The following is a 57,671-nucleotide window of genomic DNA, read 5'->3' on the forward strand; positions in this document are numbered from 1 at the left end:
GCCCTTTATTTTATCGATTTTGGGCTATATTTTTGATATTTCAAAGAAAACAGGCATTCTCACCCACGTGAAAATGCCTGTTTTTCGACAATCTGGCAGGAACCCGAGGGTTCCTGTTTTTTTCTTGTCCTTTGAGGAAGGGCTTTTCCACATTATCCACAAGTTATCAACCGTTTATCTCCCCTGTTGATAACCCTATCTGTAAAGCGTGAAAAATATCGTGATTCACCCTGGCCATCGAGGGTAAAAATATAATATGAAATACAGGAAGGGGAGTTTCTTATGCAATTCATCATCAGCAAAAAGAATGCCAATGTATCGGACAAAGTGATTGAAAAGGCCAAAAAGAAGATCGGCAAGTTCGATAAGTTCTTCAGGCCTGAAACAGAGGCTCACCTGACGTTCAGCATAGAAAAGGAGCGCTGCATCTTCGAGGTTACCATTTACGCCAAGGGGACCATTATCCGCGCGGAAGAATCCACAGATGACATGTATGCATCCATCGATCTGGCTGTGGAAAAACTGGAAAGGCAGATCCGCAAGCACAAGACCAGACTGGGCAAAAAGATTCGTCAGGAAGCCATGGTTCCTGAGAATTACGATATCGCCGAGGCCATTGAGGAAGACGACGATTTTAAGGTGGTAAAGACGAAACGCTTCCCGCTCAAACCCATGTCGCTTGAGGAAGCCATTCTCCAGATGAAGTTGCTGGGACACAGCTTTTTCGTCTTTACCAACGCCGAAACCGAAAAGGTTAATGTGGTGTACAGCAGGAAGGACGGGAAATACGGTCTTTTGGAACCCGAGGAATAAAAAACCGCATACGGTTTTCGGGATTTCTGGTATATGTTTGCACCCTTCATGATAGGATATATCATGAAGAGAGGTGTTCAGGATGGCATTTAAAAAAGGGATGTTAACCGAGAGCGATATCAGGGTAATAGAGACCTACTCGAAAAAGAATCTTTCGGATTCGATCCAGGAGGCGGAACCGGCGGCAAATGCCCACCACCAGACGAATCCGAAAGATCCTTCCGAAAAAACCTGAGAACAAACGTTGCCTGCCATGGATGAAAACGCTAAATCTTTCTGTTTAATTCTTTGAAGATATGGTATTTATATTTATGATGCAACGTTCTTGTTCCTCCTATTATATATTGATTAAGTTCAGTTAATTTGAACTGGGGGCACGAGTTTTGGAATCATTTCATTCATCTGTTAACAGTGCTCTTTTTTTGTCGCATATGAACAAGAACGGCTGTCTGGAAGGAGAAAGCGTATGCACTTGAGGGATTGTGCCGGTGGCGTGGTTTTCCATGAGGAAAGCGTATTCCTCCTGAAAAACGAGAAAAACGAGTGGGTCATGCCAAAAGGTCTTATCAAAAATAATGAAGATCCCGAGGAAGCGGCCCTGCGCAGGGTTTTTGAAGAAACCGGCATAAAGGCTGAGATCATCGAACAGGCCGGCAGGACCTATTACGAGTTTTATTCCATTACCAGGCAGATGCCTGTATGCAACAGGATTGCCTGGTATGTGATGAAGACCGATTCGGAAGAATTCCGGATAGCGGAAAGCGAGAAATATGCCGAGGCCGGTTTTTTCCCGGTCCTTGACGCGATTGATCGGATTACATACAGCCAGGACAAATCCCTGCTCATCCAGTCCTACAAGAAATATTGCCAGAAAACAGGCAGGGAACCTCAATATTGAGCCAAACCGCTCCCAATCTTGTCATATGACCGCCGAATCTGATACAATCATGGATGGCTTTGAGTCATCTTTTTTTGTGCTATCCGGAAAAGACAAAAGAAGAGGCGCAGGAGGCAGAAGCGCAATCAACCGGCCAGGGGATGAGGATGCAGAAGGAATACAGGACAGTCTACCAGGAAGCGACTTTTATCTATGAAGAAAAGCGGTCGCGCTTCATTGCCAGGGTGCTCCCGGTACGGACAGAGGAAGAGGCTATCGGTTTCATCAACCGGGTGCGATCCGAAAGCAGGGATGCCACCCATCACTGCTATGCCTACTATATCGAAGGGGACACCACCTACCAGCGCTACAGCGATGACGGGGAACCTGCCGGAACGGCGGGTATCCCAATCCTTGAGGTGATAAAAAAAAGACAACTGGTCAACATCGTCATCGTTGTCGTGCGTTATTTCGGCGGTATTCTGCTTGGCGCCGGCGGGCTTGTCAGGGCATATGGCAAGGCTGCAGCGGGCGGTGTCCTGGAAGCCCGTGAGATCAGGGTGAAGTCTTGTGTTGAGGCAAAAATTTACGTAGAATATCACTTGTCCGGCAAACTGCAGAACATGCTGCTAAGCGAGGGCTTCATTCTCGGCGGCACGGAATATTCCGATCGTGTCACTTTCAAGGTGCTGATCGACGAAAACCAGAAAGGCAATCTGGAAGAGAAAGTAAGCGAGATCACAGGCGGAAAGGCCTGTATAGCCTATTGCGGGCATAAACTGATCAAGATGGATGAATCAAACCATATATTGGAGATCTCTTAATTGTCTTAAATAAGGAGTGAAGTTATGGCGGGACATTCGAAATGGGCGAATATCAAGCATAAGAAAAGCAAGACCGATGCCCAGAAGGGAAAACTGTTCACCAAGATCGGCAGGGAAATTGCCATTGCCGTCAGGAGCGGAGGTCCCGATCCGGCATCCAATTCCAAGCTGCGGGATGTCATAGCCAAGGCAAAATCCTGCAACATGCCCAACGAATCCATCATGAGAAGCATCAAGAAGGCTGCCGGTGAAGGGGATACAACCAATTACGAGGCCATTACCTATGAGGGGTACGGACCAGGCGGGGTGGCCGTCATTGTTGAAGCCCTCACAGACAACAGGAACCGTACGGCAGGGGACATTCGCCATCTGTTCGACAAGTATGGCGGGAACATGGGGGCTACCGGTTGTGTCAGCTTTATGTTTGAGCAGAAGGGGCAGATCATCATCGAGAGGGGCGACAAGGACGAGGATGAAGTGATGATGATCGCGCTGGACGCGGGAGCGTCTGATTTCCAGGCCGATGAGGAATACTTTGAGATATTGACCGAACCCAATGATTTTACCGCGGTAAGGGAGAAGCTGGAAGCCGCCGGTTTCAGGTTTGAGTCTGCGGAGCTGACCATGATCCCGCAGACATATACCAAGCTGACCAATCCGGAAGACATCGAAAAGATGGAAAAGCTTCTGGAGCGGCTTGAAGATCATGATGACGTACAGAATATATGGCATAACTGGGAACAGGAATGAGGAGAGATACCCATGCTGATCGAAGCGAAGAGCGGACTGAGCCTTGATGCCAACCAGATTCAGAAAATACTGCCCCACCGTTATCCTTTTCTGCTGCTGGACAGGATCACCGATATTCAGCTTCCCAGGGAGGACGCCACGCAAATCGAGCCCGGCATGAAGGTTTTTGGCATAAAGAATGTCACCGCCAACGAACCTTTTTTTCCCGGGCATTTTCCGGGAAACCCCATCATGCCCGGCGTCCTGATTGTTGAGGCCCTGGCCCAATGCGCCTGCTGCGGCGGCCTCATCCTGAAGGATAACATCGGAAAACTGGGGATATTTACAGGCATTGAGGACATGAAATTCAGAAAGCAGGTAACGCCCGGCGATGTGCTGGAGCTTGCCGTTGAATTCATGACGTTCAAGCACGGGATGGGCAAAGCGCGCGCTGTTGCCACTGTGGATGGGGCAGTTGCCGCGGAAGGAATCATCAAGTTTGCCATGGTCACCCCGGAATAAGCCGGGAAGCGGTGCCCATGGCGGAAGGAAATCTGTATGGCGATTTACGCACTATCCGATCTCCATTTGTCCTTTGGGACGGACAAGCCCATGGATATATTCGGAGACATCTGGAAAAATCATGCGCAAAGGATCAGGGAAAACTGGATCCAGGTTGTCGGAGAGGATGATGTTGTCCTGATACCGGGCGACATATCCTGGGCTATCAGCCTGGATGAGGCTGTGCCGGATTTCCGCTTTATCGAATCGCTTCCGGGAACCAAGATCATCTCCAAGGGCAACCACGACTACTGGTGGAGCACGAAGCGCAAGTTCCAGGCCTACCTGGAGACCCATGGGTTTAAAACCATCCGCATGCTGCACAATAACGCTTTTCGGATTGGCGATTTTGCCGTCTGCGGTACAAGGGGCTGGAATGACCCGGGGGATCCGGATTTCACGGAAGAGGACCGAAAGATTTTTCGCAGGGAGCTGGATCGGCTGCGTTTATCCCTGGAGGAGGGCAGACGGCTGGGAGGCGAAATCATTGCCATGCTGCACTATCCGCCCTTTGATGCCGAGCACAGGATGAATGATTTTGGCGCCTTAATGAAAGAGTATGGTGTGGGCATATGCATCTATGGGCATATCCATGGCCGGGGGGATGCTGTCTGGAAGAATGAATTGGCGGACGGAATAAGGTTTTCGCTGGTATCTGCCGATTTCCTGTCGTTTACGCCCATACGGATTGTATAGCATGGAATTTGAAGAAAAGGTTTCCCGCAGGATAAACCTGTGATATAATATAGTGGTTTATTCACTGAACTGCCAAGGAAATTCATTACAGGAGGATATGAAATAGAATGAACGTGAAGATTGAAAAACCCGAAAAAAATGTCGTCAAATTGGAGATTACCGTTGACAGCCAGGTGTTTGACGAATGCATGGACAAGGCATTCATGCGGAATAAATCCAGGTTCAATGTTCCCGGTTTCCGCAAGGGCAAGGCGCCCCGCAGCCTGGTGGAGCGTTACTACGGCGAGCAGGTCCTCTATGAGGATGCCATCAATTTTGCCGCCGGGGATGCCTACAACAAGGCGATAGACGAGCATGACCTGGAACCCGTGGACAGACCTGAAATCGATATTATCCAGATCGGCAGCGGAAAGGACTTCATTTTCACCGCTACCGTCACTGTCAAGCCCGAAGTGGAACTCGGCCAGTACAAAGGGCTTGAGGTACAGAAGGAAGAAGTAAAGGTTACCGAAGAAGATGTCAATGCCGAGCTCAACAGGATCGCCGAGCGCAACGCGAAGCTCGTTTCAGTTGAAGACAGGCCGGTCCAGAGCGGCGACATGGTGAACATAGATTATGAAGGAAGCATTGACGGTGTGGCCTTCGAGGGCGGCTCCGCCAAGGGCTATAACCTGGTGATCGGGTCCAATACCTTCATCCCGGGCTTTGAAGATCAATTGATCGGGTTTAACCTGAATGACGAAAAGGACATTCAGGTCAAATTCCCCGAGGACTATCACAATAAGGACCTGGCCGGCAAGGATGCCACCTTCCGGGTGAAGGTCAACGAAATCAAGGTGAAGCAGCTGCCCGAGATCAATGACGAATTTGCCGGTGACGTCAGCGAATTCGACACCCTTGAAGAATTCAGGCAGGATCTGATGAAAAAGCTGACTCAGAAAGCCCAGGAAGCCGCCGACAGGAAGTTTGAGGACGAGGTTGTCAAAAAGGCCACCGACAACGCCACGTGCGATATCCCTGACGTCATGGTGGAAAGGCGACTTGACGAGATGATGCGGCAGTTTGACATGACGCTTCGCTACCAGGGCCTCGACCTCCAGACCTATCTGCAGATCATGGGCATGGATGCGGCGAAATTCCGCAGCGAATACCGTGAGTCCGCCCTGAGGGATGTCAAGACCCAGCTGGTGATTGAAAAGATTGCGGAAACCGAGGGCATTGACGCAACTGCCGAAGAGTTTGCGGAAGAGGTTGCGAAGATGGCTGAGCGGTATAAGCAGCCGGTCGAGGAAATGAAGAAACATTTGCATGAGGAAGATATAGAATATATTAAGAATTCCATCATCAACAGGAAGACCGTTGCCATGCTGGTTGAAAACACGAAGGCATAACTTGGGAAATCGGTTTAAAGTCCTGCCAAAGTGGAATTATATTATCAAATGCAGGCGAAAGGAGGCATGCACATGTCATTGGTTCCTATCGTGGTTGAGCAAAGCAGCAGGGGTGAAAGATCCTACGATATATATTCCAGGTTGTTAAAAGACAGAATCATCCTTCTGAGCGACGAGATCAACGACACGACGGCCAGCCTGGTTGTGGCGCAGATGCTGTTCCTGGCGGCCGAGGATCCGGATAAGGATATTCAGCTCTACATCAACAGCCCCGGTGGTTCCATCACGGCAGGCATGGCCATCTACGATACCATGCAGCATGTCAGGCCGGATGTTTCCACCATCTGCGTTGGAATGGCCGCCAGTATGGGGGCATTTCTGCTGGCCTCCGGTGCAAAGGGCAAACGCTTTGCGCTTCCCAACAGTACCATCATGATCCACCAGCCCATAGGCGGTGCCAGGGGTCAGGCCACCGACATCAAGATTCATGCCGAATGGATCCTCAAGATGAAGAATCGTCTGAACAAGATCCTTGCGGAAAAAACGGGCCAGCCCCTTTCAAAGATTGAGATAGACGTGGAAAGGGATTACTTCATGGATGCCTACGAGGCGAAGGAATATGGTCTGGTAGATCAGGTGATGGAACGACGGGAAGCGGGGTGATAAGCCATGGCACGATATGATGATAAAAAGCAGGTGAAATGCTCATTCTGCGGCAAGACGCAGGATCAGGTAAACCGTATCGTTGCCGGCCCCGGCGTTTACATTTGCAATGAGTGCATCGAGCTGTGCTCCGAGATCATTGAAGAGGAATACGAAGACGCACGCGTGGAGCAGCAGCTCGACGAGGTGCTCAAGCCCCATGAGATCAAGCTGATTCTGGACGAATATGTCATCGGTCAGGAGAAACCCAAGCGAACCCTGGCCGTCGCGGTCTACAATCACTACAAGAGGATAAGGGCGGAATACAGCCGCAATGATGTGGAACTCCAGAAAAGCAATATCCTGCTGATCGGTCCTACCGGATGCGGCAAGACCTATCTGGCCCAGACCCTGGCGAAGATCCTGAACGTGCCGTTTGCTATTGCGGATGCCACATCCCTGACAGAGGCCGGTTATGTGGGCGAGGATGTTGAGAACATCCTGCTGAAGCTGATTCAGGCCGCCGACTATGACATTGAGCGGGCTGAGAAGGGCATCATCTATATCGATGAGGTTGACAAGATTGCCAGGAAGTCCGACAATCCCTCCATCACAAGGGATGTCAGCGGCGAGGGCGTCCAACAGGCCTTGCTGAAGATCCTGGAAGGCACCATTGCTTCCGTTCCGCCCCAGGGCGGCCGCAAACATCCCCACCAGGAGTTTATTCAGATCGATACCACCAATATTCTTTTCATCTGCGGTGGTGCCTTTGACGGTCTGGACAAGATCATCCAGAAAAGGATCGGCCAGAAGACACTGGGTTTTGGTGCCGAGCTGGAGAACCGATCCACGAAGGATACGGGCGATATTCTCGAGAAAGTGACACCGCAGGATTTGCTGAAATACGGATTGATCCCCGAGTTTATCGGAAGGCTGCCTGTTACGGTTGCCTTAAGTCCGCTGGACAAGAAGGCCCTGATGGATATCCTCACAAAGCCCAGAAATGCGCTGGTTAAGCAATACCAGAAGCTGTTCGAGATGGACGGCGTGGAGCTGGAAGTGGAGGAGGGCGCACTGGAAGCCATTGCTGACCGAGCCCTTGAACGCAAGATCGGTGCGAGGGGCCTGAGAGCCATCTTTGAGGAGATCATGCTGGATGTCATGTACGACATTCCCTCCAGGGACAATGTGCAGAAATGCATCATCGACAGGGATACCGTGGTCAGCAACACGAGCCCGAAATTGATATTGGGAGAGCAGAAAAAGGCGCTCCCCGCCATCAAAAAGAAAAAGAGAAGCGAGATCGATTCGGCATCATGAACTTTAAAAGCCGCCCAAAACAGGGCGGCTTTTTTGAATCCCGTTTTGGTATTGCGGACGCAGCGCAGTGACAGGACTTTACGGGACCCGGGGATTGCCGCGCTCCGCTGATGCTGCGCTCGCAATGACACCTGCATGGGAAGGGAGCCTGTAAAGCTGAGGTCGCATTGCGATAAGGCGCCAAAACAGCCTGCGAGAATGGGAAAAGGGCGGCTGCTGTTTGAGCGCAGCGAGTTCAGCCGCCCCCCATTCGAGCAGCTGCTGTTTTGCAGCCGTGCAGCACAGCGACCGGGTTTTACAGGCTCTCTTCACGCTGAGAAAGGCACACGAATGCTGAACCGGCGGTGTGCGGCAATCACTGCACCGGTGCATGCCTTTACATATCAAACAGATGTTTGCTAAAATGTTGTCAGTCAGGCCAAATACTTACGAGGAGCGGAATATGCCAGAGAAACGGAAGCAGAATTACGGAAATGACAGCATCACTGCTTTGAAAGGTGCGGACCGCGTCCGGCTGAGACCCTCGGTCATCTTTGGTTCGGATGGCCTGGAGGGCTGTGAGCATTCCTTTTTTGAGATCCTCTCCAATTCCATCGACGAAGCCAGGGAAGGCTACGGCAAGCTGATCCGGGTAATACGGCATAAGGATTGCAGCATTACCGTGGAGGATCAGGGGCGCGGCATTCCCCTGGATTACAACCCGAAGGAGCAGCGCTACAACTGGGAACTGGTCTACTGTGAACTCTACGCCGGCGGAAAGTACATGAACAATACCGGCGAGAACTATGAGTTTGCACTGGGGCTCAACGGCCTCGGTGCCTGTGCCACCCAGTACAGCTCGGAATACATGGATGTCACGGTCTTCCGGGATGGTTATAAATACGAGCTCCATTTCGAAAAGGGCAACAACATCGGTGGACTTAAAAAAGAAAAATGCGATTATGCGCATACGGGAACCATCCAGAAATGGAAACCCGACCGGGAAGTTTTCACCGATATCAACATCCCCCTGGAGCATTTCAGGGATATCCTGAAAAGGCAGGCCGTGGTCAATGCCGGGCTGGTTTTTGAGCTTATCGATGAGGAAAGCGGATCCACCGAGACCTTCTGCTATGAGAACGGCATTATCGATTATGTGAATGAGCTGGGCCAGGGCAGGAACCTGACCCAGGTGCGATTCTTCGAGGGCTTTGCCAAGGGCCGCGACAGGGAGGACAAGCCCGAATACAAGGTCAGGATGCAGGTGGCCTTCTGCTTTAACAATGAGTGCAGCCGAATTGAGTATTATCATAACTCCAGCTGGCTTGAACACGGCGGCGCGCCCGACAAAGCCGTGAGAGCCGCCTTTGTCCAGGAACTGGACAAGTATCTGAGGAACAACAACAAGTACAATAAAAACGAGAGCAAGATCACTTTTTCCGATATTGAAGACAGCCTCATCCTCATCACCAATACCTTCTCCACCATAACCAGCTATGAGAACCAGACCAAAAAGGCCATCAACAACCGGTTCATTCAGGAAGCTCTCACCGAATTTCTCAAGCAGCAGCTGGAGATCTATCTGATCGAGAACAAGGACGAGGCGGAGAAAATAGCCGCACAGATCCTGATCAACAAACGGAGCCGCGAGACGGCGGAACGGGCCAGGATCGATGTGAAGAAGAAGTTGACCGGTTCGCTGGACGTATCGGCCAGGGTCAAGAAGTTCGTGGACTGCCGGAGCAAGGACGTGAGCAGGCGGGAGCTCTATATCGTGGAAGGCGATTCCGCCCTCGGCGCCTGTAAGATGGCGCGGGACAGCGAGTTCCAGGCCATCATGCCTGTCCGCGGCAAGATACTGAATTGTCTGAAGGCGGAATACGACAGCATCTTCAAGAGCGAGATCATCGTGGACCTGATCAAGGTCCTGGGGTGCGGTGTGGAGATAAAAACCCGCCACAACAAGGATTTGAGCACCTTCAATATCGACAATCTGAAATGGAACAAGATCATCATCTGCACCGATGCGGATGTTGACGGCTTCCAGATCCGGACCCTGCTTTTGGCCATGATCTACCGGCTGATCCCCTCGCTGATCGAGGCGGGAAAGGTTTATATCGCCGAGAGCCCGCTCTTTGAGATCAGCACGAAGGACGGCACCTGGTTCGCCTATTCCGAAAGGGAGAAGGCCCAGATCCTGAAAAATCTGAAGACCCAGAATGTTGTCATTCAGCGCTCCAAGGGTCTCGGCGAAAATGATCCCGACATGATGTGGCAAACCACCATGAACCCGGAAAGCAGGCGCCTGATCAAGGTGACTCCCGATGATGCCGAGGAGACCCGGAAGTGTTTCAACCTGCTTCTGGGGGATGACCTCCAGGGCCGTAAGGAATATATCGCCGAGCATGGGCATGAGTATATGGATGCTATTGATGTGAGCTGATAGGATGTGGGAGAATCTGCTTTGTGAGATTGCCACGCCCTGCTTCGCGTGGCTCGCAATGACAGTGCGGGTGTGGCGATGTGAGTATTTTAGATTGCCGCGCTCCACTTCGTTTCGCTCGCAATGACAGCATCAGTGTTATCACGCGGGTCTTTTCTCATGCCATTGCGAGGAGGCAACAGCCGACGAAGCAATCTATGTTACTTGCGGAGTTGCTCTTAAGGAGCTAAAGATTACCGTGCTCGATTTGCCCGCTCGCAATGGCAGTTCGGGTGTGGCGTTGCGGTATTCAGCCGCCCCTCATTCGACCAGCTGATGTTTTGCAGCCGTGCAGCACAGCGACCGGGCTTTACGGGATCGCGTGGATATTGCGGTATTGCGACAGAAAAATCGATTCCATTATCAATTGGTGAAGGGGAACTTGTAACATGCTGGACAATTATACCGAACAGCCCATTATACACACGCTGAAAACCAATTACATGCCCTATGCCATGAGCGTCATCGTTTCCCGCGCCATCCCCGAAATCGATGGCCTGAAGCCCTCCCACAGAAAACTCCTGTACACCATGTACAAGATGGGCCTTCTGAAGGGAAACAAGACCAAGTCGGCCAACGTGGTGGGACAGACCATGAAACTCAACCCCCACGGGGACATGGCCATCTATGAGACGCTGGTGCGCCTGACCACGGGCAACATGGCCCTGCTGCATCCCCTCGTGGAGTCCAAGGGTAATTTCGGGCGCGTTTATTCACGGGACATGAAATATGCCGCACCCAGGTATACCGAGGTGAAACTGGCCGATATAGCCGAAGCCTTCTTCCGGGATATCGACAAGGAAACCGTCGATTTTGTGGACAACTACGACGGTACCATGAAGGAGCCCGTGCTGCTTCCGGTTGCCTTTCCCAATATCCTGGTCAATCCCAATCAGGGCATTGCCGTCGGCATGGCCAGCAACATCTGCAGCTTCAACCTGAGGGAGGTCTGCGAGGCGACCATCGCCTATATCCAAAAGGACCAGGTGAACCTGCTGGATTATCTCAAGGCGCCGGATTTTCCCACGGGCGGCCAGATCCTGGTCAATCACGATGAGCTGGCCAAAATCTATCAGACCGGAAAGGGTTCCTTCAAGATCCGGGCCCGGTATCGCTTCGACAGGAAAAACAGCTGTATTGAAGTCTACGAGATACCCTATACCACCACGTCCGAAGCCATCATCGAAAGCATTGCCGGGATCATCAAGAGCGGCAAGATCAAGGACATCGTCGATGTCCGCGACGAGACCGATCTGGACGGTTTGTGCATCGCCATTGATATCAAGCGGAACGCCGATCCCGATGAGATCATGAACAAGCTTTTCCGCCTGACCACACTGCAGGACAGCTTCAACTGCAACTTCAACATCCTGGTGGACCAAAAACCCATGGTCCTGGGCATTGAAGGCATACTGGACCATTGGATACAGTTCAGGATGAACTGCATCCGGCGCAGGTGCCAGTTTGATATCCGGAAGAAAACCCAGCGCCTCCACCTCCTGACCGGTCTTGCCAAAATCCTGCTGGATATCGATAAGGCCATTGCCATCATCCGCGGCACCGAAAAGGATGAGCAGGTTGTTCCCAACCTGATGAAGGGATTCGGGATCGACAGGGAGCAGGCCGAGTTCATTGCCGAGATCAAGCTGAGAAACCTGAACAGGGAATACATCCTGAGGCAAACCGCGGATATCGAAAAACTCAAAAAAGAGATCGAGGACTTGAAGGACATTGTCGCCCATGACGCGCGCGTCCTTGGGATCATCTGCGATGAACTGCGCGAGATTGCAAAGACCTATGGCGCGGACAGAAAGAGCGAGATTGTCTTTGATCATGAAGTGGAGCACATCACGGAAGACAAACTCATAGAAGACTATAACGTGCGCCTGTTCCTGACCCGGGAGGGGTATATCAAGAAAATACCACTGGTTTCCCTGCGTTCATCCGGCGATCAGAAGCTGAAGGAAGAGGATGCCATCATCATGGAGGCGGAGACCCGGAACAAGGCCGATCTGCTCCTGTTCTCAAACAAGGCGGTCGTCTACAAGATGAAGGTTCATGAGCTTGCCGACAGCAAGGCCAGCATGCTGGGGGATTACCTGCCCAATATCCTCGGCCTGGACCCGGATGAGAGAATCATCTGCATGCAGGCCACCGACGATTATTCCGGGTACCTGCTCTTTGCCTTTGAAAACGGGAAAGTGGCAAAAATCCCCCTTTCCAGCTATGCCACAAAACTGAACCGGAGGAAGCTGGCCAATGCCTACAGCCAGCTTTCACCCCTGGTATGCATCCGCTATATTGCCGAGGATCAGGATTTTGCGGCGCTGAGCAGCATCGACAAGCTGCTGGTATTCCATACCTCCGAGATCAACCCCAAATCCACAAGGGATTCCCAGGGCGTGCAGGTGCTCAAGTCCAAGAAAGGCAGCACGCTGGTGTGGATAAAGCCTCTGAGCGAGCTGAACCTTTCCGATCCGGAGTATTACAGGGCGAAGGTGCCGGCCATCGGCTGCTATCTGAAGGATGAGGACAAGGAGGACGGGCAGGTCAACCTCTTTGGCATCTGATCTGGATCAATCAGACTTTTCTTACTGAATCCTGTATAGGATAGATGAAACAGGAGGTGCGCCCATGGACGATATGGTCCAGATCAAAAAGTGTCTGGCCGGAGACGGAGAGGCCTTTGAAGTTCTGGTAACCAGGTACAAGAATCTGGTTTATGGGATCGCACTGAACCTTTTGCACAATAAGGATGAAGCGGCGGATGTGACCCAGGAGGTGTTTCTGAAGGTCTGGGCCAATCTGAAACGTTATAATCCTGAATACAGCTTCAAGGCATGGATTGCCAGAATAACCGTCAACCACTGCATCAACCTGAATCAGAAAACCAGGCGTGCGGCAGCAGCGGCATGGGATGAAGAGGTTGTCTGCCGTATAGCGGCCGACAAAGGACTTCCCGAGGAGGAACTGCTTGCGAAGGAAAAGCAGGACAGGGTCAGGAGCGCCATTGAATCCCTGCCGGAAATGTACAGACTGGTGGTAATCCTGTTTCATCAGCAATCGCTGTCCTATGATGAAATATGCCAGGTAACCGGATATCCGCTGAGTATTGTCAAAAACCGCCTGTATCGAGCGAGGAAAATGCTGTGCGAAAAGTTGAGCGCCTATCATGGAAGGGAAGCCGGAAAGGAGGAGGGCTTATGGGCTGCAGGAAGGCATGGGAGCTGCTGATGCGCCGCATGGACGGTGAGATCGACAGGCAGAACCTGCGCTATCTGGAGAATCATCTGATGATTTGCCCGGAGTGCCGGGAAAAGCATGATTCGCTCAGCGCTGTGCTGATGGAGCTGGACAGGACAAAGCCCGCTGCTCCGGAATCAACCGAACCAAAGGTCATGGAAAAGATCCGCAGCGTTCGGCACAGGGAAACACCCCTCTTCCTTCCGTACGTGGTTCCGGCTGCTGCCCTGCTGACGGGCATATTGGTTTTCCTGTTTTATGAATACGCCATGGACGGACCCATGGCCATGATCAACAAGGCTGCGCAGACCCTGACCATCTTCTACGGGGCTTACCAGTCGGTCGCCGCCTTTTCGCGTTTCCTGTTTGGCAGCGTTTATCTGAACGGCGTCCTCATCATGACCGGTTTGGCATTGCTGGGGGGAATCCCTGCTTTTTTGCACGGCCAACGGGTGAAAAGGGGAGTTAGCAAATACTGGAGGTCAGTAAAATGAAAAAAAGGCATATCGGAATGATAGCTGCATGGCTGCTGATCTTTATTATGACAGGTGCGGTCATCGTGCTGGCGGACGAGAACAATCCCACTGTCAGTGCCGGAGAAATCCTCGATCATGATTTTATCGTGGAAGGTTATTCGGTTACCAACGACGGCACCATCAGGGGCGATTTGCTGTCCTTTTCGCAAAGGCTGACCGTAAGGGGATACGTTGAAGGCGATATCATCGCTTTTGCCCCGGATATCTTTATCGGCGGGGAAGTGGGCGGCAGCCTGAGGCTGGCCGGTTCCAGCATCATCGTTGCATCGCGGGTTGCCAGGAATGTCATGCTGATAGGATCCGGTCTGGTGCTGGACAAAGGTTCTGTCGTGCTCAAAAACGCCTACCTCATGGGTGATACCGTCAAGAGCCTGGGAACGGTGGAGGGCACGATAACCATCTATGGCACCGATGTGACCCTTGGCGGCGTCTATAATGGCGATGTGACCGTTCATATGCTGGGAGAGAGAGCCAGCCTGAACATCCTGCAGGATACGGTGATCAACGGGAAACTGACCTATATTGGGGCTAATGCGTTTACCCCGCCAAGTTATGCCCGGGTGAAGGACTATGAGTATATCAAGGTAAGCCCGTCCGAGAGTTCGTCAAGGATGGATGTGATGGCTGTCGTCAAAAGGCTCGCCACCCTGACGGTCTACTATCTGTTCGCTCTTCTCCTGTTCAGGTTATTTCCCAGGTTTTTTGTCCGATCGGGAGACTTTATTGCCAAAAGTCCCCTCGCAACCGCCGGGGTCGGCATGGCCACCCTGGGCACCTTTGTAGGCGGACTGCTCATATTGCTGATCCTTATCCTGTTGGTCATGACCATCCTCGATAAATCCATCCTCGGTTTCACCGGACTGGTATTCCTTTTCTTCGGACTGATGACCATTCTGTTCGCGGATCTTCCGGTTTCGTTATGGCTTGGCGGAAAAATTGCCGGAAAAACCGACAGCGTTCCTGCAAGGCTTGCGGCAGGACTTGTCACCATCCAGGCGGCCAAGCTGATTTTAAAACTGCTGGGCGGCCTTCCGTCGGTGGGTCCGGTTTTCAGCGCATTGGGCTTTATGGTCAACGCGGCCGTCTGGCTCCTGGGTACCGGTGCCATTGTGAAAACGCTGTTTTCCATGCTGAAGGCGGCCAACCGGCAGGCGGACGCGGAAGCGGAAGATTTCAGTTTATCCGATTAATGATGTCGGGCGGGTTTTCCCGCCTTTTTGTTTTTGCTCTGTACAAATGGGACATCTTCTGATATGTTTGTTTTAGACAGAATGCTTCAAAAATCTGTAAGAGGCGAAAGATGGATAACAGGTTTTCTTCAATCCTTAAGCGTGCGCTCAGGGTAACTGCCGACTACGTCACGGCATTCATCCTTTTCTGTGTGTTATCAGCCAGCGTTTTTGGACTGGTAAGGACGGAAACTCCGGTTTTCATCCCGTGGATTTCCTTTGCCACGTTCCTGATCCTGTTCGGTCTGGTCTATGTAGACATGCGCAATATCGGGTTCAAGGAAAACAGGCCCCAGTATAACCTCAATCCTTCCAGATTCAAGGGGCTGCTTTATGGCGCCATCGGGATCGTGCCGGTTTTGCTTGTCCAAATGGCTGTTCTGGCCGTGAATGTCCCTGAGGGGTTTGAAGGCCTCAAGCGGCGCATATTCCAGCTGATATCCGGGCCGCTGTACTGGATAGCCAAGATCCTTGGCAATGAGGCCTGGCATTACAGCGTAACGCTGGTTTCCATCATTGTCATGGCGTTTCTGGGGTATCTTGCGGGGCATCGCAAGTTCTACCTGACGACCTGGGTAAAAACGACGCTGGGTACCAGAAAGGACAGAAGCGCATAGGCCGGACGCACGTTTTTGTGATATGGCCAACCTGTCCCTGAATATGTTATTACAAACAAAAAGACAGGGACGGGGTATGTATGATATTGCTGATAAAGAGAAGAAATGCGGTTCTTGTTTTGCTGATACTGTTTCTCTCCATCGCCATCTTCAGCCTGGACGGTTCCGGTGACCCGCCGGCACTGGCGGCTAACAACCAGTACAAGGCGATGGTGATCCTGGATCCCGGGCACGGAGGGGAGGATCCGGGTGCGGTCAGCAACTATTCGGGCATAGCGGAAAAAGATATCAACCTGAGAATCGCTTTAATGCTCAAAGAGTATCTTGAGGCGGACAATTACCGCGTCATCATGACGCGCGAAGAGGATGTTCTCAACTATAAGCCTGGCACAAAGAACATCACCGAGAAGAGAAGACAGGATCTGACCGCCAGAAGAAAGCTCATCGACAGCTCGGGCGCGGATATTGTTGTCAGTATTCATCTGAACAAGTTTGAGGAACCCCAGTACTATGGCGCCCAGACCTTCTATCCGCCCGGATCGGCGGAAAGCGAGCGTCTGGCTGTATGCGTGCAGAACGCCCTGAGGGAAAACGTGGATCCATCCAATAACCGCAAAGCGCTGGTCAAAAAGGAGCGCATTGTCATCCTCAGGGATCTGGTGGTACCCACGGTTCTTGTAGAATGCGGTTTCCTGTCCAATTCCCAGGAGGAAGCGCTGTTGAGGACGGTGGATTACCAGGAAAAGATTGCCAGGGCGATCAAGAAGGGGATAGACGATTACTTCGCCGAGTAGGACGCGCGCTTAATCCGGATGGTGCGCTGCTTCGTCCATGCTCAACAACGTGGCCCGGTCGGCCGATATACATATGAACAGTTTTGCTGCATGGGCAAGATACTTCGATAGATGGAGTGTGTGGATATGTATCTGGAAGAGTACAGTCTTTACGCTGTGCCTGCCATACTGGTCACGGGAGCGGTAACCTGGATTTACCTCAGGATGAAGGGACGGGCTGAAAAAAGCAATGTCCGGGCCCTGATATTCAGCACGGCTGTTGCCATCTTCATTGCGCTGCTGGTGCCCGCCATCGCGAGGCTTTATTATCACGAAACCGGCCTTCCGGCAATGGCATCGGCAGCTGCGGCATTTGTTTCACTCGTTCTGCTGGCCGCTGCGGCCTATGTCCTTGGTACCAGACTTTTAAAAATGAAAACGCAATCGGCAGAATTGAGAGAGTCTTTCGGGTACGCCGGGGAGGAAGCGGCCGCAGCTCAGGAAGAGGGCGCGGCTTCTCCGGAAGAACAGCAGGAAGAGGCGTCTAAGACAGAAAAGACGGGGGATGAAGAAGGTTCCGACAGCCTGCCGCTGATGGATGACGCGGAGCGCCTTTGCGGCGCCGATGGCGCAGAAAGCCAGGAGAGCCCTGAAGACAGGGAAACAGAAGAAGTTGACACCTTGCAAAATATTGATAAAATTGGAGTTGAGGGCCATGTGCCTGTCCAGGAGAATCTTGATGAGCTGCTCCGGGCTGCCATGGACAGCAAGATGCGTGGGGACCTTCAGGAATCCGTCTCCTGTTACCGCAGGGCATTGGTACATATTCAGGACAAGGAACTTATGACCATGGTCATTCTGGACCTGTGTGGTCTGGCGAAATTAATGAAAAATACGCGGCTGGTGCGGGATATTCTGGATTCCGAACATGGAAAAATGCTGGATGATGCCATAAAGGGCGAAATCCTGGCCAATATCTGATAATTATGATTTTTTTGATTGAACTCACTGACTAATATTGTTATTATAATATTGTCCCAGTCTGTTCCGCCAGGAGGAACGGGATGCAATAAATCGTATAACCGCGTTAGGGGGTAGCTGAGGATGAAGACTACTCAGCAAATCATTGGTATGCCCGTCATCAGCATATCAGACGGAAATGAGATTGGCATGGTCAAAAATGTCATCATCAACGCTGCCAAGGGCACGGTGGATTTTTTTGTCATCGACAGCGGTGTCAGATCCCTGGCAGGTGGTGTCATTCCCGCCGGAAGGGTTCTTGGTATAGGCGAATATGCCCTGACCATTCAGGAGTCTGATGACATCAGTGATATTGTGAAGATACCCGCAGCGATTGAACTGCTTCAGAAGAACATTACGGTGAGCGGAACAAGGGTTCTCACAAAGAAAGGGACGCTTCTGGGCGAAACCGGCGACATCTATATCAACGAAAATGATCAAAGCTATCCTATTGTCGGCGTGGAATTCATCCCCAACAAACCCGATCTGAAGAGCGGTATTATTCCCAGAAGCAGCATTATCACATTCGGAAAGAACCTGCTGGTCGTCAACGACGACGTAACCGATACATTGCTGGATATTCCCGGTGATATTGACTCCCTGGCCGAGCAGCAAAAAAAAAATCAGGATATAACGGTACTCCGGCCTGAACCTGAACTTAAACCTGAACCGGAACCGGAGGCTGATGCATTCGGCGGTATCGATTTTTTCGCCGATGAGCCGGCCCGTGTGGAGTTTGCCGAGCCGGAAAAGCCTGAGAGTGTTTTCAATATACCGGAGATTCCTGCCGAAGAGCCGCAGGATGCCCTGTTCGGTTTTGACGGTGACAGGGACGGGTTCCATATCAGCCAGCCCGAACCTGAACTGCCCGATATACCCGAACCCGAGCCTGAACCTGATGAGTCACAGATGACTGCCGCGCAGCTTTTTGAATACAGGCAGAAGCAATACCTGCTTGGCAAGAAGGTTACCAAGACCATATACAGCCAGTCGGGAGACATCATCGCCCAGGTCGGCGACATCATTACGGAAAGCGTTATCGATGCGGCAAAACGCGAAGGCAAACTGATTGAACTGGTCATGAATTATGAATGATGAAAGCATCAAACGGGTCAGGTCCGCCTGACCCGTTATCATCTTCATTAATGCAATACTTTGTACCGGCGAGAAACGCCGGTCTTTTTTTGCACAGCGGTGCCCCGGCGAGGCCTGCCTGTTTCGACAAAATTTACAATGCTCCCTTTTAAATTTGTCAGTTTTTGCGTATAATTTTAATAAAGCATGGTTGTCTTTCTTCCATAACACGGAGGATTGTGTGCCATGCTCCGCGATTGTCGGTTGGGCCGAATCAATCGGCTGCCTGACAGGCACCCGCAATTTTGTGTTTGGGTTCTTGGTCCTCCGCGGATACCCGGGATTCCTGCCCTTTGCGGGACACGGTACGTGGTCTTGGATGGAGTGGTACAAATGAAAAAGCAAACAAGAAAACCGGCATGGATGCTTCTTATCCTGATTCAGGCCTTTATGGGGACGTGTGTCGGTCTTTCTGCGCTCTCGGGGTATGAAATACAAACCTTGCCTGACGCCACATACGTCAGCGATATCCATATCGGTGGTTTGAATTACCAGGAAGCCAGGGCCCGTCTTCAGGAATATAACGAGCTTCTCAAAAGCAAGGGCAGAATACAGATAGCCGTCAGCCAGGATCATTATGTCATTTCCTACGGGCAAATCAATGCCTGTCTGGATGTGGACAAAACACTGGACAATATATTCAGAGAAATCTCTGGAAATGCCTTGAAGAGCTTTATTGCAGGCAGCCGCACGCAATCGGCGTATGAGGCCGCGGTGCTCTTCAATGCCGGGAAGCTGGCTGCCGAAGCCGAGAAGTTTTTCAGCCAATACAACCGGGAACCTGTTCCCGACTCCTACAGGATAGAAAACGGCAACCTGGTATACTCTCCGGGAGCCGATGGCATCAGGGTGGATTATCAGGCCGTGGAAAAACGGCTCGGCGCCCACCTGCAATCCCTCAGCCAGGAGGTGCTGGCCATTGCTCCGGATGATCCGGAAATCTTCACGGCATATGCTCCTGAAACAGGCATCGGTGAAGCATTCAGGTTCATTGTTTCCAGCTCCGGCATTGCTCTGGGCGATACCGATCACGCCGAGGCTGAAGAATTGCTTGACGGGCTTTCCGGCCAACTCGTGCAACCGGGTGAGTGTCTCCAGTTGTCGCGCATGCTGGACCTGGAAAACCTGGCCCTGGAAGGCAGGCAGGATCTGATTAACCGGGCGGCCACAGCGGTCTATCAGGCCTTTATGCCGATAAAGGGCATAACGCCGGTAAACAGAAGACCTTCCGGAATCCCGGTTCCCTACTCTGATCCCGGCCTGGAAGCGGTGATAGAAGGGGAGAACGGCGATCTGATCCTTGAGAACGGAACAGGGCAATTCCTCATGCTCCTGTGTGAGATAATGGATAATAAGCTCCATTGCTATGTGGTTTCGCCGGAGAATATCCCCAGCGGCGTGCTCGTCGCGCTGAAAAAGAATGATGTGGAGCCTCCCGAGATTTACACGGTAAGTGCCGACCTGAAAAAGGGCGAGACCAGGATTGTCTCCGAAGGCCGGGAAGGTTTTACCGTGCAGGTGGAACGCATCATCGGGAACGACAGGGAAACGCTTTATACCGACGAATATGCACCTGTCAGCCGTGTCATCGAGACGGGTGAGAGCCCCCTTCGAAAAGGGAGCAAGTGATAGCCCGATTAAGCGGTTAAGGATAAGCAAAGGGACGACTGAATCTGCTTCTATCCTGAGGCATCATCGTCCCTTTCCTGTATTTTTCGCCCATCTTTATTTTGCAAAATTATGATTGCCGATCTTTACGACGATAGGCCGGCTCCAAATCCATTTGCTTGTGGCTGTTGCCGGGTTGTAGTAATAGATGCAGCCGTAGGTGGGATCCCATCCGTTCAGGGCGTCCCTTGCCGCCTTTATCGCCGTGGCGCTGGGTTCCAGGTTGATTTGACCGTCGGCGACAGCATCAAATGCCCCGGGCTGGTAGATGACACCCGCAATGCTGTTGGGGAAACGGCTGTCCTTGACCCTGTTCAGCACGACCGCTCCGACGGCCACCATGCCTTCATAGGGCTCCCCTCGCGCTTCCCCGTGGATGAGATGGGCCAGAAGATCCAGATTCTTGTCGGAAGGTGTGCTGGAGGTTGGAAAGATTCCCATGGCAGCCAGGGTTTGCTTGCCGGCGATCCCGTCTACCTTGAGGCCGTTTTTGGCCTGGAACCAACGGACGGCCCTGTAGGTCTGGTAGCCGTACTTTCCGTCTATCGGGCCGTTGTAATATCCCCAGTTTTTCAGTTTCCTCTGGATCTGGATAACCTCCTGTCCGCTGGACCCATAATAGGAGAGAGCGGCCCTGTGGTATTCCTGGATTTCCTGGGCCCGCATGGAGCCGGCAAGTCCGATAACGACGGTGATGAAGAAAACAAAACAGACCCATGCGTAGATTGCACGCTTTTCCATGAGTACCTCCCAATCAAGTATTCATGTTCAAGCATCTGCAATAGACAAAAAAATATGCATGGGCCTTGTCAGCGACCGGGGAAATTCAGATCAAGTCCGCTCAGGAAAATCAGTATCAGGACGGCGATCAGCAGCCTGTCATTGCAATAATTGTCTGTAAGCAGCAAGACGATGAGGACAAGGAGTATGATATCATCCTGCCTCAGATTCTTTAAAAATGAAGGCACGGACGCGTGCCCATGAAAGTCTGCCGTGCCGTATTTTGGCAGATTCTCAGGTGTATTGGGAAAGGGGATGGCGTTTAAACCCTTCTGCTCCACGATTCACTCACCCCTTGTTCCTGGTTGATTCCCCGGAGCGATGGCATTGATGATCGCCACGATTTTGAGCAGCTGTATGCAGGACGCACAGCTGGATTGCCTTGCCGGGCTGAGGAACGGCTGGATGGAGTTGAGCAGATTGATGCGCGAATCCGACACTTGATTGAGCGATTCAATCATCTCCCGGGCTTTGGACAGGATGCCCAGGTTATCCCGCATGGCGCTTGCATTGAAGGTCTGGGCCACGGGGGAAGACGATTGTTCGGAACCGGTGCTTTCGGAAAATTCGTCGCCTGAACCGGAAGCGCCCTGTGTCGCCCCGAACATCTGGGCAATTTGCCTGATTGCCTTGTCCAGATCATCTGCCATGAATATCGCCTCCCGAAACTATTGGAGCATCTGTCTGATCCGCTGGGCTATGATAGCGCCGTCCGGACCCAGTACCTGAATCAGCTTTTGCAAATCCCTTTCAGTGATCGTTCCTTTCAGTTCATCAATGTTGATGCCCATTTGTCTCAGTCTGGCCGGCGTATATTCGCTCATCTTGGCCAGGATCTCATCCCTGTCGATATTGCCGAGTTTCCGTCTCAGTTCCTGGGGGCTTTCGGAACGGAGCATCTCCAGAGCCTTCTCAAGCTTTTTCTTCGCAATTCTTCCGTCAATTCTGTCAAACAAGCTTCCATCAGGCATTGGCTTTCACCTGTCAAACAATCTCTGCATTTAATTGTATGCGCAGGGGTCCCGATTGTTGCAAAAAAAACCGGGCTGTCGGAACAACCCGGCTTTTATGCAGTGCAAAGGCTTAAGCGTCAAGCCCATCTGACATCAGGATGTTTCGTAGGACAGGGATGAATGCGTCGACATCCTGTTTCTGAATGATAAGCGGAGGAAGCAGGCGGATGATGCTGTCTCCCAGATTGCCTACCAAAAAGCCCTGTTCCAGGCATTTGGCGTTGACGGCCTTCGCTACCGGCCTGGCCAACTGGATGCCGATCATGAGGCCCTTGCCGCGTACCTCAACAATCATGCCGGTCTCCTCTTTCACCCTGTTGAGCTGGTCCGTCAGGTATTGACCCATGCGCTCCGAGTTTTCGCAGAGCTTTTCATTGAGGATGGTGGAAAGCACCGCATAGCCTGCCCGGCAGGCCAGTGGATTGCCACCGAAGGTGGAACCGTGATCACCGGGCTCAAAGGCGCTTGCCACAAAATCCTTGGCACAGAGTGCACCGATGGGGAAGCCTCCCGCCAGGCCCTTGGCCAGGGTGAAGATATCGGGTTCAACGCCGTAATGCTGGTAGCCGAACAGTTTGCCGGTCCTTCCCAGGCCGCACTGCACTTCATCGAAGATCAGAAGGATGCCCTTCCTGTTGCACAATTCCCGCACGCCGCGTATGTACTCAACCGTGGTGGGGTTTACGCCGCCCTCGCCCTGAATGGGCTCCAGCATGACCGCGCAGGTGTACTGCGTAATGGCCTTTTCCAGGGCCTCCAGGTCATTGATGGGCACGCTGAGGAACTTGGGCGTTAAGGGACTGTATTTTTTCTGGTATTTTTCCTGCCCTGTCGCGGCGATGGTGGCAAGGGTCCTTCCGTGGAAGGATTTTTCCAGGGTGATGATCTCGATTTTTTCTGGAAACCCTTTTTTCTTGAAATAGAGCCGCGCAAGTTTAATGGCTCCTTCATTGGCCTCGGCGCCGGAGTTGGCAAAAAACACCTTATCGGCGCATGAATTCTCGACGATGAGCTGTGCCAGTTTTGCCTGGTACTCGATGTAATACAGGTTTGAACAGTGAATCAGCTTTGAGGCCTGTTCGGTGATGGCCTGGACAAGGGCGGGATGGGAATGCCCGAGGGAACTCACCGCTATTCCGGCCAGGAGGTCGGTATATTTTTTTCCGTTGATATCCCAGAGGTACATGCCCTCTCCTCTCTCAAAGCATACCGGTGCCCGGTTGAAAGTGTTCATGTAATACTTCTTGTCCAACTCTATGATCTCATTCAACTGCATAAGCAGCACCTCCCAACTTGATTATAAATATACAACAAAATGAATAATTATTCAATATGAATTTTCATGCCCCCTGATTTGGGAGAATTCCGTATAGAAATCCATACAAAATATATTAACAATATTAACGCCAATTTGTGTATATGATATAATCAAAAATCAGATGGGTATTTGATAAAGAGGGTCATCAAATGCGGCATTGGCCCTTTTAAAATGGGTTTTGAAAAGAAGGCGAATAAGATGGATGGCCATATGGAGGATATCGTAAGGCGCATTATTGAACTGGAGCACAATGCCCAGGATCAGCTTAGCCTGGCAGAGGCCGAGGCGGAAAAGATCCTGGAGTCCGCACGTGAAGAATGCCGGATGATGGAAGCCCACATCATGGAAATGGCAGAGAACAAGATCAGGCAGCTTCAGACTAAAGGCACCAGGGAAAAGGAGGACCGGATTATCCGCATCTATGAGGATACCGCCCTCAACATGCGACTGATGGAAGAAAACGCGGAACTGAACCAGCAAAAATGGGAAGATGAAATATTCAACCGGATTATCAGAGGTGAATGATGCTGCTTTCGGCTATCAAATACGGTGCTGTGTCCGGAAAAACACGTGCCATGGCCGGAAAACTCCTCAAGCCGCATGATTATCAGGAAATCATGCTCAAGAGGAGTGTGAACGAGGTAGCGGCCTATTTAAAATATAACACGCATTATTCCGCAGTCCTGGCCGATGTCAACGAAGCGGATATCCATAGAGGGCAGCTGGAAAACATTCTCAGGCATGAATATATCAATGACTATGTCAAACTCATGCGTTTTTCCAGCGGCAGCCAGAAAGCCTTTGTCAACCTCCTCTATATGAAAATGGAGATAGAAAGCATCAAGCTGCTGATGAGGCTCTTTGAGGCCGGGAATGCCGATCAGTCCTTTCTGGAGGAATCCCTTCCTTTTTTGTCCCGCAATGAAGAACTGGATATTCCGAAACTGGCTCTGTCCAAAAGTCTCGAGGAGTTTCTTGCCGGGCTGAAGGGAACGGATTATGCCGAGGTTATGCGCCCGTATGTAGCTGTGGGACAGGATACAAGGCTCTTCCATCTGGAAATGGCCCTGGATCTTTATTATTTCCGAAAAGTTCAGGAGATGGCTTCCGGGCTGCTGCATGGTGAGGACAAACGCCTGGCGCTTGAATTCAACGGCATTGAGATCGATGTATTCAATATCTTCTGGATTTACCGGATAAAGGCCTTTTACCATTTTGACAAGGAACTGATATACACCTATATTGTTCCCTATTATTACCGGATCAAGCGTACGACCATTGATGATCTGGTTGCTGCCAAAAATTTGGATGAGTTCCGTCAGGTGCTTGAAAGGACGTCTTATGCCAGGTTGTTTGACGGCGAAGGCCCGGGTGCCTACGAGCGGCGTTATGGTGAATTCTTGTATGAGCTTCACAGAAAGCGATTTGTTCACCAGTCCTTCTCCATTGCGTGCATTATATCCTATTTAAAGCTGAAGGAATTTGAACTGAACAATATCATTTCCATCATTGAGGGAATCAGGTATAAACTTGCTCCGGAAGAGATCCGGAAGTTTGTCACAGGCACCGGGTTCGGCTCCTCAGGAAGGGAAGGGTGAAGCTTTATGGCTGTTGTACAAATGAAGTATATTAGTATCATGGGACCCCTCCAGATGTTTGATGGTTTTGTCCTGGAGCACATCATCAACAAGGACATCCAGATCGAACCGTCATACAAGGCCATTCATATGCACGGGCTGATTCCTTTTGAGGAAGATCCCACCTATGACCAGCTGAAGAAACGCATGCAAATCCTTAACGAGCGGATTGGAGCCAGGGTGGAAACCTTTGCGCAGGACAGCCTGACCAAAGAGATCCTGGAAGATTTTGACCTGGAAGAAACGCGTGCCTATATAGAATCGCTGGAGAAAAGGTTCGACCAGTACAGATCAGCTATGGCAAGCCTGAAGACCGAGATTCAGGAGCGGGAGCAGATCATGAAGCAAATTCAGCCCATTGCCGGCCTGAACGTGGATATTCATGAGATGTTTCGCTTCAGCTTCATGAAGTTTCGTTTTGGTTCCATGCCGAAGGAGAACCTGGAAAAGAAAAAGGACTACCTGGATGAGCTGGATGTGATTTACGTGCCGGTGTCCGAGGAGGAAGACATTGTATGGCTCTCCTATTTCATGCCGACCCAGGTCGGTCCGGTCATCGACAATGTTTTTTCCGCCCTTGGTTTTGAAAGGATCCGTATATCGGACCAGGTCCAGGGCGTACCCCGGGTTGCCCTCGAAAAACTCTCAGCGGAGGTCCGGTCATTGCGGGAGCAGATGGAGCATGAAGAAAAAGCGCTCAGGGATTTTATCGAAAAAGAACGGGCCCGCTTTTCAGTGCTTTATTCAAAGGTGCTCTACCGGGCAAAGATCAACGAGGTCAGATCGCTTGCCGCCTATATCGGGGAAACATTCGTGCTGGTCGGGTGGATGCCTTACAGGGAATATGCGGCTTTTGAGAAGAAAATGGAGTCCATCGACAATCTCATTCTGTCCAGCGAAGATCCGGAGTACGTGAAGACTTCCACGCCGCCCACACTGATCAAGAACAGGGGCGTGTTCAAGCCTTTTGAATCCTTTGTTACGCTATATGGTCTTCCTTCCACCAAGGAATTGGATCCGACCAAGCTTCTGGCCCTTACCTATATTCTCATGTTCGGTTTCATGTTCGGGGATGTAGGACAAGGCCTGGTCATTGCTCTGGGAGGCGCTTACCTGTACTTTTTCAGGAAGATGGCGGCCACCGCCATGCTCATCTACCTGGGCATCTCGTCAGCTATCTTCGGTTTCCTGTACGGCAGCGTCTTTGGCAACGAAGAGATCATCAAACCGCTTTTTATAAGTCCGTTGCATGACAAGGACAGCATCATGAGCATCCTGCTCATATCGGCTGTTTATGGTGTCTTCATCATCCTGATTGCCATTATCACCAATATCATCAACAGCTATCGAGCCAGGAACTGGGGCCGCATGATCTTTGACAAGAATGGCATCGCCGGGCTCATGTTCTATGGCGGGGTCATTGTCTGCGTGATCCTCTCGCTCCTGACCGGGCAGGTTGTGATCACGGCAGCAGCCGTGGTGATCGTCGTGGTCATCCCCATGCTGATGCTGGTATTCAGGGAACCCCTGGAGAACCTGATCAGGCGCAGGGACCACATTATGCCCCGTGAAAAAGGCATGTACTTTGTGGAATCCTTTTTCGAAATCTTTGAAACCGTATTGAACTTCTTCAGCGGAACCCTGTCCTTCCTGCGTGTGGGCGCTTTTGCCCTCAACCATGCAGGGCTTTCCCTGGCGGTCTGGACCCTGGCCAAAATGATGTCGGGTGTCGGCAGCATTATTGTTGCCATTATCGGAAACCTGCTCACCATTGCACTGGAAGGCCTGATTGTAGGGATTCAGTGCCTGCGCCTGGAGTATTACGAGATGTTTGGCCGTTTCTACTCGGGAGAGGGTTATGAGTTCAAGCCCGTCCGGGTAACCGATGACTGACAGATGACTGCCCGAAGAGCGGGCCGGCAAAAAGGATTATGCTGCGGTAACGCAGTTTTGATCATCATCGAATGAAAAATGTCATATTGTAATGGAGGTTGTTGTTATGGAATTCTTTGTGGTATTGGCCGTTGCACTTTGTCTCAGCATGGTAGGTCTCGGTGTAGCCTGCATCCTGAAAGGAGTAAAGGGCGATAGCATCCGGAAGCTTTTTAGGATCAACGTGAGCGCATTGTTCGGCGTAATTTTGGCCGCTACCATATTCATCCTCTTTGGCGGCATCACGGCAAATGCCGCTTCAAATGATGCCGCAGCCGCAGCTGCTGCTTCCTCGGACGGTCTGAGATATATTGCGGCGGCTTTGTCCACCGGGCTGGCAGGAATAGGCGCCGGTATTGCCGTTTCGGCAACCGGTTCGGCAGCCCTGGGCGCATTGAGCGAGGATCCCAAGATACTGGGTAAAGCCCTCGTTTTTGTCGGTCTGGCAGAAGGTATCGCGATTTATGGCCTGATTATCTCCATTATGATCCTGAATGCCTGATTGGCAGACGGGCTGCTTTTGCGGGGATAGCACGTCAGCAAGGCATGGTGTTGATTTATGAGGATGTTTCTTATCAGTGACAATGTGGATACCAGAACGGGTATGCGTCTTGCCGGGATTGAAGGCGTGGTCGTCCACGAGCGCAGGGAAATAGAGGATGCGCTGAATGCAGCCATCCAGGACGAGAGCATCGGCATTATCCTGATTACCGAATTGCTTGCCGAGCGGGTGGAAGATTTGATACGGGATTACAGGCTGAATCGCAGCAAGCCCCTCATCGTCGAGATTCCGGACAGGCATGGCACCAGGCGACCCGCCGACTACATTATGCGATACGTCAACGAAGCGATTGGCCTGAAGGTTTAGCGTAGCCCTGGCCTTCCGGCAGCCAGGCATTTGCTGTCGATGCGCAACGGAACATGAGGTGATGATATGGAGAAAACGCTGGAAAAGCTCGGGAAGTTCTCCGAGATGGTCATGCAGGATGCCTACCGGAAGAAGAATGAACGGATCAGGCAGGCGGAGAAGGAGAAGGAGGAACTTATCGCTTCATCGGAGCTCCAATACCTGCAAAAGGCCTATGAGAAGATTCAGGAAGCGGTCAGAAAGTTTGACAAGGAGTATAACGAAGAGATCTCAAAGGCCATTGTGGAAAGCAAGGAAGCCATGTTCAACCGGCGCGATGAGATCGTCCGGTCGGTTTTTGACAATGTGAGAAAACGCCTTCAGGAGTTTGTCAGGGGGAAGGAGTACCCCAATTACATTGAGGAAAGGCTGAAAGCCGCCATCCGGGAAGCCGGAGACGGGAAGCTTCTTGTGACTGTCAACGAGGAGGATATGGCGCTTTTCAGCGAGATCAGAACAAGGCTTGGAGCCGATTTTGAATTGTCGGAAAGCGATGAGGACATCATTGGCGGTTTCCTGATCACCAACCGGGACAAAGGGCTGGTCTGGGATTATTCTTTTTTGAGCAGGCTGAACCGGGAAAGAGCAGATTTTCTTGTCCGAACCGGATTGAGCATTGAGTAGGCACCGGACGCTGACGCTTTGGCCTGTTCCATCGGTGCAGGTCGTCCGCAACAACCAGACAGCCCGGTGGCCGGAGTGTAATGGTCTGGCCGGGAAGCCGGTTAAGAAGCCAGTATAGAAGGTGAAATGAATGGGAGAAACATCACAGGGAACCATTTACGGAATAAACGGACCTGTCGTGAAGGTGCGCGGGGACCATGCCTTCAAGATGATGGAAATGGTCCTGGTGGGGCATGAAAAACTCATCGGGGAGGTCATCCGTGTTCAGGAAAATGAAACCATCGTTCAGGTCTATGAGAATACCACGGGATTAAGACCCGGGGAACCGGTTGTCTCCACGGGCAGCCCGCTGACCGTGAAGCTGGGTCCCGGCATCATCGGCAATATCTTTGATGGCATTGAAAGGCCGCTCACGTCCATAGCCCGCAAAACAGGCCCCTTTATCGGCCGTGGTATGATCATGGACAATCTTGATACCGAAAAGCTTTGGGATGTGAAAGTCCTTGTGCGCCGCGGGGATACGGTGAGGCCCGGCATGGTCATTGCCGAGGTACAGGAGACTCCGTCGGTGGTCCACCGTGTCATGGTGCCGCCCCATATCTCAGGTGTGGTGGAGGAAGCGGCCAGGGATGGCAGCTATCCCATCACGAGGACCATCGCCCGTATCAGGGAGGGGAAAACAGTCCATAACCTGACCCTGGTTCAGGAATGGCCGGTACGTACGCCCAGGCCCTATAAAAGCAGGCTGCCGCTGCATGAGCCGCTTATCACAGGACAGCGTGTCATTGACAGCCTGTTTCCCATTGCCAAGGGGGGCACAGCCGCCATCCCGGGAGGCTTTGGAACAGGAAAAACCATGACCCAGCACCAGCTGGCCAAATGGTCCAACGCCGACATCATCGTCTATGTGGGCTGCGGTGAACGGGGTAATGAGATCACCGAGGTTCTGGAAGACTTCCCAAAGCTCATCGATCCCAGGAACAACAGACCCCTGATGGAAAGGACCGTGCTCATCGCCAATACGTCCAACATGCCGGTTGCGGCCCGAGAGGCTTCCATCTATACAGGCATTACGCTGGCTGAGTATTACAGGGACATGGGCTACCATGTGGCGATCATGGCCGATTCCACCTCCAGATGGGCCGAGGCGTTGAGGGAGATTTCGGGCCGGCTTGAGGAGATGCCGGCCGAGGAAGGATTCCCGGCTTATTTGCCGTCCAGGTTGTCGGAGTTCTATGAACGGGCAGGTATGGTTGAAACCCTGAATGAACAGCAGGGCTCCATATCCATCATAGGCGCCGTTTCGCCCCAGGGCGGCGATTTTTCCGAACCTGTTACCCAGAACACCAAACGCTTCATCCGCTGCTTCTGGGCCCTGGATAAATCCCTGGCCTATACCCGGCATTATCCCGCCATCAACTGGATAGACAGCTACAGCGAATATGCCGCAGACCTCAAGGACTGGTATGCGGAGAATGCGGCCCCTGATTTTATGACGCTGCGAGACAGGCTGAGCCGGATTCTTCAGGAAGAAAGCAAGCTCCTTGAGATCGTCAAGCTTATCGGAAGCGATATCCTTCCCGACGAGCAAAAGCTGATCCTGGAATCGGCCCGGGCCATCCGGCAGGGATTCCTGCAGCAGAATGCCTATCACGAGCAGGATACCTATGTTCCCATTGTCAAGCAGTACCATATGATGCGGACGGTGCTCCACCTCCATGATCAGGCATCACGGCTGATTGCGAAGGGCATACCGGTATCGGTTATCCGAAGGACCGGTGTCTTCGAAGAGGTTATAAAAATCAAATACACGATTGCCAATGACGACATGGGGGCATTTGACAAGCTGATAGCGCGAATTGATGCCATACTCTCTGAAATAGAAGCAAGCTACAGGGGCGCTGAAAGGAGGGGACTTGCATGAATCTGGAATATGTGGGTCTCAAGGAGATATCGGGCCCTCTGGTGGTCCTCGAAGGCGTAAAGGATCCCTCCTTTGAGGAATTGGTGGAAATCACCGTCGATAAGGAAAAACGCCTGGGACGGATTATCGACATCAGCGGAGATGTTTGCGTCATCCAGGTGTTTGAAGGAACTCACGGCATCTCCCTGAAAAACACGCGTACCCGGCTTCTGGGAAAACCGCTGAAGATTCCCCTTTCCAAAGAAATCCTGGGCCGGGTGCTTGACGGCCTGGGACGTCCGGTGGACGGTCTGGGCGAAATCTACCCGGAAAAGTATGCGGATGTTAACGGGGAACCCATAAACCCTGTTGAGCGGGAATACCCGAGAAACTATATCCAGACGGGTATATCCAGTATCGACTGCCTGGCAACCCTCATCCGGGGTCAGAAGCTGCCCATCTTTTCAGGCAGCGGACTTCCCCACAACCAGCTGGCTGTGCAAATTGTACGCCAGGCGAAAATCGCCGATGAGGATGCCAACAATTTTGCCATCGTATTTGCCGCCATGGGCGTCAAGCATGATGTGGCCGATTATTTTAAGAACAGCTTTAAAAGCAGCGGCGTGCTGGATCGGGTGGTCATGTTCCTGAACCTGGCCAACGATCCGGTGGTGGAGCGTATCGTGACCCCGAGATCCGCGCTGACGGCTGCGGAGTACCTGGCCTTTGAGAAGGGCATGCATGTCCTGGTCATTCTCACCGACATGTCCTCCTATGCCGAAGCGCTCCGCGAGATTTCTTCCTCAAAGGGTGAAATCCCCTCCAGAAAGGGTTATCCGGGTTACCTCTACAGTGATCTGGCCTCCATCTATGAGCGTGCGGGCATGATTAAGGGCAGGAAGGGATCCATCACGCAAATCCCCATCCTGACCATGCCCAATGACGATATTACCCACCCCATTCCGGATCTGACGGGCTATATCACCGAGGGACAGATCGTGCTGGATCGCGGTCTGGCTTCCAGGGGGATTTATCCCCCTGTCAGCGTATTGCCTTCCCTGTCGCGTCTGATGAAGGACGGTATCGGAAAGGGCTATACCCGCGAGGATCATCCGGGCCTGGCCAACCAGCTTTTTGCCGCCTGCGCCAAGGTTCAGGAGGTCCGGGCGCTGGCCTCGGTTATCGGCGAGGATGAACTCAGCGATCTGGACAAGAAGTATATGCGTTTCGGCCGCGCTTTCGAGTCCGCATTCATCACCCAGGATTTCAACGAGGACAGGGATATCATCCAGACGCTGGATCTGGGATGGCTCCTGTTGGGCCTGCTGCCCAGGGAGGAGCTTGACAGGCTGTCACCTGAGCTCATTGAGAAGTATTATGGAAATCCTGAAGAGAATGAAAGCAGGTATCGGCAATGGACATGAGGCTTTTTCCCACCAAGGGAAACCTGATAATCGCCAAGAATACCCTGGCCCTTTGCCGCCAGGGCTATGAACTGCTGGATAAAAAACGGAACATCCTGGTCCGGGAGATGATGGGTCTGGTGGAAAAGGCCAGGAAAATCCAGGATCAGATCCTGGAAACCTTCCGTGAGGCTTACCATGCCCTCCAGCTGGCCAATGTCACCATGGGCATCTCCGTGATCGAGCAAATCGGCTATGCGGTTCCTGAGGAAAACGGTGTCAGGATCAGGGAGCAAAGCGTGATGGGTGTGGAGATCCCCACCGTTAGCATGGAGGAAACCGAACTGCAGCCCCGGTATGGATTCCGCATGACCAATTCCACATTGGATGCAGCCCGGCAGAAATTTGAAAAGGTGAAATACCTTGTTGCGGAACTGGCAGAGATTGAAAATGCCGTTTACCGCCTGGCCACCAATATCCGAAGAACTCAAAAGAGGACCAATGCCCTTAAAAATATCATGATCCCCAGGTATGAAGAGGCAACCAAACAGATCGCCAATGTGCTTGAGGAAAAGGAAAGGGAAGAGTTCAGCAGGCTCAAGGTTATCAAGGAAATCAAACGCGGTGACTGACCGAAATCCTTTGCCAATCTTCTGCCATTCAGGTATGATGTAAAAAAACCCACCCCTCGGGGAACAGGGGTTAACCATATTGAGGAGGGAACGATACATGGATGAGAAAATCCAGGAAATAGCACAACGCATACGGGGGATGCGCGAGGATCTGGCAATTCCGGCCGAAGAAATGGCCAGGCTCCTCGAAATGTCGGAATCGGAATACCTCGAATATGAATCGGGAAAGCGCGATTTCACCTTCACATTCCTCTATAAGGCTGCCACACGTTTCGGGCTTGACATCAGTGACCTGGTTACCGGTACCAGTCCCAGGCTTTCGGTTTATACCCATGTCAAAAAAGGCCACGGGCTGCCCATCGAGAGGCGCAAGGGCTTTAAATACCAAAGCCTGGCATATCTTTTCAAGAACCGGAATGCCGAGCCTTTCCTGGTGGAAGCACCCTATGATGAAAAGGCAGAGAAGGGTGAAATAGCGCTCAGCAGCCACAAGGGTCAGGAATTCGACTTCATTCTCTCCGGTTCCCTGAGGATGAGGATAAATGACCACGAATTCATTATGCATGAAGGAGATTGCGTCTACTATGACAGCTCCAACAAGCACGGCATGGTGGCCACGGGAGGCAAGGACTGCACCTTCCTGGCTGTTGTAATCAAGGACTTTGACGGGAGGATGGACTGATGGGAAGGCTCTACAAGGAATTCATGATTGAAACCTTCGATGAGGAAGGCAAGGTAACCCATGTCAGCTTCAAAAAGGATCCGAACTTCAATTTTGGCTATGATATTGTGGACAGGATAGCCAGGGATAACCCGGACAAGCTGGCCATGGTCTGGTGCAACGAAGCAGGGGAAGAACGGTTTATTACCTTCAGGGAAATGAAGGAGGAAAGCGACCGGACAGCCGCTTATTTCCGGAGTGTGGGTATCAGGAAAGGCGATGCAGTCATGCTGATCCTGAGACGGCACTATGAATTCTGGTATTGCATTGTCGCCTTACATAAACTGGGCGCCATTGCCATTCCGGCCACAAACCAGCTGATGACCAAGGATATCGTCTACCGCGTCAACGCGGCAAGCATAAAAGCCATCGTCTGCACTGCTGATGGGCAGATTTCGAGCTTGGTGGATGAAGCCCAGAAGGAAACCGAGACCCTGAAGATCAAGATAATGGTCAGGGGAAAACGGGATGGCTGGTTGAGCTATGAAGAAGGCGTGCGCCAGGCTCCGCCCTTCATCCCGCCCGAAGGGGACGAACGGCCCAAAGCCGACGAAATCATGCTGATGTATTTCTCTTCGGGAACCACCGGCATGCCCAAGATGGTGGCCCACAACTACTATTATCCGCTGGCCCATATCCCCACAGCCGTTTACTGGCATAATGTGGATCCGGACGGCCTGCACTTCACCGTGTCAGAGACAGGCTGGGCCAAATCGGTTTGGGGTAAGCTCTATGGCCAGTGGATTGCTGAAGCGGCCATTTTCACCTTTGACTTTGAGCGGTTCAACGCGGACGAAATGCTCAAGAAGATGAGCAAATACAAGGTGACCACTTTCTGCGCACCGCCCACTGTGTATCGTTTCCTGATTAAAGAGGATCTTTCCAAATACGATTTGTCATCCCTGAAATACTGCACCACGGCCGGAGAGGCCCTGAACCCCGAGGTGTTCAAGAGGTTCAAGGAGCAGACAGGAATTGAGCTGAAGGAGGGCTTTGGCCAGACTGAAACAACCCTGGTGCTGGCCACCACCACCTGGATGGAACCCCGTCCCGGCTCCATGGGCAAGCCGTCTCCCGCCTATTCGGTGGACATCGTTGATGAAAACGGCAACAGCGTCAGCCCCGGTGAGGTGGGAGAAATCGTCCTGAGGATTGATAAGGAAAAGCCGACCGGCCTGATGCTGGTATACTACCGCAGCCCTGAGATGACTGAAAGGGCCATGCGTGACGGGCTTTACCATACCGGGGATACGGCCTGGAGGGATGAGGACGGCTATTACTGGTATGTGGGAAGGACCGATGACATCATCAAGTCCTCGGGCTACAGGATTGGTCCCTTTGAGGTGGAAAGCGTGATCATGGAGCATCCGGCGGTTCTCGAATGTGCCGTGACGGGTGTGCCGGATCCCCTGAGAGGCCAGGTGGTTAAAGCCACCATCGTGCTGGCCAGGGGCTACCAGCCTTCGGACGCCCTGGCAAAGGAAATCCAGGAATATGTGAAGGAGCATACCGCTCCCTACAAATATCCACGGGTGATTGAATTCGTGGAGGAACTTCCCAAGACCATCAGCGGCAAGATCCGCCGTGTGGAAATCAGGCAGCGGGATCAGGCCCAGTAAGCGCCGAATCGCCAATTATTGAGACTTGCAGGCAATAGTAAAATACTATATAATGTTCATTACCGTGCTAGACGGGGAGGTAGCGGTGCCCTGTATCCGCAATCCGCTATAGCGGAGTCGAATTCCTGCCCCCGGCTTGCAAATGTAAGGTCAGTTATGTGTCGGAGTACGATGAAGATCGGGTCTTGCGCAATCCGGAACCGTGAACCCCGTCAGGTCCGGGAGGAAGCAGCGGTAAGCGGAGCACCGGGTGTGCCGCGAGCGTGCCTGGTCCGAGTACGATGCACATGGTACGCTTGTATTTGCATTGCCAAAGGCAGGTGCACGGTTTTATACCGAATTTAAAGCCAGGGGACGGTTCTCCTGGTTTTTTGCTTTTCAAGCCGAGGACGGCAGGCAGGTGCGTTTCATCTCAGCCTGCGAATGAATCCGGAAGAGAGCAAATCCTTGTGTCATTGCGAGGGGAGCGTCAGCGCAGCGCAGCAATCTCATCCTTTCGTCGGGATCCCGTAAAGCCCGGCCGCTGTTATAAGGTTGGCGTTTCCTTTACTCGCCCCTTGACACGCTCCGGCTTTTCCTGTGCTATAATGTTAGAGTCGGCATCATGCCCGCAACGGGAATGGATGGTGAAATCATGGCGCATTTGGCACTTTACAGAAAATGGCGGCCCTTAACCTTTGATGACGTGGTTGAACAGCGCCATATTGTCGAAACCCTCAAAAACAGCATCAAAACCAACTCTCCCAGTCATGCCTATCTTTTCTGCGGCACACGCGGAACAGGAAAGACCACCCTGGCCAAGATACTGGCCCGTGCGGTGAACTGCCTGCATCCGGTTGACGGCAACCCGTGCAACCAGTGCGAGGTTTGCAAAGGCATCCTGGATGGTTCCATCATCGATGTCATCGAAATAGACGCCGCATCCAACAACGGCGTGGACGATGTGCGCCAGATCAAGGAAGCCGTCATGTATGTGCCGGCGGTCACCCGATACAAGGTCTATATCATCGACGAGGTTCACATGCTGTCCACAGGCGCTTTCAACGCGCTCCTGAAAACCCTGGAGGAGCCTCCGGAAAGCGTGATTTTCATCCTTGCCACCACCGAGCCCCACAAGATTCCTGCCACCATTCTGTCCCGCTGCCAGAGGTTCGATTTCAAAAGGATCTCCATGCGAGGCATCTCAAGCAGGCTGGAAGTGATCGCACAGGACATGGGCATCTCCTGCGAGCCGTCCGCCCTTACCCTGATTGCCCGGCTCGCCCAGGGCGGGATGCGCGATGCCATCAGCCTTCTGGATCAATGCATATCCACGGGTACCCGCAGGCTGACCAGGGAGGATGTGATCGCCGTTTCAGGCCTGACAGCCCTGAAAACGGTTGATGCCATTGCAGAAGCCCTCGTGGACAGGGATGCTCCGGGTGCGCTCATGCAGATCGATCAGGCTTATGCCAGCGGACGGGACCTGGCTCCCCTATGCGGACAGCTGGTGGAGTGGTTTCGCAATCTCATGCTGCTTCAGACAGGCGGGGATGCCCTGAAACTTGTGGATGTAGATGAAGCCGACCTGGAGCGTTTGGGCAGGGCCGCCGGCAGGATCAGTCATGAAGAAACCATTGCCATGATCAGGGAACTGTCCGAAACCGAAAGCAGGCTGAGATGGTCGGAAAACCAGCGCATCCTGATGGAAGTCACGGTTGTGCGGCTATGTACAAGGAGCCTGGAAGGCGCGGATGTCTCCGAAAGGCTTCAAATGTTGGAGTCAAGGCTGGATGCCCTTGAAAGGAAAATGAGCGGGATAGCGGACGGGGCGATGATCCCCCGGCGTACTGCGGCGGAAACACCCGATCGCCATGACGTACCAGACTACGGGATGGCGCAACCGGAATCGCCGGCCTCCGTAAAGACTGAAAAAAAGCAGGCAATCCGAAGGCCTCATGAAGGCGAAGCCCCGCAGGGCAGGACCGAGCTGAAAGAGTGGCCCGAGGTGCTTGAGCACCTGCGCTCAGCCGGAAGGATGAAGGTTTATGCCTATCTTCTGGATACCCGCTGCCTTTTGACGGATGGCGCCACTGCAGTAGTCGTGGTGGGCCGTGATGAGCAGCTCAAGAAAAACATCCTGAACAGGAATGAAAGCCTGGAGGCCATCGAAGAGGCCCTGCTCCAGGTGACCGGAACCCCCATGAAGGTCAGGATAAAGGATGAGGTTGAACTGGGCCTGGTTGAGGATGTGAACGAGAGCGATCCCGTCCTGGAAAAGGTGAAGCGGTTTGCCATGGATAACGGTCTCAATCTTGAGATTGTGGAATAAACGGCTTCTTTGTCCGATTGCTATTTAGTGACGGATAAATTAGCCGAAAACGTGGAATAATGATGCTGTGAGCTGTTTTTCAAGGCAACGGGCCGGGTTCAGGACAAAAGATGTCAAAAAGGCGAATCGTGGTATCCGGATACTTGACAAATCAGCCGTGATGCTGATATATTAAAGCAGTCAAGCGTGCTCAGCTCTGAGATATTTCCCGGATAAGAATGAGTGTTGTCAAAGAGGAATAGGATAGTAACAATTATCGGCTTGTCTAGTTTTTATGGGCCTATTTGACGCGCAATCCTGATTTCTGAATTCAATATAGATTAGTGTTGATATCACAAGGCGGTGTTTTATGGAAGACAGATCGATTCTCGAGAAGAAATCGCTTGAGGACTTGCGCTACATTGCTAAAATGCTGGGTTTGAAAAGCATTTACAAGTACCGCAAGAGCGAGCTCATCGATTATATCACCGATTCGGCAAAATCAAACGAAGTAAAAAAGGATGAACAGAAATCAAAGCAAGGGGAGCAGATGCCCGCTGAAGGCCAGGCAGTTGAGTCTGTACAAGCCGATTCCCGGGAGAAAAAGGCTTCCCGCAAGGCCGAGTCAAAGGCTGATGCAACATCAAAGCGCCGCGGCAGGCCTAAAAAAGCTGAAACCGTTGAGGATACCAGCAACACGGTTGATGAATCCGCCATTTCATCCGGGGCACCCGGAACCGATAACGTTCCGGCCGGAGCTGAAGCAGAAAGCCCGTCTGAACAATCCGTTGCCTTAACCACTTCTCCTGAAAAAGCAGACCAGTCAGTAGATGATAGCAAGAACACTCATGCGGTTCCCGATGAAGAACAAGCGCCTAAACGGACTTCCCGGATACGTATCAAGAGACCGGGAGATGGGGCGAAAGCGGAATCCGGCACTGATGCCGCGCAGGATAAAGCTGCCGAGCCTCAGGCGGACGTTCCTTCGGGTCCGGTAACCTATTTGTCCGATGAAGGCCAGGAGCAACAACAGGCCAAGGATGAAGCAAACCAGGTGCCGGCAGATGAAAGCATGACCGTACCGGAAAAAGACAAGGAAGAGGGTACCGCAGAAACCGATGCGGCCAGGGACAGCCGCAACGGCAAAATCAGCAAGGCAAAGGATTTGTCCAAGCTGGAAAGCGACAATCCCGTTACCGGTATACTGGAAGTTCTCCCTGACGGCTATGGCTTTTTAAGAGGCCATAATTACCTGTCAGGCCCGAAGGACATCTATGTTTCACCATCCCAGATCCGGCGCTTCAACCTGAAGACGGGGGACAAGATTGTCGGAAAGGGCCGCATCCAGAAGGATGGCGAAAAATTCCAGGCCCTGCTGTACGTCACATCGGTCAATGGCGATCCACCGGAAGTCGCCATGAAAAGAAAGCCGTTTGATCAGCTCACGCCGATTTACCCCAATGAAAGGCTTACGCTGGAGTCCGATCCCAAGGAGCTTTCCACGCGCCTGATCGATCTCATTGCTCCCATCGGGAAGGGTCAGCGCGGATTAATTGTTTCTCCGCCCAAAGCCGGTAAGACCATTCTGCTGAAGAAGATTGCCAATGCCATTACGCTTAAATATCCCGAGATAGAGGTTATCGTCCTTCTGATAGACGAGCGTCCGGAAGAAGTGACCGACATGCAGCGGTCCATCAAGGGGGACGTGATCTATTCCACTTTTGACGAGGTGCCCGAGCACCATATCAAGGTGGCCGAAATGGTGCTTGAAAGGGCCCAGAGGCTGGTAGAGCAGAAGCGGGATGTGGTCATCCTGCTCGACAGCATCACGCGCCTTGCCAGGGCCTATAACCTGACCATCCCGCCAACGGGCCGGACCCTTTCAGGCGGTCTGGATCCGGGAGCATTGCATAAGCCCAAGCGTTTCTTCGGCGCAGCAAGGAATATTGAGAACGGCGGCAGCCTGACCATTATCGCCACGGCGCTCATCGATACGGGCAGCCGCATGGATGATGTCATCTACGAAGAGTTCAAGGGAACGGGCAACCTGGAGATCCATCTCGACAGGAAGCTTTCCGAGAAACGCATCTTCCCGGCCATCGACATCAATCGTTCGGGTACCAGGCGCGAAGAACTCCTGCTCTCACAGAAGGAACTGGACGGCATCTGGACCATCAGGAAGGCTATGAGCAATCTTGGAACCGCCGAGGTTACCGAACTGATCATCAACAGGCTGCTCATGACCAAGACCAATGAGGAATTTGTCAACGGCATCAATACCGCCTTGCTGCAGAAAGAAAAGAACAGCTTTGACCCCTACAGGTAATCACAGGCCATAGAACCGATTTACACGGGGATTGCGGGCAAACCGGGATAGTGCAGGTATGGTTTTGCCATGGAGACTTCTTGCATTTTCCCGGCTGTTGTGATAGAATATCATCCGGCGCTTTTTTTTGGGTCGTCGTGTTAGTAGTTTCGATAAAGAAGCAAGTTATGAGCGAGGTGAAAGACCATGCAGGAGGGTATCCACCCCAAGTATACAAAGGCTGTTGTACGCTGTGCATGCGGCGAGACCTTTGAGACAGGTTCCACAAAGCCGGAACTGCGCGTTGAAATCTGCTCCCAGTGCCATCCCTTCTTTACCGGGAAGCAAAAGCTTGTAGATACCGGCGGGCGTGTCGATAAGTTCAAGAAAAAGTACGGAATCAAATAAAAAACCGGGTTTTAACCCGGTTTTTATCTTCTATAAAGCTTTAAATGCTATCTTTGACAAATGTTTGCATGTGATAGCGCTTTTGGTGGAATGATAGCAACCATAAGGAGCATGAGTATGCGCAAATTCTCTTTTGAATCAGCCAAGCCCTATCTTCTCATCGCTTTGGGATGCCTGGTGATGACCGTTTCCCTGAACGTGTTCCTGATCCCTTTCAAGCTGGCGCCGGGTGGTGTTTCCGGTCTGTCAACCGTGGTGTATTATGTGGTCAACAAGGTTATCCCGGTGGGCGTTCTGATGCTCCTTTTCAATGTCCCTTTGTTCCTTGGCGGGCTCAGGAGCAGGGGCCGCAGGTTTGTCATACGCTCCCTGTACGGAGCCATCCTTCTGTCGGTGATGGTGGACATCACGGCACCTTTTACCGAGACCCTGGTCAATGATTACCTGGTTCGGTTTGACAGTTCCATGGCTGTTCCGGATTTGCTGCTGAATGGCCTTGTGGGCGGTGTCATCATGGGGTTCGGACTTGGTATGGTGCTCAAGGAAGACGCCACCACCGGCGGGACCGATCTGGCGGCTGCGCTCCTCAAAAAGATCATGCCGCGCTTTTCGCTGGGTGAATTGCTGCTGATCCTGGACGGCCTTGTGATTCTCCTTGCCACCATCGTTTTCAGGAGCGTCAAGCTTGGGCTCTATGCATCCATCAGCCTGTACGTATCGTCCAAGACAATCGATGCATACATCGAAGGGTTCCACTTCGCCAAAAGCCTCATGATTATTTCCGACCGCTCCGAAGAGATAGCCAGGCGCCTCATGATGGATGTGGACCGGGGTGTCACAGGCCTTAAAGGGATGGGCATGTACAGCCGGGCTGATAAAACGGTTCTGCTGTGCGTTGTGAAGAAACAGGAAATGCCCAAGGTCAAGGAAATCGTCAAGGAATGCGACCCCAATGCCTTCGTTTTGCTGAGCGATGTGAGGGAAGTCCTGGGCGAAGGCTTCCAGCCCCTCCACACAGACAACAAGTAGCCCGGGGGGTATTGATAAAATTTTATCAAGTCCTTTACGAAAAACCCGCTTATGATGTATACTTTTAGATGTATACTTTAATTATTATAATAGCTTTAGCAAAGATTGACGAAAAGGAGACGCAAGAAATGGATGCACAAGCTGTTCTCAGACTGAAGAGAATTGCCACCGAGATCAGAAAAGGTGTCATAACTGCGGTTGCTTCTGCCGGAAGCGGCCATCCGGGCGGTTCTCTGTCAATTTCTGATATCATGGCTTATCTTTACTTTGAAAAGATGAACGTCGATCCGAAAGATCCCAAGAATCCTGACAGGGATCGCTTTGTGATGTCCAAGGGGCACTGCTCGCCTGCACTGTATTCAACCCTTGCCCACAGGGGCTTCTTCCCTGTAGAGGATTTGAACGGATTCAGGCAGGCATCCAGCTATCTGGAGGGCCATCCCAACATGGACAAGGTTCCCGGCGTGGATATGTCCACAGGTTCCCTGGGCCAGGGTATTTCTGCAGCAGTTGGCATGGCGCTTGCCGGTAAGCTGGACAGGAAGAACTATCGCGTTTATGTTGTGATGGGCGATGGTGAGCTGGAGGAAGGCGCGGTTTGGGAAGCGGCCATGTGTGCTGCCCATTACCAGCTGGACAATCTGACGGCTTTTGTGGATTATAACGGCCTCCAGATAGACGGCAAGATCACTGAGGTCATGAATCCTGAGCCTATCGCGGATAAGTTCAAGGCTTTCGGATGGGAAGTCCTGTCCATCGATGCCCATGACTTCAACCAGATTGAAGAAGCTGTAAAGCATGCGGAAAGTGTAAAGGGAAAGCCCACCGTCATCGTTGCCCATTCGGTCAAGGGAAAGGGCGTCTCATTCATGGAGAATCAGGTGGGATGGCACGGTACCGCGCCCAAGAAGGAACAGGCCCAGCAGGCCATTGAGGAACTGGATGCCTACCTGGCGTCCCTGGGATGAGGATTTCCGTTCCCGGTTAAAATAAACAATTTGAGAAATTTACATTGTAAGCATGGAGGAAATAAGCCATGGCAGAGAAGATAGCAACACGTGTAGCCTATGGAAAGGCACTGGCCGAAATAGGCAGTGATGAAAATATCGTTGTGCTGGATGCGGACCTGTCCAAATCCACCAGAACCGATCTCTTCAAGAAGGAGTATCCCGACAGGCATTTCAATATCGGGATAGCGGAAGGAAACATGATGACGGTTGCCGCCGGGCTGGCCAGCTGCGGGAAAACGGTATTCGCCAGCACCTTCGCCATGTTTGCGGCAGGCCGCGCATTTGATCAGATCCGCAACTCCATCTGCTACCCCAACCTGAATGTCAAGATAGGTGCCACCCATGCCGGTATCTCGGTTGGTGAGGACGGCGCTTCACACCAGGCCATTGAGGATCTGGCCCTGATGCGTTCCATACCCAACATGACCGTTATTCAGCCGGCTGACGGGGTTTCGACCATTGCACTGGTCAAGCAGGCGGCCAAGATTGACGGCCCGGTTTATCTGAGGCTTGGAAGGCTGGATGTGCCCATTATTTACCCGGAGGATGCCACCTTTGAGATTGGTAAGGGCGTGACCATTAAGCAGGGCGATGACATCGCCATCATTGCCACCGGCCTGATGGTTGAACCGGCCATTACAGCGGCCAAGACCCTTGAAGAGCAGGGCATTTCGGCACGGGTTATCGACATCCATACCATCAAGCCCATCGATGTGGACCTGATCGTGAAAGCCGCAAAGGAAACGGGCGCCATCCTTACCTGTGAGGAGCATAATATCTACGGCGGTCTGGGCAGTGCCGTTGCCGAAGTGGTTGTAAGACATTATCCGGTACCAATGGAAATGCTGGGTATTGAAGATAAGTTCGGAAAGTCCGGAAAACCTGCCGATCTGCTGCCCATGTACGGCCTGACTCCGGAGAACATCGTGGATAAGGCCAAAAAGCTTCTGGAGCGGAAAAGAGGTTAAGTGATCCGAGTAACAGAAGGAGCTGTCTTATGGGGGATGGCTCCTTTTTGTGTGGGAAAACGCGAACGTTTATAATTCCGAAAAGGAATATTTGGAATTCGGCGTGAACCACAAGACTATGCCGGAAATGACGGAACGCGTATAATGGTTGCTGTAGGCAGGATGATGCTTCCTGGATACCGGCGTTTACGGAAGTCATTCATATGAACCGGGAAACGGCTGGTAGAGCGATGGGGCCCCTTGAAAGGAGGACAGGTCTTGGTCCGGGTTTTGGTGGTTGGTATTGGCGGCTTTATCGGCGCATCCTTAAGATATATCATCTCAGTATTCTGTATGAGAGCCCTGGGAGACTCTTTCCCGTATGGCACACTCTTTGTCAATGCTTTGGGCGGGTTTCTCATCGGATTCATTATGGAGGCAAGCTCCGGTTTATGGCCTGTTTCTCCGAACACAAAGCTGTTTTTGACCACCGGTATTCTTGGCGGACTGACTACTTTTTCCACGTTCAGCTATGAAACGATAAATTTATTGAGCGAGGGCAGCTATCTGTTGGGAGGCCTGAACGCAGGACTAAATCTGTTATTGAGTCTGCTCGGTGCATGGATGGGCAAGCTTTTGGCGCAGGTCATCGGCTAGCGGCAAGTTAAGCCTGGCCTCAAAGCCGTTCAATATTTGAAGAACGATACCAGATGCTTCAAGCAAGGGGGAATTCCTGTGTGGTTCTTGTTTGCCTGCCTGTCGGCAGTATTTGCGGCCCTGACATCCATTCTGGCCAAGATAGGGATTGAGGGGATCAGCTCCAACCTGGCCACGGCCATTCGCACGGCAGTCGTGCTGGTGATGGCATGGGCTATCGTTTTGATGACGGGAACGCAGAATGAGATAGCATCCATCAGCAAAAAAAGCTGGATCTTTCTGGTGTTGTCAGGTATTGCGACAGGATTGTCCTGGCTTTGCTATTACAAGGCGCTGCAGATTGGGGAGGCCTCAAAGGTCGTTCCGGTGGACAAGTTCAGCGTGGTGATTACCATGGTGCTTGCCTTTGTCGTCCTGCATGAAGTGCCCAATGTGAAAACCATTCTGGGCGGCATCTTCATCACCATCGGCACATTTATCATGATCCTGAAATGAAACCCGGTGAAAATCTGCCGGCTTTCCTGAAACCGTCCATCGATGGGACAGGCACGGGTTTTTACCGGGTGGTGGGCGAGAGATGGAAAAAGGGATATAAGAAAAAATCCTTTGCATCCGGTATCATCTCCGGATTGCAAAGGATCGGTGTTTATGGGGACACAATATATGGCTCTTCATGCTTGGCTGCAAATATAAACGGTGCAGCTTTACCTGTTTACACGGCGTATTCCTTCTTGAGCCTTGCCCTGAGATATCCCCTGTCGGTTTCAATGGCTTCCACGAAAAAGCCCCGGCCGTAATAGAAACGCATGAGAACCGTATGTTTTGAGGCGGTATGCAGGTTGACCTCCCGTACTCCTTTCGAAATCAGGTATTTATCCACCGCGTTCATCAGGGCTTTGCCGATTCCGATGTTGCGGCTGTCATGGCCAACGGCAAAGCGGCTGAGATAGGCCTTGTCTTCCTGGATGTCCAGGCGAACGGTCCCGACAATTTCATCATCGATCACCGCGATGAAAACCACTTTTTCGGTAATTTCCTTCCTCACGTCATCCACCGTCTCCCGGAGTGCCTCGAGCTGCGTCTGCCCGGTAATCTGGGCATACTCACGGAAGGCCTGCTGCAGGATGCGATAGACCGATTCCGCGTCGGATTCCTCAGCCTGCCTGATGATGAACGAGTATAGCATGGATTGCGCCTCCTTATGTAGGAAATCAGCCCATCAGCTTGACCAGGACGGCCTTTTGGGCGTGGAGCCTGTTTTCGGCCTGATCAAATACCACCGAATGGCTGCCGTCTATAACCGAGTCGGTCACCTCAAAGCCCCTGTAGGCAGGGAGACAATGCATGAAAATGGCATCCGGCTTTGATTTGGAGAACAGTTCATCGTTTACCTGGTAGGGCATGAAGATGGGTACGCGCTTCTCTTTTTCTCCTTCCATACCCATGCTGACCCAGGTATCGGTATAGACCGCATCCGCGTCCTTAACGGCTTCCAAAGGATCGGTTGTGATAACGACCTTTGCGCCGGTTTCAGCGGCAGCTTCCTGCGCCTTTTTGATGGCATCGGGGTCACAGCTGTATCCTTCCGGTGTGGCCACGGTGATGTGCATGCCCACCTTGGCGCAGCCAATGAGCAGCGAGTTGGCCACGTTGTTGCCGTCGCCCAGGTAAGCCATCTTCAGGCCTTTGAGCTTGCCCTTCTTTTCCTTGACGGTCTGAAGGTCAGCCAGCACCTGGCAGGGATGGTGGCTGTCGGTCAGCCCGTTGATGACCGGAACGGTGCCGTATTGCGCAAGGGTTTCCACATCGCTTTGCTTGAAGGTCCTGATCATGATGCCGTCGATATAGCGGGACAGGGTTTTGGCCGTATCCGCCACCGTTTCGCCGCGGCCAAGCTGGATATCGTTGGCACTCAGGAAAAGGGAATATCCGCCCAGCTGATACATGCCAACCTCAAAGGATACCCTTGTGCGGGTGGAAGCTTTTGAAAAGATCATCCCCAGGGTTTTTCCCTTCAGAAGATGATTGTGCCTGATGCCGTTTTTATTCTCGTATTTCAGTTTTTCAGCCATGGACAGGGTTTCCAGGATCTCATCGCTGGTCCAGTCGCTCAAACATAACAGATGCTTCATCCTCGATCATTCCTTTCTTTACGGCTCTGTTCAAATGTCTTGCCGGTATCGTATCGGCTGTTTCAGCCTGACATGAAACAGATGATCACCTTCTGTTTGTATTATTATACATTTAGATGTATAAAAATGCAACAAGAATTTTTGTCATTGCCCGAAAGCTTGTTCATTCCCTGGATAAAAACGTGGTATATAACCATTATCGGCAAACTTACGACAAAAGAGTGTAAGCATCGGGTGCCAAGATGCCGATTAATAATTTGAAACCCTGATTGCTATACGCAAGAGAAAGTGTGAAAAGCTGGTGAGATAATGGATATAGCTACACTGTTTGGCTTAATCTTTGGCGTAGCATGTATTGCCTATGGTATTTTCAGCGGAGGAGAAATCTCGTCTTTTGTCCATGCAGGCTCTATAGCCGTTACATTGGGAGGCGGGCTGGCGGCCACCATCATAAGCTTTCCGCTCGCAGATACCATAAAGGCCTTTAAGGCTCTGCCCCTTGCGTTCAAACCCTACCGGGCTGATCCCTTCCAGACCATTCAGCTGCTGGTTGAGCTTTCCCAGAAGGCACGCAGGGAAGGCTTGCTTGCTCTGGAATCTGCCCAGGAAAATATTAAGGACGATTATCTGAAAAAAGCCCTTGAACTGGTTGTGGACGGAATAGAAGCCGAGATGGTGAAGACATCCATGCAATTTGAAATAGACAGTATGGTTGTCCGGCACAGTACCGTCCAGGCCTATTGGAAGACCATGGCTACCCAGTTCCCGGCCTGGGGTATGATCGGAACGCTGATGGGTCTTATTAACCTGCTCAGAAGCATGGATGATCCTTCCGCAATTGGTCCCGCGATGTCCCTTGCTATTGTTACGACATTTTACGGCAGTGTTCTGGCCAACTTTATCTGCAATCCCATTGCTACCAAGCTTCAGGGGGCCAGTGCAGAAGAGATCCGGATGAGGGAAATGATCATGGAAGGCATCCTGTCCATCCAGTCAGGCGAGAACCCGCGTCTGATGGAGCATAAGCTGAAAACATTCCTTTCTCCCGATCAGAAGCTGCAATATGAAAGTATGATCATGAAAGAAAAAGAAGTCGGCCCGGAAAGAGGCGTTGAACCCTTGCAGGGATAATATGCCGGAATCCCTTATACCTTGCACCCGGCAGGGAGCCTGCTGTTGGGATGGTGCACAAGGTGCCCGGGGATTTTGATCATTGAACGGAATGGGGTGAAGATTTACTTGCCCAAAAGAAAGCAAAGAACACAGGATTCATGGGGTGCACCGGAATGGATGACCACTTACAGTGACATGGTCACACTGCTTCTGACCTTTTTTATCTTGCTTTTTGCCATGTCTACTGTAGACGCCCAGAAATTTACCGATGTGGCAAAATCCCTGTCCACTTCGTTTATGAACCTGAGCACAGGGGAATCCATCCTTAATTCAACCGGCAAGAGCCTCCTCACCGTGGATTTTGCCAACCCGAGCAACCTGAACCGACCCGAGCAGAAGGAGCGGTATGTTGAAAGTGCCGAAGAAATGATTGTCGATGCCGAAAGGCAGATTTACGAGATGGAAATGGACATTGCCAAGGAAGGGCTCCGTCAGGCAGTGGAGGAACAGGGCATAGCGGACCAGGTTGAAATCATCGAGGAGAAGGATTTTATTCTGGTGCGGTTCGAATCCGAGGTCTTCTTCGATTCAGGCCGTGCGGATATCAGGCCGGAAGGGCTGGTTGTGCTCCAGCAGCTTGCCGAGGTCCTCAGAAACATCGATAATGAAATCCTCGTTTCAGGACATACCGATAATGTGCCCATCAATACGCCCATATTCAAATCCAACTGGGAACTCTCAACGGCACGTGCGACCACCGTGGTCAGATATTTCACCGAAACACTGGGGTTGGATCCGATGAAATTCACCGCCACCGGCAACGGGGAATACCGGCCCGTAGCAGATAACAGCACACCCGAGGGACGGCAGCGGAACCGAAGGATTGAGATCATGATCATGAAGTAAAGACAGGGAAATATATTATAATGGTATCCGTGAAATCTTCAGATTGGGAGAGGTCTATGGATACCATTGTCAGTGAAATTGCGAAAACCCGTATGATTAAGGACGTCAATGAAGCCCTGACCGCATACGGGTTATTTGTATCTTCCATTGAGTTTGATGCGAGGAACGATTTTTCGGTTGTCATAAAGCTTTGCGCATATGATCTGGATCTGTTGGAACATCCCGAATGCTTTGTAAAAAATATTGCTGTCCCTGAAGGGACAGCGTGTTAGTCCGGCATGGCTGCCAGGCAGCCATGCCTTGTCAGGATTGTGCAAGGGTCATTCGACGGCGGGCGCGTCCCTGAAAAGCAGGCTGATGGAGTAGAGTCCGGCTACTCCTACCAGGGAGTATACAATCCTGCTTCCCAAGGAACCTGTTCCGAATATGGCGGCCACCAGGTCGTACTGGAAAAGACCGACCAGCAGCCAGTTAAGGGCGCCTATAATGACCAGTAAGAGTGCTATTCTGTCAAATGATGTTCTCATACTCCCGACTCCTTTGCATTAATTTCGGGCGAGTCTACGCCTTCATTTATTTATTCTGCACACCATAAATCAAATTAATGCGCTGAAATACTTGACATTCTTCATGCAAAGGCGATGCACCGCGGTTTTTCATGAAAACCTGCATGGATTGCGCGGGTTTTTCATAAAATCTTGCGGGGGGCAGGATGCATTGATATAATATTAGCGCTTTTAGTTTGCGCAGAATTGATTGGCGCTATGAAAGATAAAAGCGGAAACGGAGGCAAAAGCTATGGCGGATTTCTGGGACAATGAGGAGTTGTTGGGAAAATTCGTTAAAAACAGCCGTGAGGAAATCCATATCAAGCGTGTCAGCAAGAACGGACGCGAGTATGTTGATATACGAACCTTCTGGTATGACAGCAAGAGCGACGAATTCCGGCCTAGCCAGAAAGGGCTTGCCATTCCTCTTGAATTTGTCGGTGAACTGAAGACCATACTGGATAGCATCGAATAATCCCGATAATACTTCAACCGCGCCCGCCGAAAATTTCGGAGGGCGCGGTATATCAGAACCGCACATGCTGCCGGCAGGCTTGGAAGGTGCGGATGCTATAAAATATGCATGAAGTTTTCCGGTTGTGAAAGCTTTCCGATGCCCGCATGATGGGGCAGGAAGAAAACCATCAGGAGGGACGGGACTGTGAAACCGCTGAGCTGTCCGTATATTCCGGACGGCAGAGTTGCTGCCATGTTGGTGTCCGGGGATATGCCGGATGGGATGGCCAATATCCTGAGACGATCCGTGCCCGTCCTTATCCGGACCATGCCCCTGGCCGGGTTGCCTGATCCGGTGAGCAGCCATCCCGATATGCAACTGATCATCCCGGCGGAAGGTGTCATCGTACATGCGCCGAATCTTCATCCCCGGACGGCGGAACAACTCAGGGGACTGGGATTTGAACTGGTACCTGGGGAAAGAACGCCAGCCGGGAGCTATCCCTGGGATATTCCCTATAATGTAGCCATTGCAGGTCGTCATGCCTTTCTGAACACGCGATATGCCGACCGGGTTGTACTTGGCTGGCTTGAAAAAACAGGCAGAATCATCTCCCATGTAAACCAGGGCTATGCTAAATGCTCGGTCTGCATCCTCAACGATGAAGCGTTGATTACGGCCGACGAGGGAATCTTTCGCGCCGCCCGCGGCAACAATATGGATGCATTGTTGATCGCGCCTCAAAAATCCATCGCCATTCCCGGATATGAATATGGTTTCATAGGAGGGGCAACAGGCCTTCTTTCCGGCCATGAAATGGGTTTTTGCGGCGATGTGCATGCACTGGACAGCGCGGAAGCCATCCTTGCCTTTCTGCAAAAACATGGCATAAAGCCTGTGTCCCTGGCCCAAAGCGCCGTTCAGGACCTGGGAAGTCTCATCCCGCTGTGCACCGTATAACGGACAATAAGGGCGACATATACTACACCTGAAAGGATGTGAGAGGATGCCATCCTTCAGGGTTGACTACATGAAGGACAGCAAAGGATTAGCCCACTATATTGAAAAAAAGATGGCTCCCGGAACACTGCAGGGAGTCCGTGTCCGGCATGATGGCAACAGCCTGGTCATTATCATCGGCGGTTTCATGCGAAGAAACGGCAAGCGGTATTCCCATGTGATTCAGCAGGTCTCGGACTCACTTGCCGATTATATCCTCAAGTCTTACGAAAAGGAAATTCTCTCCAGGATCATCCATCGCATCTGCAATGGCCTGCCCAAACGCGATCTGGATGAAATCAACCGGATCGCCTGCAAGCGCCTGTATCCTGAAAACATGACCGAAAACATGATTAAGGAGCGGCGCAGGCTCATCTCCGACAAGATCTCGGAATACCTCAGAACCTCACGCAACCTGACCCTGGAAGGGTTTATCACGTTCAGACTGGGCGAATATGTGAAAAAGCTTGAGGTGGAGGTAGACCGGGCCATCAGGCAGTATTTTGTGGAGAAGCAATACGAAGAGTATATCAATTTGCTCACCGCCTTCATCCGCATGCAGTGCCCAAGAGTTCCGGAACTGCATGTTTTTGTCCAGCCCGACGGTTCCTACCGGGTCCAGGGTGCGGATCCCTTTGATATACCCGATGACATCACCAGGGGCTATGGGATCGATAAAGGGCACCCCGTTATCCGGGATGATGATTTCATGATCGGTTTTCTGCTGACTTGTGCCCCCATAAGGATTTTCATCCATCATGCCGATAAATTTAAAAACAAGGAATTGCTGAATACCATAAAAACTGTCTTTTCGGAGTGCGTGCTGGTGAATGACTGAATTTCGCCCGAATTTTTGTGCGCATTTGTCCGAAATGGCATGAAGGCATTGGACGCATTGGACAAATTGTTGTATAATGTAACAGGAATCTGAAGGTAAGTGGGGTAATCCAGTTGGCATTCAAGGTTTTTCAGTCCGTAATATCTAAAATTCGGGAAACTATTGGCAATGATTTCGGCATTACCGACGGAAACGGTACGGTTATTGCCAGCACCATTGAAGAGGAAATCGGCATGCTCCATGATCAGTGCGCCGATTTTCTGACATCGAATGCCATGTACATTGAGAAACCGGGCCTGGTGATGAAAAAGATTGAGATCAACGGCAGGCTCGATTTTGTGCTCTATCTTGTGAGCGATCATCCCGACAGGAAGAAATATGCCGAACTGATTGCCATCAGCCTGGAGAATGCCAAGCTCTACTATGATGAAAAGTATGACCGGAACAATTTCATGAAGAATATCCTGCTGGGCAACATCCTGCCCGGCGATATCACGATTCGTGCCAAGGAACTGAGGATCAAGACCGATGCACGGAGAATCGTCTACCTGGTCCGTACCGAGAAAACCCGGGAGCTTTATGCCTACAACATCATACAAAGCCTTTTCCCCAACAATACGAAGGACTATATCATCCTTCTGGACGACCAGAACACGGTTCTCGTGAAAGAGCTCAAGGATCGGGAGGACAGCGAGGAAATCCACAAGAAAGCCCGCATCATCATCGATACCCTGAGCAGCGAACTGATGATCAAGGCCAATATTGGCATCGGAACCGTGGCCGATACCCTCAGGGATGTGGCGCGCTCCTACAAGGATGCCCAGACGGCGCTGAAAATCGGCCAAATCTTCGAGGCCGAAAAGAGCATTGTCGACTATAACCATTTGGGTATCGGGCGCCTGATTTACCAGCTGCCCACAACCCTCTGCCGTCTTTTCCTGAATGAGGTCTTCAAGGAAGGGGTCCTGGAAACCATCGATCCCGAAACCATGATGACCATCCAGAAATTCTTTGAAAATAACCTCAATGTGAGCGAAACGTCGCGTCAGCTTTTCATACACAGGAATACCCTGGTCTATCGCCTTGACAAGATTCAAAAAATAACCGGGATGGATTTGAGAAAATTTGATGATGCCATTTATTTCAAAGTGGCTATGATGGTCAAGCGTTATCTTGATGAAGTTTCCAAGTAAATCGCCATCCCAAATTTTTGGGGGGATCTTTTTTGATCAGGTTTGTCGACGCTACAAAGATATATTCGAACGGTGTTGTCGGACTGAAGAATGTCACAGTAAAAATAGACAAGGGAGAATTCGTATTCATCATTGGTGCCAGCGGCTCTGGCAAATCAACCTTTCTCAAGCTTATCATGCACGAGGAAACCCCGACCGAAGGGGAAGTATACGTTAACGGATACAGCGTACATAACATGCCCAAGTCCGAGGTGCCCTACCTCAGAAGGAGCCTGGGCATTGTTTTCCAGGATTTCCGACTGCTACCCAACAAAACAGCCTACGACAATGTGGCTTTTGCCATGCAGATCGTTGAAGCGCTGCCCCGCGAGATAAGGCGGCAGGTGCCGCTGGCCCTTGGGCTTGTGGGCCTCAGCAAGAAGGCCAAGGCCTATCCAAGCCAGTTGTCCGGCGGGGAACAGCAAAGGGTTGCCCTGGCCCGCGCCCTGGTCAACAATCCGGCCGTCCTGATTGCGGACGAGCCTACAGGCAATCTGGATCCCAAAACATCCATGGAGATTATGGAGCTTCTGGACGAGATCAATCAGCGGGGTACAACCGTGATCGTTGCCACCCACGAAAAGAGCATTGTGGATGCCATGAAAAAGCGTGTCATCACGCTGGACAGAGGCGAATTGATAAGCGATGTAAAGAAAGGTTCGTATACAAATGAAGATTAGAACGCTGAGACTGCTTGCAAAAGAAGGCACAAAAAACGTTTACAAGAACAAACTGATGTCCTTTGCCTCCCTGGCTACCATCCTGGCAACCCTTTTTGTGCTCGGCCTGGTCCTCCTGATCATTGTGAATGTCACCACCAACCTTGAGGCCAAAAAGCAGGATTTGCAGGTCAAGTTCTACCTGAGGGTTGATGCCACGCGACTGGAAGAGGAAGAGGTGGCCCTGTTCATCGAGCAAAGCCGGGCTTCCGGAGTGGTTGCCGAATACCAGTATGAATCCAGGGAACAGGCTTATGAAAACGCGAAAAAGGATTTGAAGTATGAAGCGCTGATGGAGGGTCTGACCCCGGAAAATTTCGCCGTAGGGTACTTTGTCACCCTCACCAATCCCAATGACAGCGACCAGTTCATCGCCAGGCTGAAACTGTTCAGCGGTGTGGACAGCCAATGGATAACCTATCCCAAACAGGAACTGGAACGGATTTCAGGAATGGTACGCGTTTTCAATTATGTGGCTTTGTTCGTCATTGCCGTCCTGATGGTCATTTCCATCCTGCTGATCTCGAATACCATCCGCCTTACGGTTTTCGCAAGGCGTAAGGAGATTGAGATCATGAAGTATGTTGGTGCCAATGACTGGTTCATCCGGTTCCCCTTTATCATCGAGGGCATGCTGATCGGGCTTTTGGGGGCCTTGCTGTCGCATCTTTTGACCTCCCAGGCCTATGGCTGGATTAAGGATGGGCTGAATACCCTGTTCAACAGCATCAAGATATCCGGCCTGCAGTTGGTGGAATTCGGCGAACTGTCGATCCGGATTCTGGTGGTGAATGTGCTGTTCGGCGTGACCATTGGAATTATCGGAAGTTTTATGTCGGTGAAGAAGCACCTGAATGTGTAAAGTTCCGATAAGGCGGGACCAAAAAACCTTTCTATTCATCAATATGGCATTAAAACATTGTCATAATGCCAAAAAAATGATATATTTTTAATTGCGGATTACAAATTTTGCATAATCGTATCGCTGAGAATGAGTGTCAAGCGGAGGCGGATACATATGATGAAAAAAATACTGGCCTTTGCCATGGTTTTTTGCCTTTTGGCGCCCATGGGAATGATTGCCCAGGCCGGACCGTTGGAGGATGCCAAAGCACAGCAAAAAAAGCTCCAGAATGAAAAGAAAGCGCTGGAGCAGGAAAAGAAGAAGGTTTCCCAGAACCTGCTCAACAACAAGCAGGTTCGCGACAGTATCATTGCCGAGCTTGAAGCCAAAGGATACGAAAAAGAAAAGATAGAAGAGAAGATCAAAGAGATCGAGGATGCCATCAGAACCCTGGATCAGGCCATACAGGAGAGACAGGAAGAGTATGACCGTCAGCTCAGGCTGTTTCAGCAAAGGCTGGTGGTCCTGTACGTGCGCTCCAGGATTGGTGCTGATGCGAGTGAGCTTGCTCAGAGCGAAGACATGGACGAACTGTTTCGCCGCCTGCATACCATGCAGCTCATCTCCAAGGCCGACCAGGATCTGATGGACAGCATCATGAGGAAAAAGCAGGAGCTTGATGAGCTTAAAGCCCTGAGAGAGCAGGAAGAGCAAAACGCCAGGGATCAGCTGGAGCAGAGCCTAAAAGAACTTCAGGAACTGGAGGTCTCCCGTTCCAAGGCAGAGGAAAGGATCCAGGCTGACGAGGAAACCCTGAAAAAGATAGCCAGACAGGAAGATCAGCTTGAGAAGGAGGACAAGGAACTGGGTGAGCTCATTAGGAAGCTGAGCTCTTCCGGCAAATACATCGGCGGTACCATGCAATGGCCGCTCCCCGGATATACCCATATCTCCTCCTATTTTGGAAACAGGCTTCACCCCATCCTGAAGGTGTACAGATTCCACAGCGGAATTGATATCAGCGCACCGCAGGGGACGTACATACACGCGGCAGCCAGCGGAAAGGTAATTTGGTCGGGATGGCGCAGCGGCGGAGGCGGCAACACCGTCATCATCGACCATGGCGGCGGTATTGCCACGCTGTACCTGCATATTATGAACGGCGGTCTCCTGGTGAAGGAGGGACAGGTGGTGGCGGCCGGCGATGTCATCGCCAAGGTTGGAAGTACCGGACTGTCCACCGGACCGCACCTGCATTTCACGGTTAAAGTGAACGGGGAAAGCGTGGATCCGCTCAAGTATGTCTCGCCCAAATAATGCATGGAAATCCCGGCTTTGATTAAAGGATATCCATTTGGGTATCCTTTTTATTACGTGACTGCAAGGCGGGATGGGATTCTTTAAACACATGATTCCTGCCCGGGGCGCATAGGATGGGAATGGGATTCCCATGTCCGGAAGGCTCGCAGCGGGACTTAAAGCTGAGAAAGGGATGCTGTATGAAGAACAGAGCGACGCTGATCAGGACCATCGCCATTGCATTGGTATGTTCGGCCATATCTTTTATAGCCGGCTATTTTGTTTCAGTGGGCACACTGGTTTCCTGGGACGTCATGTTGACGCGCCCGCTTACTGACTGGTTCAAACAGCAGTATGCACTTTTTTTTGACAAGAGCCAGGTGGATATTGAAAACATAGAGGCTTTCAACCGGGTTAAGAATCTGCTTAACAGCAGGTACTACAAGCCGGTCGATGTCAACGACCTCCTGGAGGGAGCCATCAGAGGCCTTGCGGCAGGTACGGAAGACCCTTATACCGTTTACTACAATCCGGAAGAAATGAGGAAATTCCTGGAGGAAGCTACCGGCAATTACGAGGGTATTGGGGTCCTGGTGGGCATGGATGAGAATTACATCCTGACGGTGGGCGACGTATTCCCCGGCACCCCTGCCAAGGAAGCCGGTATCCAGAAAGGGGACAAGATCGTCAAAGTGGACGATGAGGATGTTACCGTCATCAGGGATATTGACCTCATCGTCAAGAAGATCAAGGGCCCTCCGGGAACTGTTGTGAAGATCACCGTTTACCGTGAGGAAATCAGGGATTATATCGATTTTCAGGTTACCAGGCAGGCTATCAATGTCTCCTACATCTCCAGCAAGATCTTGGAGGACGGTATCGGCTATATCCGCATCAAGCAGTTTGACAACGATATTTCCGAGGATTTCAGAAACCATCTGAACAGCCTCCTGGCCCGGGGCATCAAGGGCCTGGTGATCGATGTCAGGGACAATCCCGGAGGCGATTACCGCGAGGTGGTCAGGATTTGTGATATGCTGCTTCCCAAAGGGCTGATCGTCTATGTGGAGGACAGGGCCGGCCAGAGAAAGGAAGAGTTTTCCGACGAAAATTATGTGGACATTCCAATAAGCCTGCTGGTGAACGAAAACAGCGCCAGCGCTTCAGAGATTCTTTCCGGGGCGCTGAAGGATTACAACAGGGCAACCCTTGTGGGAACGAGGACCTACGGGAAGGGCCTGGTCCAGCAGATAGACATGCACTTTACCAATGGCGGCGGGCTGAAATATACCATTGCCAGGTATTTCACCCCGTCGGGCGTGTGCATTCATGAGGTAGGAGTGGAGCCCGATGTGGAAGTGGCGCTGGATGAGGCGCTCAGGAATAAGTCCCTGGACGATATCCCGCATGATAAGGATAACCAGCTTCAGGTCGCCCTGGCAGAGTTGCGGAAAAAGATGCCCTAGTCCCTGTTGCTGTCCATAAACAGTGCATGGCTTGTATACCCTTGGAGATGGCTGGCTATAATATGCCATGGGGTGATAGGAATGATGAAAAAAGATGAGCAGCTCAAACTGGAAATAGCCAAGGAACTGGGGTTGTATGACAAGATCATGGCACACGGCTGGAAGAGCCTGAGCCCCAAGGAAACGGGGAGAATAGGCGGCATATTATCCAGAAAGAAAAAGAAAGCAGTATAGGCAGGGGGAAGAGATGTACCAGGGATTTGCTGAGGTCTATGACAGGCTGACACAGGATATCGCATACGAGAAGTGGGCTGATTTTCTGGAATCAGCCTTTCTTAAATTCGGGGAGAAGCCCCGCCTGGTTTTGGAACTGGCCTGCGGTACCGGCAGCCTGGCCATTGAGATGGCCAAAAGGGGATATGACATGATTGGGCTGGATCTGTCGGTGGACATGCTGTCCAGGGCCATGGAAAAATCCCGAGAACAGGGACTGGACATCCTTTTTATCAATCAGGATATGCGGGATTTTGAGCTTTACGGCACCGTTGACGCGGTGGTCTGCATGCTGGATTCCATCAACTATATCACGGATAAGTCGGATTTGGAACGTGTCTTCCAATTGGTCCACCTGTATCTGAATCCGGGCGGGCTCTTTATTTTTGATATCAACAGCGAGTACAAGCTTTCGCGCCTTTTGGCGGGGAATGTCTTTTATGAGCTGGATGACGACATATCCTGGATATGGCATAATACATACGATCCCGCCCAAAAACTCTGCACCTTCGAACTGACATTCTTTGCGAAAACCCGCGGGGATCTTTACAGGCGTTTTGAAGAGACCCATATCGAACGGGCTTATTCCGACGAAGAGATCACGGATGCCCTTTCCAGGGCAAACCTGAAACTGCTCGACCGTTTCGGCGGTCTGGGCTTCGACCCTCCGGTTCCCGAACAGGAGAGAGTTTTTTATATAACCCGGAAAGAATCTCCGTGCAGCCGGATATGATATGCTATAATATCACTAAGGTTTCCCTGGAGAGCCAGGACTCAATAAGCTTCATATCCCGAACAAGGATATGCGTGCTGGAGGAAAGAGCATTGGGAAGACGAGAAACGCGTGAGCATGCGATGAAACTTTTATACCAGATCCAGATTCGGAAGGATGATCTGGATGAGCAAATTCGGACCTATCTGGAGGAAGAACAGATCCTGGAATCGGTAGAACGGGATTACCTTGAGGATGTGGTCAAGGGAGTCGTAAAAAACCAGGATGAGATTGACGAGCTCATTTCGCGCCATGCCCGGGGCTGGACTGTCTCCAGAATGCCCAAGGTGGATTTGGCCATTATGCGGCTGAGCATATATGAAATGCGCTACCGCGAGGATATACCGGTTAACGTTTCCATCAACGAGGCGGTGGAGCTGGCCAAAAAGTACTGCGGGGAGCAA

62 protein-coding genes and 1 other RNA gene (1 of these 63 running past the window's edge) are annotated in these 57,671 nt (G+C 51.6%); 55 read left to right on the forward strand and 8 right to left on the reverse strand.

Annotated elements, in window-relative coordinates:
• From F3H12_RS13335 to F3H12_RS01435, 21 genes are all read left to right on the forward strand, one after another.
• Positions 1-190 (forward strand): hypothetical protein (locus F3H12_RS13335; protein ID WP_207706780.1); only part of this gene is annotated, 190 nt, incomplete at its 5' end.
• Between the two features lie 92 nt (positions 191-282).
• A complete protein-coding gene (gene hpf, locus F3H12_RS01345; protein ID WP_149677550.1) occupies positions 283-813 on the forward strand; it encodes a ribosome hibernation-promoting factor, HPF/YfiA family in 531 nt (176 codons plus the stop codon).
• An 82-nt stretch (positions 814-895) separates the two neighbouring features.
• Positions 896-1,048: a hypothetical protein gene (locus F3H12_RS13190; protein WP_188118306.1), complete on the forward strand. Its 153-nt coding sequence runs from the start codon at positions 896-898 to the stop codon at positions 1,046-1,048.
• Positions 1,049-1,279: 231 nt separating this feature from the next.
• Complete coding sequence (locus tag F3H12_RS01350; protein WP_149677551.1) at positions 1,280-1,711, forward strand: NUDIX hydrolase; 432 nt, start codon at positions 1,280-1,282, stop codon at positions 1,709-1,711.
• A 146-nt stretch (positions 1,712-1,857) separates the two neighbouring features.
• Positions 1,858-2,514, forward strand: a complete 657-nt coding sequence (locus F3H12_RS01355; RefSeq protein ID WP_188118307.1) for a YigZ family protein — start codon at positions 1,858-1,860, stop codon at positions 2,512-2,514.
• Between the two features lie 24 nt (positions 2,515-2,538).
• Positions 2,539-3,264, forward strand: a complete 726-nt coding sequence (locus F3H12_RS01360) for a YebC/PmpR family DNA-binding transcriptional regulator (RefSeq protein ID WP_149677553.1) — start codon at positions 2,539-2,541, stop codon at positions 3,262-3,264.
• Between the two features lie 12 nt (positions 3,265-3,276).
• Positions 3,277-3,765: a 3-hydroxyacyl-ACP dehydratase FabZ gene (fabZ, locus tag F3H12_RS01365; protein WP_149677554.1), complete on the forward strand. Its 489-nt coding sequence runs from the start codon at positions 3,277-3,279 to the stop codon at positions 3,763-3,765.
• Positions 3,766-3,801: 36 nt separating this feature from the next.
• Positions 3,802-4,500, forward strand: coding sequence for a metallophosphoesterase (locus F3H12_RS01370; RefSeq protein WP_149677555.1), 699 nt, complete (start codon positions 3,802-3,804; stop codon positions 4,498-4,500).
• Positions 4,501-4,607: 107 nt separating this feature from the next.
• Entirely contained in the window at positions 4,608-5,891 is a 1,284-nt protein-coding gene (gene tig / locus F3H12_RS01375) for a trigger factor (protein ID WP_149677556.1), read from the forward strand.
• A gap of 72 nt (positions 5,892-5,963) precedes the next feature.
• Positions 5,964-6,554 (forward strand): ATP-dependent Clp endopeptidase proteolytic subunit ClpP, encoded by a 591-nt coding sequence (gene clpP, locus F3H12_RS01380; protein WP_149677557.1) that lies wholly within the window; start codon positions 5,964-5,966, stop codon positions 6,552-6,554.
• 6 nt (positions 6,555-6,560) lie between these two features.
• The gene (gene clpX, locus F3H12_RS01385; RefSeq protein ID WP_149677558.1) at positions 6,561-7,853 is read left to right on the forward strand and encodes an ATP-dependent Clp protease ATP-binding subunit ClpX; all 1,293 of its coding nucleotides are present in this window, start codon (positions 6,561-6,563) and stop codon (positions 7,851-7,853) included.
• Between the two features lie 442 nt (positions 7,854-8,295).
• Complete coding sequence (locus F3H12_RS01390) at positions 8,296-10,275, forward strand: DNA gyrase/topoisomerase IV subunit B (RefSeq protein WP_149677559.1); 1,980 nt, start codon at positions 8,296-8,298, stop codon at positions 10,273-10,275.
• Positions 10,276-10,703: 428 nt separating this feature from the next.
• Positions 10,704-12,884, forward strand: a complete 2,181-nt coding sequence (locus F3H12_RS01395; protein ID WP_149677560.1) for a DNA gyrase/topoisomerase IV subunit A — start codon at positions 10,704-10,706, stop codon at positions 12,882-12,884.
• Between the two features lie 64 nt (positions 12,885-12,948).
• Positions 12,949-13,548: an RNA polymerase sigma factor gene (locus tag F3H12_RS01400; RefSeq protein ID WP_149677561.1), complete on the forward strand. Its 600-nt coding sequence runs from the start codon at positions 12,949-12,951 to the stop codon at positions 13,546-13,548.
• Positions 13,518-14,051, forward strand: coding sequence for an anti-sigma factor family protein (locus F3H12_RS01405; protein WP_188118308.1), 534 nt, complete (start codon positions 13,518-13,520; stop codon positions 14,049-14,051). The genes F3H12_RS01400 and F3H12_RS01405 overlap by 31 nt, the downstream gene beginning before the upstream one ends.
• Positions 14,048-15,283 (forward strand): hypothetical protein, encoded by a 1,236-nt coding sequence (locus F3H12_RS01410; RefSeq protein WP_149677563.1) that lies wholly within the window; start codon positions 14,048-14,050, stop codon positions 15,281-15,283. Before F3H12_RS01405 ends, F3H12_RS01410 begins: the two co-directional genes overlap by 4 nt.
• Before the next feature lie 110 nt (positions 15,284-15,393).
• Positions 15,394-15,939 (forward strand): hypothetical protein, encoded by a 546-nt coding sequence (locus F3H12_RS01415; RefSeq protein ID WP_149677564.1) that lies wholly within the window; start codon positions 15,394-15,396, stop codon positions 15,937-15,939.
• A gap of 80 nt (positions 15,940-16,019) precedes the next feature.
• Positions 16,020-16,733: an N-acetylmuramoyl-L-alanine amidase gene (locus tag F3H12_RS01420; protein ID WP_149677565.1), complete on the forward strand. Its 714-nt coding sequence runs from the start codon at positions 16,020-16,022 to the stop codon at positions 16,731-16,733.
• 126 nt (positions 16,734-16,859) lie between these two features.
• The gene (locus F3H12_RS01425; RefSeq protein WP_149677566.1) at positions 16,860-17,693 is read left to right on the forward strand and encodes a hypothetical protein; all 834 of its coding nucleotides are present in this window, start codon (positions 16,860-16,862) and stop codon (positions 17,691-17,693) included.
• A 123-nt stretch (positions 17,694-17,816) separates the two neighbouring features.
• On the forward strand, positions 17,817-18,827 hold the full coding sequence (locus tag F3H12_RS01430; RefSeq protein WP_149677567.1) for a PRC-barrel domain-containing protein: 1,011 nt from the start codon (positions 17,817-17,819) through the stop codon (positions 18,825-18,827).
• A gap of 372 nt (positions 18,828-19,199) precedes the next feature.
• Positions 19,200-20,495, forward strand: a complete 1,296-nt coding sequence (locus tag F3H12_RS01435) for a peptidoglycan binding domain-containing protein (RefSeq protein WP_188118309.1) — start codon at positions 19,200-19,202, stop codon at positions 20,493-20,495.
• Between the two features lie 96 nt (positions 20,496-20,591).
• On the opposite strand, the gene sleB is transcribed toward F3H12_RS01435, so the two are convergent.
• From sleB to F3H12_RS01460, 5 genes are all read right to left on the reverse strand, one after another.
• Positions 20,592-21,275: a spore cortex-lytic enzyme gene (gene sleB / locus F3H12_RS01440; RefSeq protein WP_149677569.1), complete on the reverse strand. Its 684-nt coding sequence runs from the start codon at positions 21,273-21,275 to the stop codon at positions 20,592-20,594.
• Between the two features lie 68 nt (positions 21,276-21,343).
• On the reverse strand, positions 21,344-21,595 hold the full coding sequence (locus tag F3H12_RS01445) for a hypothetical protein (protein WP_149677570.1): 252 nt from the start codon (positions 21,593-21,595) through the stop codon (positions 21,344-21,346).
• A gap of 3 nt (positions 21,596-21,598) precedes the next feature.
• Entirely contained in the window at positions 21,599-21,964 is a 366-nt protein-coding gene (locus F3H12_RS01450; protein WP_149677571.1) for a hypothetical protein, read from the reverse strand.
• Between the two features lie 18 nt (positions 21,965-21,982).
• Positions 21,983-22,285: a hypothetical protein gene (locus tag F3H12_RS01455; protein ID WP_149677572.1), complete on the reverse strand. Its 303-nt coding sequence runs from the start codon at positions 22,283-22,285 to the stop codon at positions 21,983-21,985.
• Positions 22,286-22,397: 112 nt separating this feature from the next.
• Positions 22,398-23,603, reverse strand: a complete 1,206-nt coding sequence (locus tag F3H12_RS01460; RefSeq protein WP_149677573.1) for an acetylornithine transaminase — start codon at positions 23,601-23,603, stop codon at positions 22,398-22,400.
• Positions 23,604-23,843: 240 nt separating this feature from the next.
• Here F3H12_RS01460 and F3H12_RS01465 point away from each other — a divergent pair, with 240 nt between their 5' ends.
• The 20 genes from F3H12_RS01465 to F3H12_RS01560 all read left to right on the forward strand — a co-directional run bounded on the left by F3H12_RS01465 (position 23,844) and on the right by F3H12_RS01560 (position 44,164).
• On the forward strand, positions 23,844-24,170 hold the full coding sequence (locus tag F3H12_RS01465; RefSeq protein WP_149677574.1) for an ATP synthase subunit B family protein: 327 nt from the start codon (positions 23,844-23,846) through the stop codon (positions 24,168-24,170).
• The gene (locus F3H12_RS01470; protein ID WP_188118310.1) at positions 24,170-25,243 is read left to right on the forward strand and encodes a V-type ATPase subunit; all 1,074 of its coding nucleotides are present in this window, start codon (positions 24,170-24,172) and stop codon (positions 25,241-25,243) included. Before F3H12_RS01465 ends, F3H12_RS01470 begins: the two co-directional genes overlap by 1 nt.
• A gap of 6 nt (positions 25,244-25,249) precedes the next feature.
• On the forward strand, positions 25,250-27,175 hold the full coding sequence (locus F3H12_RS01475; RefSeq protein WP_149677576.1) for a V-type ATP synthase subunit I: 1,926 nt from the start codon (positions 25,250-25,252) through the stop codon (positions 27,173-27,175).
• A 106-nt stretch (positions 27,176-27,281) separates the two neighbouring features.
• Positions 27,282-27,716 (forward strand): ATP synthase subunit C, encoded by a 435-nt coding sequence (locus tag F3H12_RS01480; protein ID WP_149677577.1) that lies wholly within the window; start codon positions 27,282-27,284, stop codon positions 27,714-27,716.
• A 57-nt stretch (positions 27,717-27,773) separates the two neighbouring features.
• Positions 27,774-28,082 (forward strand): V-type ATP synthase subunit F, encoded by a 309-nt coding sequence (locus F3H12_RS01485; RefSeq protein WP_149677578.1) that lies wholly within the window; start codon positions 27,774-27,776, stop codon positions 28,080-28,082.
• Positions 28,083-28,148: 66 nt separating this feature from the next.
• Positions 28,149-28,745 (forward strand): V-type ATP synthase subunit E, encoded by a 597-nt coding sequence (locus F3H12_RS01490; protein ID WP_149677579.1) that lies wholly within the window; start codon positions 28,149-28,151, stop codon positions 28,743-28,745.
• Positions 28,746-28,875: 130 nt separating this feature from the next.
• Complete coding sequence (locus tag F3H12_RS01495) at positions 28,876-30,669, forward strand: V-type ATP synthase subunit A (RefSeq protein WP_149677580.1); 1,794 nt, start codon at positions 28,876-28,878, stop codon at positions 30,667-30,669.
• On the forward strand, positions 30,666-32,072 hold the full coding sequence (locus F3H12_RS01500) for a V-type ATP synthase subunit B (protein ID WP_149677581.1): 1,407 nt from the start codon (positions 30,666-30,668) through the stop codon (positions 32,070-32,072). The genes F3H12_RS01495 and F3H12_RS01500 overlap by 4 nt, the downstream gene beginning before the upstream one ends.
• On the forward strand, positions 32,063-32,683 hold the full coding sequence (locus F3H12_RS01505) for a V-type ATP synthase subunit D (protein ID WP_149677582.1): 621 nt from the start codon (positions 32,063-32,065) through the stop codon (positions 32,681-32,683). Before F3H12_RS01500 ends, F3H12_RS01505 begins: the two co-directional genes overlap by 10 nt.
• Positions 32,684-32,780: 97 nt before the next feature.
• Complete coding sequence (locus F3H12_RS01510; RefSeq protein WP_149677583.1) at positions 32,781-33,365, forward strand: helix-turn-helix domain-containing protein; 585 nt, start codon at positions 32,781-32,783, stop codon at positions 33,363-33,365.
• Positions 33,365-35,023, forward strand: a complete 1,659-nt coding sequence (locus F3H12_RS01515) for an AMP-binding protein (protein WP_149677584.1) — start codon at positions 33,365-33,367, stop codon at positions 35,021-35,023. Before F3H12_RS01510 ends, F3H12_RS01515 begins: the two co-directional genes overlap by 1 nt.
• A gap of 62 nt (positions 35,024-35,085) precedes the next feature.
• Positions 35,086-35,351: signal recognition particle sRNA large type (gene ffs / locus F3H12_RS01520), an RNA gene on the forward strand.
• Positions 35,352-35,657: 306 nt separating this feature from the next.
• Positions 35,658-37,334 (forward strand): DNA polymerase III subunit gamma/tau, encoded by a 1,677-nt coding sequence (gene dnaX / locus F3H12_RS01525; protein ID WP_188118311.1) that lies wholly within the window; start codon positions 35,658-35,660, stop codon positions 37,332-37,334.
• A gap of 349 nt (positions 37,335-37,683) precedes the next feature.
• Positions 37,684-39,639 carry a transcription termination factor Rho gene (gene rho / locus F3H12_RS01530; protein WP_149677586.1) on the forward strand — a complete coding sequence of 652 codons (1,956 nt, stop codon included), beginning with the start codon at positions 37,684-37,686 and terminating at the stop codon, positions 39,637-39,639.
• 186 nt (positions 39,640-39,825) lie between these two features.
• A complete protein-coding gene (rpmE, locus tag F3H12_RS01535; RefSeq protein ID WP_149677587.1) occupies positions 39,826-40,026 on the forward strand; it encodes a 50S ribosomal protein L31 in 201 nt (66 codons plus the stop codon).
• A gap of 117 nt (positions 40,027-40,143) precedes the next feature.
• Positions 40,144-41,055: a YitT family protein gene (locus F3H12_RS01540; protein ID WP_149677588.1), complete on the forward strand. Its 912-nt coding sequence runs from the start codon at positions 40,144-40,146 to the stop codon at positions 41,053-41,055.
• A gap of 128 nt (positions 41,056-41,183) precedes the next feature.
• Positions 41,184-42,023, forward strand: coding sequence for a transketolase (locus tag F3H12_RS01545; RefSeq protein WP_149677589.1), 840 nt, complete (start codon positions 41,184-41,186; stop codon positions 42,021-42,023).
• Between the two features lie 68 nt (positions 42,024-42,091).
• Positions 42,092-43,033 (forward strand): transketolase family protein, encoded by a 942-nt coding sequence (locus F3H12_RS01550; RefSeq protein WP_149677590.1) that lies wholly within the window; start codon positions 42,092-42,094, stop codon positions 43,031-43,033.
• A 258-nt stretch (positions 43,034-43,291) separates the two neighbouring features.
• Positions 43,292-43,669, forward strand: a complete 378-nt coding sequence (crcB, locus tag F3H12_RS01555) for a fluoride efflux transporter CrcB (protein ID WP_149677591.1) — start codon at positions 43,292-43,294, stop codon at positions 43,667-43,669.
• A 78-nt stretch (positions 43,670-43,747) separates the two neighbouring features.
• Positions 43,748-44,164: an EamA family transporter gene (locus tag F3H12_RS01560; RefSeq protein WP_149677592.1), complete on the forward strand. Its 417-nt coding sequence runs from the start codon at positions 43,748-43,750 to the stop codon at positions 44,162-44,164.
• 217 nt (positions 44,165-44,381) lie between these two features.
• Here F3H12_RS01560 and F3H12_RS01565 read toward each other — a convergent pair whose 3' ends face one another.
• Positions 44,382-44,855 (reverse strand): GNAT family N-acetyltransferase, encoded by a 474-nt coding sequence (locus tag F3H12_RS01565; RefSeq protein WP_149677593.1) that lies wholly within the window; start codon positions 44,853-44,855, stop codon positions 44,382-44,384.
• 25 nt (positions 44,856-44,880) lie between these two features.
• On the reverse strand, positions 44,881-45,801 hold the full coding sequence (gene argF, locus F3H12_RS01570; RefSeq protein WP_149677594.1) for an ornithine carbamoyltransferase: 921 nt from the start codon (positions 45,799-45,801) through the stop codon (positions 44,881-44,883).
• Between the two features lie 309 nt (positions 45,802-46,110).
• Between argF and F3H12_RS01575 the strand changes: the two genes are divergently transcribed.
• The 3 genes from F3H12_RS01575 (at position 46,111) to F3H12_RS01585 (ending at position 48,092) form a co-directional block, all read left to right on the forward strand.
• Positions 46,111-46,932: a motility protein A gene (locus tag F3H12_RS01575; RefSeq protein WP_149677595.1), complete on the forward strand. Its 822-nt coding sequence runs from the start codon at positions 46,111-46,113 to the stop codon at positions 46,930-46,932.
• 108 nt (positions 46,933-47,040) lie between these two features.
• On the forward strand, positions 47,041-47,820 hold the full coding sequence (locus F3H12_RS01580) for a flagellar motor protein MotB (RefSeq protein ID WP_149677596.1): 780 nt from the start codon (positions 47,041-47,043) through the stop codon (positions 47,818-47,820).
• 56 nt (positions 47,821-47,876) lie between these two features.
• A complete protein-coding gene (locus F3H12_RS01585; RefSeq protein WP_149677597.1) occupies positions 47,877-48,092 on the forward strand; it encodes a hypothetical protein in 216 nt (71 codons plus the stop codon).
• 48 nt (positions 48,093-48,140) lie between these two features.
• On the opposite strand, the gene F3H12_RS01590 is transcribed toward F3H12_RS01585, so the two are convergent.
• Positions 48,141-48,347, reverse strand: a complete 207-nt coding sequence (locus tag F3H12_RS01590) for a DUF378 domain-containing protein (RefSeq protein WP_149677598.1) — start codon at positions 48,345-48,347, stop codon at positions 48,141-48,143.
• 271 nt (positions 48,348-48,618) lie between these two features.
• Between F3H12_RS01590 and F3H12_RS01595 the strand changes: the two genes are divergently transcribed.
• The 11 genes from F3H12_RS01595 to nusB form a co-directional block, all read left to right on the forward strand.
• Positions 48,619-48,843, forward strand: a complete 225-nt coding sequence (locus F3H12_RS01595; RefSeq protein WP_149677599.1) for a transcriptional coactivator p15/PC4 family protein — start codon at positions 48,619-48,621, stop codon at positions 48,841-48,843.
• 186 nt (positions 48,844-49,029) lie between these two features.
• Positions 49,030-49,785, forward strand: a complete 756-nt coding sequence (locus F3H12_RS01600) for a DUF6873 family GME fold protein (RefSeq protein WP_149677600.1) — start codon at positions 49,030-49,032, stop codon at positions 49,783-49,785.
• 46 nt (positions 49,786-49,831) lie between these two features.
• The gene (gene ytxC, locus F3H12_RS01605) at positions 49,832-50,662 is read left to right on the forward strand and encodes a putative sporulation protein YtxC (protein WP_149677601.1); all 831 of its coding nucleotides are present in this window, start codon (positions 49,832-49,834) and stop codon (positions 50,660-50,662) included.
• Between the two features lie 113 nt (positions 50,663-50,775).
• On the forward strand, positions 50,776-51,855 hold the full coding sequence (locus F3H12_RS01610) for a PucR family transcriptional regulator (protein ID WP_149677602.1): 1,080 nt from the start codon (positions 50,776-50,778) through the stop codon (positions 51,853-51,855).
• Between the two features lie 32 nt (positions 51,856-51,887).
• Positions 51,888-52,574, forward strand: coding sequence for a cell division ATP-binding protein FtsE (gene ftsE, locus F3H12_RS01615; RefSeq protein ID WP_149677603.1), 687 nt, complete (start codon positions 51,888-51,890; stop codon positions 52,572-52,574).
• On the forward strand, positions 52,564-53,475 hold the full coding sequence (ftsX, locus tag F3H12_RS01620; protein WP_149677604.1) for a permease-like cell division protein FtsX: 912 nt from the start codon (positions 52,564-52,566) through the stop codon (positions 53,473-53,475). The genes ftsE and ftsX overlap by 11 nt, the downstream gene beginning before the upstream one ends.
• A gap of 156 nt (positions 53,476-53,631) precedes the next feature.
• The gene (locus F3H12_RS01625) at positions 53,632-54,774 is read left to right on the forward strand and encodes a murein hydrolase activator EnvC family protein (protein WP_188118312.1); all 1,143 of its coding nucleotides are present in this window, start codon (positions 53,632-53,634) and stop codon (positions 54,772-54,774) included.
• Between the two features lie 182 nt (positions 54,775-54,956).
• Entirely contained in the window at positions 54,957-56,222 is a 1,266-nt protein-coding gene (locus F3H12_RS01630; protein WP_188118313.1) for a S41 family peptidase, read from the forward strand.
• A gap of 81 nt (positions 56,223-56,303) precedes the next feature.
• Positions 56,304-56,456: an alpha/beta-type small acid-soluble spore protein gene (locus tag F3H12_RS01635; RefSeq protein ID WP_340162568.1), complete on the forward strand. Its 153-nt coding sequence runs from the start codon at positions 56,304-56,306 to the stop codon at positions 56,454-56,456.
• Between the two features lie 13 nt (positions 56,457-56,469).
• On the forward strand, positions 56,470-57,228 hold the full coding sequence (locus tag F3H12_RS01640) for a class I SAM-dependent DNA methyltransferase (protein WP_149677607.1): 759 nt from the start codon (positions 56,470-56,472) through the stop codon (positions 57,226-57,228).
• Between the two features lie 92 nt (positions 57,229-57,320).
• Positions 57,321-57,671 carry the 5' portion of a transcription antitermination factor NusB gene (gene nusB / locus F3H12_RS01645; RefSeq protein ID WP_149677608.1) on the forward strand. Its footprint extends 84 nt past the window's final position, so the window shows 351 of its 435 coding nt (coding positions 1-351); the start codon lies at positions 57,321-57,323; the stop codon falls past the right edge of the window.

It is taken from the genome of Thermoclostridium caenicola, assembly GCF_900142095.1.
In the GTDB taxonomy this organism is placed as follows: Bacteria; Bacillota; Clostridia; order DSM-8532; family DSM-8532; genus Thermoclostridium_A; species Thermoclostridium_A caenicola.

Coding starts and splice junctions, on each gene's coding strand:
- hpf (WP_149677550.1), top strand. CDS start 283: ATGCAATTCATCATCAGCAAAAAGAATGCCAATGTATCGGACAAAGTG.
- F3H12_RS13190 (WP_188118306.1), top strand. CDS start 896: ATGGCATTTAAAAAAGGGATGTTAACCGAGAGCGATATCAGGGTAATA.
- F3H12_RS01350 (WP_149677551.1), top strand. CDS start 1,280: ATGCACTTGAGGGATTGTGCCGGTGGCGTGGTTTTCCATGAGGAAAGC.
- F3H12_RS01355 (WP_188118307.1), top strand. CDS start 1,858: ATGCAGAAGGAATACAGGACAGTCTACCAGGAAGCGACTTTTATCTAT.
- F3H12_RS01360 (WP_149677553.1), top strand. CDS start 2,539: ATGGCGGGACATTCGAAATGGGCGAATATCAAGCATAAGAAAAGCAAG.
- fabZ (WP_149677554.1), top strand. CDS start 3,277: ATGCTGATCGAAGCGAAGAGCGGACTGAGCCTTGATGCCAACCAGATT.
- F3H12_RS01370 (WP_149677555.1), top strand. CDS start 3,802: ATGGCGATTTACGCACTATCCGATCTCCATTTGTCCTTTGGGACGGAC.
- tig (WP_149677556.1), top strand. CDS start 4,608: ATGAACGTGAAGATTGAAAAACCCGAAAAAAATGTCGTCAAATTGGAG.
- clpP (WP_149677557.1), top strand. CDS start 5,964: ATGTCATTGGTTCCTATCGTGGTTGAGCAAAGCAGCAGGGGTGAAAGA.
- clpX (WP_149677558.1), top strand. CDS start 6,561: ATGGCACGATATGATGATAAAAAGCAGGTGAAATGCTCATTCTGCGGC.
- F3H12_RS01390 (WP_149677559.1), top strand. CDS start 8,296: ATGCCAGAGAAACGGAAGCAGAATTACGGAAATGACAGCATCACTGCT.
- F3H12_RS01395 (WP_149677560.1), top strand. CDS start 10,704: ATGCTGGACAATTATACCGAACAGCCCATTATACACACGCTGAAAACC.
- F3H12_RS01400 (WP_149677561.1), top strand. CDS start 12,949: ATGGACGATATGGTCCAGATCAAAAAGTGTCTGGCCGGAGACGGAGAG.
- F3H12_RS01405 (WP_188118308.1), top strand. CDS start 13,518: ATGGGCTGCAGGAAGGCATGGGAGCTGCTGATGCGCCGCATGGACGGT.
- F3H12_RS01410 (WP_149677563.1), top strand. CDS start 14,048: ATGAAAAAAAGGCATATCGGAATGATAGCTGCATGGCTGCTGATCTTT.
- F3H12_RS01415 (WP_149677564.1), top strand. CDS start 15,394: ATGGATAACAGGTTTTCTTCAATCCTTAAGCGTGCGCTCAGGGTAACT.
- F3H12_RS01420 (WP_149677565.1), top strand. CDS start 16,020: ATGATATTGCTGATAAAGAGAAGAAATGCGGTTCTTGTTTTGCTGATA.
- F3H12_RS01425 (WP_149677566.1), top strand. CDS start 16,860: ATGTATCTGGAAGAGTACAGTCTTTACGCTGTGCCTGCCATACTGGTC.
- F3H12_RS01430 (WP_149677567.1), top strand. CDS start 17,817: ATGAAGACTACTCAGCAAATCATTGGTATGCCCGTCATCAGCATATCA.
- F3H12_RS01435 (WP_188118309.1), top strand. CDS start 19,200: ATGAAAAAGCAAACAAGAAAACCGGCATGGATGCTTCTTATCCTGATT.
- sleB (WP_149677569.1), bottom strand. CDS start 21,275: ATGGAAAAGCGTGCAATCTACGCATGGGTCTGTTTTGTTTTCTTCATC.
- F3H12_RS01450 (WP_149677571.1), bottom strand. CDS start 21,964: ATGGCAGATGATCTGGACAAGGCAATCAGGCAAATTGCCCAGATGTTC.
- F3H12_RS01455 (WP_149677572.1), bottom strand. CDS start 22,285: ATGCCTGATGGAAGCTTGTTTGACAGAATTGACGGAAGAATTGCGAAG.
- F3H12_RS01460 (WP_149677573.1), bottom strand. CDS start 23,603: ATGCAGTTGAATGAGATCATAGAGTTGGACAAGAAGTATTACATGAAC.
- F3H12_RS01465 (WP_149677574.1), top strand. CDS start 23,844: ATGGATGGCCATATGGAGGATATCGTAAGGCGCATTATTGAACTGGAG.
- F3H12_RS01470 (WP_188118310.1), top strand. CDS start 24,170: ATGCTGCTTTCGGCTATCAAATACGGTGCTGTGTCCGGAAAAACACGT.
- F3H12_RS01475 (WP_149677576.1), top strand. CDS start 25,250: ATGGCTGTTGTACAAATGAAGTATATTAGTATCATGGGACCCCTCCAG.
- F3H12_RS01480 (WP_149677577.1), top strand. CDS start 27,282: ATGGAATTCTTTGTGGTATTGGCCGTTGCACTTTGTCTCAGCATGGTA.
- F3H12_RS01485 (WP_149677578.1), top strand. CDS start 27,774: ATGAGGATGTTTCTTATCAGTGACAATGTGGATACCAGAACGGGTATG.
- F3H12_RS01490 (WP_149677579.1), top strand. CDS start 28,149: ATGGAGAAAACGCTGGAAAAGCTCGGGAAGTTCTCCGAGATGGTCATG.
- F3H12_RS01495 (WP_149677580.1), top strand. CDS start 28,876: ATGGGAGAAACATCACAGGGAACCATTTACGGAATAAACGGACCTGTC.
- F3H12_RS01500 (WP_149677581.1), top strand. CDS start 30,666: ATGAATCTGGAATATGTGGGTCTCAAGGAGATATCGGGCCCTCTGGTG.
- F3H12_RS01505 (WP_149677582.1), top strand. CDS start 32,063: ATGGACATGAGGCTTTTTCCCACCAAGGGAAACCTGATAATCGCCAAG.
- F3H12_RS01510 (WP_149677583.1), top strand. CDS start 32,781: ATGGATGAGAAAATCCAGGAAATAGCACAACGCATACGGGGGATGCGC.
- F3H12_RS01515 (WP_149677584.1), top strand. CDS start 33,365: ATGGGAAGGCTCTACAAGGAATTCATGATTGAAACCTTCGATGAGGAA.
- dnaX (WP_188118311.1), top strand. CDS start 35,658: ATGGCGCATTTGGCACTTTACAGAAAATGGCGGCCCTTAACCTTTGAT.
- rho (WP_149677586.1), top strand. CDS start 37,684: ATGGAAGACAGATCGATTCTCGAGAAGAAATCGCTTGAGGACTTGCGC.
- rpmE (WP_149677587.1), top strand. CDS start 39,826: ATGCAGGAGGGTATCCACCCCAAGTATACAAAGGCTGTTGTACGCTGT.
- F3H12_RS01540 (WP_149677588.1), top strand. CDS start 40,144: ATGCGCAAATTCTCTTTTGAATCAGCCAAGCCCTATCTTCTCATCGCT.
- F3H12_RS01545 (WP_149677589.1), top strand. CDS start 41,184: ATGGATGCACAAGCTGTTCTCAGACTGAAGAGAATTGCCACCGAGATC.
- F3H12_RS01550 (WP_149677590.1), top strand. CDS start 42,092: ATGGCAGAGAAGATAGCAACACGTGTAGCCTATGGAAAGGCACTGGCC.
- F3H12_RS01565 (WP_149677593.1), bottom strand. CDS start 44,855: ATGCTATACTCGTTCATCATCAGGCAGGCTGAGGAATCCGACGCGGAA.
- argF (WP_149677594.1), bottom strand. CDS start 45,801: ATGAAGCATCTGTTATGTTTGAGCGACTGGACCAGCGATGAGATCCTG.
- F3H12_RS01575 (WP_149677595.1), top strand. CDS start 46,111: ATGGATATAGCTACACTGTTTGGCTTAATCTTTGGCGTAGCATGTATT.
- F3H12_RS01585 (WP_149677597.1), top strand. CDS start 47,877: ATGGATACCATTGTCAGTGAAATTGCGAAAACCCGTATGATTAAGGAC.
- F3H12_RS01590 (WP_149677598.1), bottom strand. CDS start 48,347: ATGAGAACATCATTTGACAGAATAGCACTCTTACTGGTCATTATAGGC.
- F3H12_RS01595 (WP_149677599.1), top strand. CDS start 48,619: ATGGCGGATTTCTGGGACAATGAGGAGTTGTTGGGAAAATTCGTTAAA.
- ytxC (WP_149677601.1), top strand. CDS start 49,832: ATGCCATCCTTCAGGGTTGACTACATGAAGGACAGCAAAGGATTAGCC.
- ftsX (WP_149677604.1), top strand. CDS start 52,564: ATGAAGATTAGAACGCTGAGACTGCTTGCAAAAGAAGGCACAAAAAAC.
- F3H12_RS01625 (WP_188118312.1), top strand. CDS start 53,632: ATGATGAAAAAAATACTGGCCTTTGCCATGGTTTTTTGCCTTTTGGCG.
- F3H12_RS01630 (WP_188118313.1), top strand. CDS start 54,957: ATGAAGAACAGAGCGACGCTGATCAGGACCATCGCCATTGCATTGGTA.
- F3H12_RS01635 (WP_340162568.1), top strand. CDS start 56,304: ATGATGAAAAAAGATGAGCAGCTCAAACTGGAAATAGCCAAGGAACTG.
- F3H12_RS01640 (WP_149677607.1), top strand. CDS start 56,470: ATGTACCAGGGATTTGCTGAGGTCTATGACAGGCTGACACAGGATATC.